Here is a 47,262-nt window from a genome sequence, read left to right as displayed (position 1 = left end):
TATTTAATTTTACCAATTAAAACGGCAGTTTCCTGTTTACGGAACTTTTCAGCTTTACCAAAACCATCAAAAAACAAAGTTTGTAAAAACTGTTGATAATATAAGTCCTTACCTTGAGTTTGACTAACTTTTAACTTATCTTGTAAATAATTAGGATTACCATGATCTAAAAATCCCTTTTTCTGGAGAAAATAAATAAACATCAACCGATTTAAAACCACGGAAGCGTACCAATTAGCATCCTTTGGATTTTCTATCCCTTGAATAACAGCAGCAAATTTAAAATGTATTTCTTGGAACTTATTAAAAAAGTCTTTGGTAACTTTTTCAATATCAAAAGCCCTTTCAGTGCGTTGAGTAACATCAGTTAAAGTGAGATTTTCTTCTTCAGCAAAATCAATAAATAAAGCTTCTAACTTTTGACTTAATAACTCTCCCGACTGAGTAATATTAAAGGTAGTTTCTTTAGCTTTAGTTTTAGTTGCAGACTCTCGTTTTACCCATTGCCAAATTTGTTTTTGTTGACCTTTATCTGTGTAAATAATTAAATGTTCTTGACTATAGCTAGTAACCTCAACATCAATCTTTTTTCTGACTTGAGCATTGGGTAAAATCCCCTTTTCCGGTAAACAATGATAAACCATTAAACCACGTTTTTGGCAAATAGCTTCTATCGTATAATTTTCGTCATTGACCTTTAAATAAATAGGAGAAATATCAGCATAATCCCAACCTAGTTCTTCAATAAAAAGCGATGTAAAATCAGCTAATTGCAGGTATTTTTTAACTTGACTACGATTGAACTTCATAAAATGCACTCCTGGTATAAATAAGGTTTTTATTCCACCCTAACCCTTAGCAAGAGGAGGGGGACTAAATGCCAATTTCTCCCCTTTATAAAGGAAAAGGACTAAGAGGGGTAATTAAACTTTACAAAACTTTACACCCCAACTTACTTGTCACTACATCAAAAACAATGTAGGATAAAGACGAACACGGTTAGTGTGATTAGTAATCAGATTCTAGCAATTCCATATTTACTTAAATAAATCTAGTAGGCAGATTTTATGGCAATCCCAACCGATGACAATGATATTCTAGTCGGAACTGATGGATATGATAATATTGATGGCCTTGATGGTAACGATCTGATTCAAGGACTAGCAGACAATGATGGTCTTTATGGCAATGATGGCAATGATACCTTAGAAGGGGGAGATGGGAACGATTACCTAAATCCCGGAGATGGGGTGAATGCGATCGCTGGTGGCACAGGTAGTGATAAGTTAGATCTAAACTATGATTACAATACAGATGGTATCATCATAAATTATAGCAGCCCCACCAATGGCACAATTAGCGATGGTTCAACCATCAAGGAAGTCGAAAGAATTGACCTGGTAACAGGTTCAGGTAATGATAACATTGACATTTCTGCCACTGACAATACTCGCTCTTCAGATCCCTATTATGGTAACAGATGGCAAGATAACGACACCAAAGTTTACGCCAATAATGGTAATGATACCGTCATTGGTGGTTCTGGTGGCGATGAAATCTATGGAGGAGCAGGTAATGATATCCTCACAGGCAACGCCGGCAATGATAAACTAGTCGGTGGAGAAGGTGAAGATATTCTCAACGGTGGTGCAGGAGATGATGAACTTTACGGTGAAGATGGTAATGATACCCTCAATGGTGGAGAAGGAAATGATTATCTCAATGGTGGCAAAGGAATTAATAGCGTTATCGGTGGTGCAGGTAGCGATAAACTGGATTTAGATTATACGACAAACACCAATAACATCACCATTAATTATAGCAGCCCCACCAATGGCACAATTAGCGATGGTTCAACCATCAAGGAAGTCGAAAGAATTGACCTGAAAACAGGTTCAGGTAATGACAACATTGATATTTCTGCCACCGACAATACTCGCTCTTCAGATCCTTATTATGGTAACAGATGGCAAGATAACGACACCAAAGTTTATGCCAATAATGGTAATGATACCGTCATTGGTGGTTCTGGTGGCGATGAAATCTATGGAGGAGCAGGTAATGACATCCTCACAGGCAACGCCGGCAATGATAAACTAGTCGGTGGGGAAGGTGAAGATATTCTCAACGGTGGTGCGGGAGATGATGAACTCTACGGTGAAGATGGTAGTGATACCCTCAATGGTGGAGACGGAAATGATTATCTCAATGGTGGCAAAGGAATTAATAGCGTTATCGGCGGTGCTGGTAGCGATAAACTGGATTTAGATTATACGACAAACACCACTGGCATCATCATTAATTATAGTGACCCCACCAATGGCACAATTAGCGATGGGTTGACGACAAAAGAGATCAAGGAAGTCGAAAGAATTTACCTGGTAACAGGTTCAGGTAATGATAACATTGATATTTCTGCCACTGACAATACTCGCTATTCAGATCCTTATTATGGTAACAGATGGCAGTATAACGACACCAAAGTTTACGCCAATAATGGTAATGATACCGTCATTGGTGGTGTAGGTGGCGATGAAATCTATGGAGGAGCAGGTAATGATCTCCTCACAGGCAATGAAAGCAATGATAAACTAGTCGGTGGCCGGGGCAATGATATCCTCAACGGTGGGACTGGGAATGATGAACTCTATGGAGAAAATGATAATGATATCCTTGATGGTGGCTTAGGAAATGATACTCTCAATGGCGGTAGTGGAACTGATACCCTGAAAGTTGATTATTCTGCTATTACCACCGTCGGAATTAGCACCACCGTTACCACCCCAAGTAGTGGGACAATTTCCGCAGCGGGTAATATCGTCAACTATAGCAACATCGAGAAATTTAACATTACTGGTACAACCGAAGCAGATAATCTCATCGGTGGCAACTTAGATGATATCCTCATCGGTGGAGACGGTAACGACACCTTTACTGGTGGTACTGGCAATGACACAATACAAGGTGGCAATGGTAACGACACCATTACTGGTGGTACTGGTGCTGATAGCCTAGTAGGTGGTCGTGGGGATGATATTTACATTATTAATGAATTGGGAGACATCATCACCGAAGGTTCTAACCAAGGTTTAGATACGGTAAGAGCCTCAATTACTTACAGTTTAGCCAGCATTGCCAATGTTGAAAACCTGACCTTGACCGGAACTGCTAACATTAACGCCACAGGAAATGCCATTAACAATATCCTCACTGGCAACAGTGGTAATAATACCCTCAATGGTGCAGCCGGTAATGACCGTCTCATTGGTGTAGACGAAACCAGTGCAACACCAGGAAAGGCAGAAGTTGACACCTTAATTGGTGGAGCAGGACGTGATAGATTTGTTTTGGGCAATGGCAGCAAAGTTTTCTATGATGATGGAGATACAACCAACGCCGGCACCGCTGACTATGCAATAATTCAGGGTTTTAGCGCCAGTCAAGACTTTATAGAATTATCGGGAGAGAAAACCGACTATACCCTGAATACTACCTATAGCCCAGGCAATACCGCCATTTATCGCAACAAACCTACCGGTGAACCAGCAGAACTAATTGGCATAATTGAAGGTGTGACAGGGCTAAACCTCACTTCTCCTGCCTTTATCACCTATTTTGATTACTTCAATGATTTTGAAACCGCAACCGGAACAGAATGGTCAAATCAAACTCGTTCTATCACACCAGTGGGAGAAAGAAATTTCCTGGGTGAATTTGGTAATGATACCGTTAGTTTGACGCTAAATAATCAGGCTAATAGTACAGTGACTCTGGAATTTGACCTCTTTATCCTCAAAACTTGGGATGGTAATGATTATAGTAATAGTCCTTATGGTCCTGATATCTTTACCCTGAGTATTGCCGGCGGACAAACCCTACTCAATACCACCTTTAACAATGTCGGCGGAGGTCAGGCTTATCCTGGTACTTTTGGTAGTGCAACTTATCCCGGACGCACAGGAGCAGTAGAAAGTAACACCCTTGGTTATTATTATGGAGATTCGGTTTACCGCATCTCCTCCACTTTTCAAGCCCCAAGTAGTAACCTGAAACTCAACTTTGCTGGTTCTGGACTTCAAGACATTGGTGATGAAAGTTGGGGTTTAGATAACGTCAAAGTTACCACTTTCACCACCTCAACTGCTTTATCTGCGGGAACTCTAGCCTTTAGTCAACCCACCTTTCAAGTCAACGAAGACGGCACCGCTGTAGCTGCTGTGACTGTTACCCGTACTGGGGGCAGTAATGGCGAAGTCCGAGCTACAATTACATCACAAGGACAAACCGCTACAAATTGGGGAGATTTTGACCCTACGGCCATTGATGTCACCTTTGGTAATTTAGACACTACAGCCAAAGTGATCACCATTCCTATTTACAACGACTTCAAAGCCGAAAGCGACGAAACCCTGTTATTGGGCTTAACAAATGCCGTCGGTGGTGCAGCCATAGGTACACAAAATACCGCCACCCTCACCATTGTTGATAATAATGATGCACCTGTCACATATTATCTAACTAATGCCGGCAGTTGGACAAATGCCCAAGGGCAAGCGGAGGCATTGGGTGGTAATTTGGTGACAATCAATGATCCCACCGAAAACCAGTTTTTAGTCACTGCTTTTGGTAGTGAAAATTTCTGGATTGGCTTAAACGATGTCGCAGCAGAAGGTAACTTTGCCTGGGTGAATGGAGAATCGTCTAAATACACCAATTGGTATGGTGGTCAACCTGATAACTCTAACAATGAAGATTACGTCTTCATGAACTATGGTCCAGGAACTTGGGCTGATATCAGCAACAATAATCTTTACCGAGGCATTGTTGAGGTCGTTAATGGTGCATCTACTTTATCCGTAGGGAATGTCTCCATTGATGAAGAAGCTGTCATTAATGGTAAAATTACCGTAACCGTCACCCTCACAGGCGTTAGACCCGACAAAACCTTCACCGTTGACTATAGCACCGCAGACGTTACCGCCACAGCCGGACAAGATTATACAGCCACAAATGGCACGTTAACCTTTAATCCGGGAGAAAGTGTTAAAACCTTCACCATTGATATTACCAATGACAGAGTTTATGAAGGTAACGAAACCTTTAATGTAACATTGTCAAATCCCACCGGTGGCGCTGTTTTAGGGCAAAATGTCAGCACAATTACTCTCACAGAAACCCCACCGGTTTTAGCTTTTAGTCAGCCGACTTTTATCTTCAAAGAAGACGGGACTGGTACGACTCAAATCACAGTGACGCGCACAGGAAGTCCAGATAATACAGTCAGTGCCACCATTAGTTTAACCAATGGTCAAGCCGTTGCTCCCGACGATTACAACAATAGTTCCATAACTGTCTCCTTTGCCCCTGGGGAAACCAGTAAAGTTGTTAATATTCCTCTAGTTGACGACATCAGATTGGAAGAAGAGGAAGACCTAACTTTAACTTTAAGCAATCCCACAAACAGCGCGATTCTAGGCACACAAGCAACGGCAAAATTAACGATTCAGGACAATGAGATTAATCAAGGTGTTGTTCTTAATCAAGCAATTCCAGTTACCATTGACAACACAAAATTAAAGGTTAGTAATGTTGGTGCTTTAACAGGGAATTTTGGGCTGTCTTTTAATGGGGTTGATAATTATGTCGAAATTCCCCATAGTGCGGCTTTGAGTTTGAACACCTTTACCCTGGAAGCCTGGGTTAATCAAACTCAAATTAAAGGTGATTACCAACCGATTATTACGAAACAGAATAATGGCGGCTCTGAACGGAATTATGGTCTATTTATTGTACCGAATGGAAGTCGCCTTAATTTTACTTTTCAAGATAGTTATGGTAATGGGGTAGGCTTTGAAACAACCCAAGGTTCACTCACTCTCAATCAATTAACTCATGTTGCTGCCACTTATGATGGTGCCAAACTGAGTTTATATATCAATGGACAGTTAGATACCAGTGTTGATTGGGTTGGTACGCCATTGCAAAATAATTATCCGGTTAAGATTGGGCGAGAACTTAATGCCTGGAATCCTTTTGCTGGACAAATTGACGATGTTCGCATTTGGAATGTTGCCCGTACCCAAGCCCAAATCCAGGCTAATTACAATCAACAACTAGTTGGTAATGAAACAGGATTAGCAGGTTACTGGAACTTTAATGAACCGAGTGGCAGCACTGCATTAGATAAAACCATTAATGGCAATAATGGTAATATTATTGGTGCAACTCATGTTAACCAAACAGGTACACCGACTGAACAACTTGCCGCTGCCAATATTATCTACACCGTCACCGATTTACCCGATCAAGGCGTTTTAGGATTCTGCAATGACAAAGCCCTGTCTTTTAATGGGGTTGATAATTATGTCGAAATTCCCCATAGTGCGGCTTTGAGTTTGAACACCTTTACCCTAGAAGCCTGGGTTAATCAAACTCAAATTAAAGGTGATTGGCAACCGATTATTACGAAAGAGGCAAATAACGGCTATGAAGTGAATTATGGTCTATATATTGAACCGAATGGAAGTCGCCTTGATTTTGGTTTTCAAGATAGTAATGGTAATTGGCGATACATTTATCCCAGTCAAGCCTCATTAACACTCAATCAATTAACTCATGTTGCTGCCACTTATGATGGTGCTAAACTGAGTTTATATATCAATGGACAGTTAGATACCAGTGTTGATTGGGTTGGTACGCCATTGCAAAATAATTATCCGGTTAAGATTGGGCGAGAACTTAATGCCTGGACTCCCTTTGCTGGACAAATTGACGATGTTCGCATTTGGAATGTTGCCCGTACCCAAACCCAAATCCAGGCAAATCTCAACAAAACCTTAACCGGCACGGAAACAGGACTAGCAGGTTACTGGAACTTCAACAACATCACAGGAAATACCGCCACCGATTTAACCACCAATGGCAACAACGGTACAATTTACGGGGCAACTGTTACAACAGGTAATCCCATTCTCTCCACCGTCACCCCGTTAAAAGTTGGAGATACATTTACCCAAGCGGACATTGACAGTGGCAAGTTAATCTATCAACCCGGTGGTAGTAGTATTCAAGACTTCTTCCAATTCAATTTGACAGATGGTACAAACACCGTTACCAATCAAACTTTCTTCCTCAGTCATACCGACCAAACCACTAACGGTACAGCCGCAAACCAAACCCTCAACGGTACAGCCAGCAAAGACAAAATTAACGGTTTAAGTGGAGATGACATTCTCAATGGCGGTGCTGATCATGACCTCCTCCAAGGTGGTACAGGCAACGATACCCTCAATGGTGAAGCCGGTAACGATTTCCTCTATGGTGGTGTCGGTAACGATTTCCTGTATGGTGGAACGGGAGATGACAGTTATTTAATTGATAGCACCACTGAGACTATTACCGAAAATGCCAACGAAGGTACAGACACAGTTTACAGCACCCTAACCTTCTCCTTGGCTACCCTTCCCAACGTGGAAAACCTGATATTAACGGGAATAGATGCAATTAATGGGACTGGGAACGCAGCTAATAACGTCATTACTGGCAACAATGGTAATAACACCCTTGATGGTGGGGCAGGTACAGATACCCTAATTGGTGGTTTAGGGGATGATATCTACATTGTAGATAGTACCACGGACATCATTACGGAAAATGCCGACGGTGGTACAGATACCATTCAATCTAGTGTTACTTACACTATGGCTACCCTTCCCAACGTGGAAAACCTGACATTAACAGGAACAGCAGCAATTAACGGGACTGGGAACGCAGGTAATAACCTTATTACTGGTAACGATGTTAATAACAGCCTGAATGGTGCGGCTGGTAATGATACCCTTAATGGTGGCGCAGGTACAGATACGTTAATTGGTGGTTTAGGTGATGATATCTACATTGTAGATACTGCCACCGACACAATTACAGAACAGGCCAACGCTGGTACAGATACCATTCAATCCGGTGTCACCTTGACTATTGCTACCAACTTCGAAAACCTGACATTAACAGGAACAGCAGCAATTAACGGGACTGGGAACGCAGGTAATAACGTGATTACTGGGAATACTGGTAATAACAGCCTGGATGGTGCGGCTGGTAATGATACCCTGAATGGAGGGGATGGTACAGATACGTTAATTGGGGGAACTGGCAATGATGTTTATATTGTTGATAGTACCGCTGACACCATTACGGAACAGGCCAACGCAGGTACAGATACCATTCAATCTAGTGTCACCTTGACTATTGCTACCAACGTCGAAAACCTGACATTAACAGGAACAGCAGCAATTAACGGGACTGGGAACGCAGGTAATAACGTGATTACTGGGAATACTGGTAATAACACCCTTGATGGTGGTACGGGTACAGATAGGTTAATTGGTGGTAGTGGCAATGATATCTACATTGTAGATAGTACCACGGACATCATTACCGAAAATGCCAACGAGGGTACAGATACCATTCAATCTAGTGTTACTTACACTATTACGGCTGCTAACGTGGAAAACCTGACATTAACGGGAACAGCAGCAATTAACGGGACTGGGAACGCAGGTAATAACGTCATCACTGGTAACGCTGGTAATAACAGCCTGGATGGTGCGGCTGGTAATGATACCCTGAATGGTGGGGATGGTATTGACACCTTGGTTGGTGGTATAGGCGATGATGTTTATATTGTTGATACTGCCACTGATGTGATTACGGAGAATGTAGGACAGGGTACAGATATAGTTCAATCCAGTAGTGTCAGCTATACTTTAGCGGACAACGTGGAAAACCTGACGTTAACGGGAACAGCCAATATCAACGGTACGGGAAATGGGATTAATAACACTATTACTGGGAATACTGGTAATAATACCCTTGATGGTGGTGCGGGTACAGATACGTTAATTGGTGGTAGTGGCGATGATATTTACATTGTAGATAGCACTACTGACACTATTACAGAACTGGCCAACGGTGGCACAGATACCATTCAATCTAGTATCACCTATACTATTGCGGCTGCTAACGTGGAAAACCTGACATTGACGGGAATAACAGCCATTAACGGGACTGGTAACGGTGGTAATAACGTGATTACTGGTAATGGTGGTAATAATACCCTTGATGGTGGTGCTGGTACAGATACGTTAATCGGTGGTAGTGGCGATGATATTTACATCGTAGATAGCACCACTGATACTATTACAGAACTGGCCAACGGTGGTACAGATACCATTCAATCTAGTGTTACTTACACTATTTTGGCTGCTAATGTGGAAAACCTGACCCTGACAGGAACAGCAGCAATTAACGGGACTGGGAACGGTGGTAATAACGTGATTACTGGTAATGGTGGTAATAATACCCTTGATGGTGGTGCGGGTACAGATACGTTAATCGGTGGTTTAGGTGATGATATCTACATTGTAGATAGCACCACTGATACTATTACAGAACTGGCTAACGCTGGTACAGATACCATTCAATCTAGTGTTACTTACACTATTTTGGCTGCTAACGTGGAAAACCTGACCCTGACAGGAACAGCAGCAATTAACGGGACTGGAAACACAGGTAATAACGTCATCATAGGTAACGGTGCTAATAACAGCCTGAATGGAGGTGCTGGGAATGATAGACTAACTGGAGGAGTTGGAAAAGATACCTTAACTGGAGGGTTAGGAACAGACCGTTTTGACTACCGCACTTTAAGCGATTCTGTTTTCAGTAACTTTGATGTGATTACTGACTTCAATGCTACTGCTGATTTATTCGTCGTTTCCACTACACCCACCAGATTCCCTAATGCGGGAACTGTGGCAACACTTGATACAGCAGGTATTACAGCTAAGTTAACTAATACTGTCTTTACAGCTAACTCTGCTGCTCAATTTACCTTTGGTACTGGTACTAATACTCGTAGCTTTGTCGCTATTAACGACGCTAACGCAGGATTTAATGCTACTACGGATGCAATTATTGAGGTGACAGGTTTCACAGGGACTTTAGGATTGAATAACTTTACTACAGCCTTAGTTTAGGAAATCCTGGTTTTAACCTAATTGGTAGTAATTTGAGTGTAAGTAGAGACGTTATATAAAACATATAAAACGTCTCTGCTGCTCTCAAAATTCCCAAGTAAACATTAATATCCGCTTAAACGGCTAAAAATCTTTGAATCACATCCTGACTAAGTTCCTGAGTTAAACCTGAAGCAACAATGCCGCCTTTTTGCATGGCATAATAGTAATCTGCCTGACGGACAAAATGCAAATGTTGTTCTACCAATAAAACAGAAATCCCTGTAGCTTCAATAATCTGACGGACTGCGGCTTCAATTTCCAAAATGATTGAGGGTTGGATACCTTCCGTCGGTTCGTCTAATACGAGTAGTTGTGGTCTTCCCATTAAAGCACGAGCGATCGCTAATTGTTGTTGTTGTCCACCACTTAAATCTCCACCCATACGAGAAAGCATAGTTTTTAAAACTGGAAATAGGCTAAAAATTTCTGGGGGAATTTCCGGTTTTTTGACTGGTTTGTGTCTAGCTTCCAATCCCAAAAGCAGATTTTCTTTAACTGTTAGTCGCGGGATAATTTCCCTTCCCTGACTCACATAACCAATACCCATTTTCGCTCTTTCATAAGTCGGTTTGGCGTTAATTATCTCCCCTGCAAAATCAATAATTCCGCTGCTGGGTTTGAGTAGCCCCATAATTGTTTTGAGCATGGTTGTTTTTCCCACCCCATTGCGTCCAATTAAACATACCATTTGTCCTGGTAATACGGTCAAATCCACATTTCTGAGAATATGACTTTCACCATAATGAACATTAAGATTAGAAATTTTTAGCATTATAAAATCAACCTGATTAACTATTTTAATTTTCCCCAATTTTCCCCAATTTCACCCCACCCTCCCATAATGACAAGGGAACAGGGAACAGGTAACAGGTAACAGGGGACAGGTGACAGGGAAGAGGGAAGAGGTTTTGGGCAACTTTACTTTTCGTTACTTATGTCGGTTTTTTTCCGTTCACCTACTTATTGCTGATTTACTTAATGGCAAAGGCATTTGTTTAAATGGCTTATTCCCATTCCCACCTCCGTTTTCTCAATCAATTGCTTTTAATAGCTCTTAAAAGGGTATTTTTTCATAAGAGGCATAACTTCCTTGTCTACCTTCCCTCCTTGTCTACCTTCCCTCCTTGTCTACCTTCCCTCCTTGTCTACCTTCCCTCCTTGTCTACCTTCCCTCCTTGTCTTCCCCGTCTTACCCCGACGACAATGTAAAAAACCTACCCTTGTGAGGGGGGGATGTAATTCTCTTCCTGTTTTCCCAAATATACTTCAATAACGCGGGGGTCATTTCTGACTTGCTCAAAATCACCTTCACACAATACCGAACCCTCATGTAATACCGTCACCTTCTTAGCGATTTGTCGCACAAATTCCATATCATGTTCAATGACTAAAATTGAGTGACTTGCTGCTAATGTTAATAACAAATTACCGATATTATAGGTTTCTTCATCTGTTAAACCAGCTACAGGTTCATCAACAAGTAATAAATCAGGAGATTGTGCTACTAACATTCCAATCTCCAAACGTTGCTTTTCTCCGTGGGATAATAAAGCCGCTGGAATATTTGCTTTTGCAGTTAAACCAATGGTTTCTAATAAGCCTTTGAGACTATTTCTTTCCGCAGAATTGAGCGAACGAAACAAAGTAGAAAAAACATTTTTCTGACGATTACTAGTGATTTCTAAATTCTCAAAAGGTGTTAAATTAAGATAGATGCGTGGGGTTTGAAATTTGCGACCAATTCCCAGCCGTGCAATTTGATGTTCAGCTAAAGAGCGTAAATTTTTACCTTTAAATAGGACTCTGCCTATGGTTGGTTGCACCTTACCTGTAATCACATCCAAAAAGGTAGTTTTCCCAGCCCCATTTGGACCTATTACTACCCGCAATTCACCAACATTCATACTAAAATTTAGGCGATTTATGGCCTTAAAACCGTCAAAACTAACGGTGACATTTTCAGTTTCCAATATTTTGGCGTTCATGTTTCACTTCCATATCTTCTTCTAAACTAGGATAGGTATCAGAAAATTTTAATTGCTGACGTTTCCGAAAGGGAATATTTTGTTTATATAACCATCCCATGATGCCGTCAGGAAGCAGAATGACGATAGTTAGTAATAGTATACCCTGAAAAAATAGCCATATTTCCGCGAATTGTTCACTCAAAAAAGTCCGGGCATAATTAACTAATAAAGTGCCAATAACTGCCCCGATTAACGTCCCTCGTCCCCCCACAGCCACCCAAATCACCATTTCAATAGAAAAGCCAATATCCATGGATCTAGGGGATACGGAACCACTTTGAACGGTGTAAAATGCCCCAGCTATACCAGCAATTGCTCCCGAAACTGCAAATACTAATACTTTAAAATCTGTGGGGTCATAGCCAGAATATCTTACCCGACTTTCATCATCACGAATAGCTATTAATAATCTGCCAAAACGTCCACTAGTTAACCAGCGACACAGCCCATAAATAGCCGCCAAAAATACCACCGTCAAGACATAAAAAACAAATTGAGTTTTGCTATCACTAACTATAGCACCACTGCCATTAACTCCCCAAGATAAAGGCGGAAAGGTGGTAAAATCTATCAATCCATTTGTGCCATTAAAAAATTGTTGTTGTCCATTAAAAAAATTGAAAAATACAATAATTGCAGCTTGAGTCAAAATCGAAAAATAAACCCCCTTAATGCGATTCCGAAATACTAAATATCCTAGTAATCCTGCTAACAAACCCGGAATCATCACCACAGCAGCCATAGACAGGGGAAAATCAGAAAAAGGCCGCCAAAATCCAGGAAGTTCCGTAACACCATAAAGTGCCATAAAATCCGGTAATTCCCCGGTGGGAACTTGCAATTTTAGGTACATAGCGATCGCATATCCACCCAAACCGAAGAAAATCCCATGTCCCAAACTCAATAAACCAGCATAACCCCAAATTAAATCAATTCCTAAAGCCACAATAGCCAGAGACAAAAATCGTCCCAATAAATTCAGACGAAAATCTGAAAGTAACACCGGCATAATCAAAATCAAAATCAAAGCGATCGCGCAAACGACTCCCACTTCAACTAATATTAAATTTCGCCCCTTTTTAATTTTCATCATTCCTGCTTTATCCATTTTCTCAAATCCGCGTTTATCTGCGTTTATCTGCGTTAAATTTCCGATAATTTAAACATCAACATGACGACCCTTTTGGGGAAAAATCCCTCCTGGCTTCCATTGTAAAAACACAATAATTAAAGCAAAAACCATCACCTTAGCCATACTTGTTGTCGCAAAAAAACTAAATAAATCAGCCAAAGGCTTAACCGGACTCAACAACAAGGCTAAAGTTCCCGAACCAATCAAATAATTAGTTGTCCCAATTCCCAAAGCGGCCAAAATCGTACCAGCTAAATTACCCACACCACCGACAACCACCACCATAAAGGTGTCAATAATGTAATTTTGTCCGGTATTTGGTCCAACAGAACCAAGTAAACTAATTGCACATCCAGCCACACCAGCTAACCCTGAACCCAGGGCGAAAGTAATTGCATCAACTTGTTGAGTGGGGATACCCAAACAGGCGCTCATGCTGCGATTTTGGGTGACAGCCCTAATTCTTAATCCCCAATGAGAACCTTGCAAAAATAGATAAATTCCCCCCACACAAATAATCGTCAAAGCAATAATAAATAACCGCGCATAGGGTAATTGTACACCGGCTAAAGATACACCAGCTTGTAACCAACTAGGGGCTGTAACATCTACATTTTGAGCGCCAAACCAAGGTAAAGTTACCCCTTGCTGATAAGTTTTACTTAACAAATTACAGATTGTAATTGTCAATCCTAGGGACAAAAATAGTAAAACTCCCACAAACCAATTACGAGTTTTCTGGAAATTATTCCGAGAATTTAAAATCCATAAACCCCCAAAAAACAGAAGAGAAAACAAAGCTATCCCGATGATCAATAATAAATTTACACTGCGGACAAACTGCTGAAAAATTAAACTTACTCCCCAGGTTGCTAACAGAGTTTCTAAAGGTCGTCCATAGAGATAACGAATTACGCTTTTTTCCAGAATTAATCCTACACCAGCGGTGAAAATAAAAGCGATAATCAAAGCCAAAAATATATAAACATCAAACCAAAACCCACCCAATTGCTTACAAACATTTTGCACCACAAAAGTTGTATAAGCACCAAACATCATTAGCTCACCATGAGCCATATTAATGACACCCATTAAGCCAAATATGATGGCTAATCCTAGCGCAGCAATTAATAAAACAGCGCCAATACTAACACCATTAAAGACAGCTTCCAAAAAACCTGTTAACATTTTCTCCCCGCAATTATCAATTTATTTCTAATAGTCAGTTGTCAGTTATTGGTTATTTTTTAGTTATTTTCACATCCCAAAATTGCTACTCAACAAAGTACAAATATGAATAGTAAAACTATTGTGGGGTGGGCATCTTGCCCGCCTATATGTACCTGATTGAGATGCAGTTGTATAACTAACCGCTGACAACTGACCACAAAATTAACCTTTCTTGTATTTACCACCTTTGGCGGGATCTGACCAATCACAAGCAAATCCCTTAGTCTCTTTCACAAATTGATTCCAGGGAACTGGTTCAACTGGTGCGGGGGTAGCATAAACAATGTCAAATAGGCCATCCTTTCTGACTTGACCAATGCGCACAATTTTTGATATGTGATGATTGGCATTAACTGTCACTTTTCCTTCAGGTGCATCTATAGTTTGACCATAGGCCGCAGCCCGGACTTTCGCCAAGTCAGTTGTAGTAGCTTTTTCTACCGCTTTTTTCCATAAATACACAGCAATATAAGCGGCTTCCATAGGATCATTTGTTACTCTATCTTCACCGTATTCTTTCTTAAAGGCTGCCACAAATTTCTTATTAGCAGGTGTGTCTACTGTTTGAAAATAATTCCAAGCAGCATAATGTCCTTTTAGATACTCCACACCAATGGCTTTAACTTCCTCTTCCGCAATACTCACAGACATGGAAGGATACTTTTCTGGTGTCAATCCCGCTCCTTTCAACTGTTTGAAGAAAGCAACATTACTATCACCATTAAGAGTATTGTAAATTACACCACCCTTTGGTAAAACTTGCTTAATTTTCGTGATAATAGCTGTTACTTCCGTATTACCCAAAGGTAAGTAATCTTCCCCAACAGTTTTCCCACCTAAAGCCTCTAATTGAGCTTTAATAATGTTATTAGCAGTGCGGGGGAAAACATAGTCAGAACCGACTAAAAAGAACTCTTTACCTTTATTCTTCAACAACCAATCAACAGAAGGTTCAATTTGTTGATTTGGGGCTGCACCAGTGTAAAAAATGTTTTTAGAACATTCTTGACCTTCATACTGCACAGGATACCACAGCATATGGTCTTTACTCTCGAAAACTGGCTTGACATTTTTGCGACTAGCGGAAGTCCAACAACCGAAAACTACAGCTACTTGATCCTGGTCAATCAATTTGGTAGCTTTTTCTCTAAAGGTATCCCAATTAGAAGCGCCGTCTTCCACAACTGCTTCAATTTGTTTACCTAAAACACCCCCAGCAGCGTTAATTTCCTTAATTGCTAGTTTTTCCGCGTCTACCACACTTTTCTCGCTAATGGCCATTGTACCACTGAGAGAATGTAAAATACCTACCTTGATGGTTTTACTATCCGTACTAGCTACGGTAGGTGTACTGGTAGATGCTGCGGGACTATTCGCAGTGTTGGGGGTATTATTAGCACAAGCTTTTAAGAAAATGCTACTACCAATACCCGCTGCACCGTAAAGCAGAAACTTACGTCGGTTAAATTGTCTACCCATATTTTTGATTAGTTATCTTTTTAAAGTGAGATATTAGTTCTATAATTAACTATTAAACTGTGATGTGCTATACAAAATTGTAATTTATTTTAATAAAAATCTACCTCAAGATAGATGAAAAATATAATTTCTTTCTCATCGGGATTGGTGTAATAACCACATACCTAGCTACCTCCCCGCCAGCGATTAGCAGGTTAGGATATCCTCATATAATTATAAATATCTGTATAGATGCTAAGATTCATATTAAATGTGATTAAGTATACAGTGATATTGGTGAAATTAAAAACTTGATCATCAATCTCTATCTTAAAAAACCTCATGTTGCTATAGTTTTTAATAACTATCAATCATCAGCAGTTATGACAAAATACATCATGTGGGGAAGTTACTGTGAAGACGTATTAACCAAACGTGAACCCTATCGTCAAGATCATTTAGCAGGATTAGCAAAACAGAAGCAAGCGGGGATTTTGATTACTATTGGACCGACAAAAGATATAACTCAGGTTTTTGCTATTTATGAAGCCGAAGACGAAAACACCGTTCGTCAATTAGTGGAATCTGATCCCTATTGGCAAAACGGTATTTGGATAGAGTATGCTGTTAAAGAATGGATTCAAGCTTTTTAGTCAATTTTCGCAAAGATAATTAATTCATAATTGGTTGGTAACTATGAGTTAATTATCCCTTCAACGCTTTTCTAAAATTGCGACGATAGGATGGGTTAGCCAAAAACAAAGCAGGCCACAACAAAGCTAAACCTATGCGGTTGGGTAAAGTTTGGTTAAAATTAGTTCTGTTAAATCCGGTCCAAAATTTCCACACACCACCAACATAAATCACGATTAGTCCAAAAATAAGTAATTTGATCATTACCATCAACTCTCTTAATCTAGGAAAGGGGAAAGCCAAGTAGTTAAACGCAATTAATCAGGGTTGTCTAAAAATCACTATGGGTGGATTTGACTCAAAATAAAGCGCAGACGGTCATAATCATCCTTGAGTAATATACTCAGGTGTCGTCCGGCTTTAATCAACCATTCTCGCTCAGTTTTACGTAACTGATACACTCCACGTATAGCTGCTGCGACCAGAGAATCTACTGGCGCAGCATTAATCATCAGTAATGTTCGCAGGAAATCCAAATCTTCAGTAAACTGAATAATGGACTCTGGTTGACACCGATAAACAGCTTGGTGAATTTGTGGGGGACGAGGTGGCAAATATTGATACATATTGCCATGATGACTATTTATAGATTTTTCCTCAAATCCCACAATTGCGGCTCTAAATTCAGTTTTTAGCATAGCAAATATTTGGGGTTGTTCCTCACGCAAAGCTTCTAAGGATAACCCCAAAGCAACCGCCCGATGTACAGAATCAACAGGCATAGTTGTGGCATGATACACTATAGCATAAACTTGATTACCAGATTCTTCATCCACAGCACTCACCCAACTACCGAAAGGTGGCATTGGTGGGAAGCTCAAGTCTTCCGGTTCTAAACACTGGGCCAAAAATTCTGTAGTATTGGTTTCAATTACCTCTGCAAAATGGTGAGAGTGAGAATAGGGACTATTAAGTCTGGCTTCGCTATCACCCGTAGTAAAATGTGGTAAAGGTAGACGCATAAACAATTAAAAATTAAGAATTAAGAATTAAGAATTAAGAATTAAGAATTAAGAATTAAAAATGGACGACACGCAAGTGTCACAAAAAATTATCATCTTTTCTTTGTAGTCAGGACTTTAGCCCTGACTACGATCTCATGTATTATGCAAGTTGCGTGTCTAGAATTTAATATTTACTAATGACCACTGACTAACTTGCTATTTCCCCGTTTTCTGAATTGTAGTTTCCACAGGTTCTAATTCTGTGAGACGGAAAGTAATTATTTTATCCCAATTACCACCTTCAAACAATACAGCTATTTTACCATCACTAACTCGTTGTACAAGTCCTTCAGACCGATAATATGTATCTGCGGGATTTTTGACGCGAACAGTTGTTCCAGGCAGTATCATCATATTTACCCTTTTTAGTTTCCTATTCTTAGCTTAATGCCTTCAGGAGGGAGTTTGGTAATTAGTTATTTGGTCATTGGTCAATAACCTGTTAAGAGTTCCCTAATAATAGCTTATTCCTTTTGATTTGGCTTTTGTCAGATAATTTCATTCCTCAACTATAACACAGATGATTATGTTTGACTAGATCTGACTATATTTTTGTGATTTAAACTCAATACTTTTGACGTTGACGATAATTAGCTACGGATTCTACTATACCAATAGCAATAAAGTTAGTCAACATAGCCGATCGCCCATAACTCATCCATGGTAAAGGAATTCCTGCCACCGGTGCTAAACCAACGGTCATGCCAACATTAACAATAAGTTGAAACACAATCATGGATAAAACACCAATGGCTAAAAGCGAACCAAAATTATCTTTAGCGGTTTGTGCTACATGAAGTAAGCGGAAACAAATCAAGCAAAAGATAGATAGTAAAATTAAGCACCCCACCAGTCCAAATTCTTCAGCAACGGCCGAAAAAATAAAATCTGTATGCTGTTCGGGAACGAAATTCAGTTGAGTCATAGGACCTTTAAATAAACCCCAGCCCCAAATTTCACCAGCGCCAATAGCAATACGAGATTGAATTAAGTGATAACCCGCACCCAGGGGATCATGTTCAGGGTTAATAAATACACTCAACCGATTTTTCTGATATTCTTTTAATATATGATTCCAGGCAAAGATACCTAATTCACCACCGAGCATATTTAGACACAATGAACCAATAGCAGCAATACCAAATCTCTTCCAGGGGAGACTAAACCAACCGACTATTCCCATGGCCACTGCCCATATTAAACCTAATATACTCAATGATATTTCTTTAGATAAAATTATGGGTGTAGATAATGGCCAAGATATACTAAATAGAATTGCAGCTATGACAGGGGAAATCATCAGTATCAACCAACCGGGGTTAGCATTTGCCCAATACAACATTCCTAGAAATATAGCCCCAAATACAAGAGATGTGGCTAAGTCTGGCTGTAAAAATACCAATGCCCAAGGTATAGCCGTAATTGCCAAGACCCGGAAAACACTTTCCAGTGTGGAGGCTGTAGACTTATGTAATAAAGCAGCTAAGGTGATAATTAATCCTATTTTGGCAAATTCTGAGGGTTGGACATTAAAACCAGCTATACTAATCCAACGCTGTGCGCCTTTGGCACTAGTACCGGCCAGCATGACGGCTATTAAACTAAAGTTGGTTAGCCCGTAAATGAACCAATGCCATTGTATGAGATTTTCGTAACGGCAACGAGCTAAAAATAAGGCGATAGTTGAGCCAATACCGGCTATTAACCAGTGCCACCACCAGTCAGTTACAGGTTGCTTGAGTTCTGTACTCAGAATCATTAGCCCACCAAACATACTAACGGCAACGGGTAGAAAAAACAATAGCCCGTCCATTTGTTGCCAAGGCTTGAGCCAATATTGCCAACGCATTTTCGGGAAAGAAGGTTTTGATAACATTGTGTGCGGCAGAGGACTTTAAAGGGGTAATGGGTAATGGGTAATTGGTAATGGGTAATTGGTAATGGGTAATTGGTAATGGGGAATTGGTAATTGGTAATGGGGAATTGGTAATTGGTAATTGGTAATTGGTAATTGGTAAGAAATTATTCCCAATCACCTCCTCCCCAAGTTTTATGTCAAAGCATTAACTGATACCTTACCTGCTACAGTAAGAGCGATCGCTGTTAAGGCTTTAGCTGCGGCTGTGTCAGGTTCACCAATAACTATTGGTACACCATTATCACCGCCTATTCTCGTAGAAATCTCTAATGGTACACATCCTAACAAGGGGACTCCTAATTCTGTGGCTGTTTTAGAGCCACCACCAGAACCAAAAATGTCATATTGTTTATCCGGTTGATCTGGGGGGATAAAATAGCTCATATTTTCCACAATTCCCAAAACTGGTACATTTAGCTGCTGGAACATTCGCAAACCCTTGCGGGAATCCAACAGGGACACCGTTTGTGGTGTAGTCACAATTACAACCCCTGCCATGGGTACAGCTTGGGTTAAAGTTAATTGAGCATCTCCTGTTCCCGGTGGCATATCCACGATGAGATAATCCAATTCTCCCCATTCTACTTGATAGAGAAATTGCCGAATTACACCATTGAGCATGGGACCACGCCAAATCACAGGCTGATCTTGATCAATTAAGAAGCCCATAGAAACTAGTTTAACACCATGATTAAATGCTGGTTCGAGAATGTCGCGGCCATCGCTGGAACGAACATTAATTTCAGCGTCACTCAAACCCAACATGGTGGGATCATTGGGTCCGTAAATATCCGCATCTAATAAACCGACTTTCGCCCCGGTTTGTGCTAAAGCAACTGCAATATTTACCGCAACTGTACTTTTGCCAACACCACCTTTACCGCTGGAAACAGCAATAATATTTTTCACTCCGGGAACGCCATTGCGGTCTGGTAAGCTTTTTTGCTGGGGTGTTTCTGCTGTGACTTCTATAATTACATCTGTGACACCGGGCAACTTTTTGACAGCTTTTTGACAATCTTCAACTATAAATTCCCTGAGAGGACAAGCAGGGGTAGTTAACACTAAAGTGAAACTAACCTGGCCACCATCAATTTTAACGTTGCGAATCATATTTAGTTCTACCAGACTTTTGCGAAGTTCTGGATCTTCTACTGGTCGCAACACTTCCAGGACTGAATGGGAATTTAGGACATCATACATACTGTGTTTACCGTTGTCGCTTCTATAAAGCTTAAAAAATTTTCATTGATAGATGAATCTTAACTTTATTGGGGTCATTAGTCATTGGTCAAGAATTTCCCAGACTCTAAAAATCAAAGCAGCCACCATGTAAAGATTTTTTCTGGGATAATCCAGGATTTTCTACAGATTCTATCAGCGCTCTAGCGACCCGATCTACATAAGGACGAGATAAAGACCAAATTAGGGGGGATAACCAACCACGCAAAGTCACAGAATAAGATAAGTAAGATCCGCAGATGGTTGATTCTACTTGGTATATTATTCTTTCTTCTATACCAGGAATTGCTAAAACCCGGATACTTAACGTCTGTTTGGGACTGACTCGTTCTACAAAAATCCGAATCGGAATTGGCCAAAACCTTGTCACTGCTTGAAAAATTAAGCCCGGTTTGGGGACTAATCCTAAGGGAACATTGGTACTTTTAAGTAGAGGATGCCAGGAAACATCTGTTAAATCTACGACTTTTTGCCAAAGTTCATCTACGGAGGCAGAACTGATTTCCCGATAGGTTCGCACTAAGGATGCACAAAAGCGCCGACGTTTACCGTGGATGAGTTTGGATAACCAATTTGGTATGATTTTGATCTGCTGCATATAACTGTGACAATGCTTAACATTGCTTTATATTTTGTCTGGTAACTATGACTGTTGAAAAAATTGTACTCAAACTCCTCTTTGTGGAAAAAACTATGAACAAAGTCTGTAAACAGAATCATAAGATTATTTGTATAACTAGGAAAATGATCCCTCAGATATGATATCTGTGGATGAGAATAACTTTCCGCGCTAAGGGAAATTTGCAGGCGTTTTGAACGGTTGTCTTTTCACCTATAATAAAAAGCTGTTCTGACAGATTAAGCCGGATTTTTGACCCTGACTGCTGACAAGTTTTGACAACAAAAATTTGTAATTGTTTAGAAATCGTAATTTTAGGTTCGGGAATTTATGTTAACCAACTCGCAAACCCCCACTATCACAAAAGAATCACCTAATTTTCTCCCTGGTGTCAATGCTCAGGCTAGAGTTAGTCAGTTTATGCAAAATGTTCAAGACCAAATTACCCAGGGTTTGGAAAAATTAGATGGTGTTGGTAAGTTTCAAGAAGATAGTTGGCAGCGTCCAGAAGGGGGTGGTGGGCGATCGCGTGTACTACGAGATGGTAGAATATTTGAACAAGCTGGGGTGAACTTTTCTGAAGTTTGGGGTTCTCATTTACCACCCTCGATTTTAGTCCAACGTCCAGAAGCAGAAGGACATGGCTTTTACGCAACTGGTACTTCTTTGGTGTTACACCCACGCAATCCTTATGTACCTACAGTCCATTTGAATTACCGCTATTTTGAAGCAGGTCCTGTGTGGTGGTTTGGTGGTGGTGCGGATTTAACACCTTATTACCCCTTTGCTGAAGATGCAGTTCACTTTCATGAAACTTTAAAACAAGCTTGTGATCAACATCATCCCGAATATTATCCTGTGTTTAAACGTTGGTGTGATGAGTATTTTTATCTTAAACATCGGGGAGAAACACGGGGAATTGGCGGTTTATTTTTAGATTATCAAGATGGTCAAGGTTCTATATATCGCGGTCCAGATCCTCATGGGGACGCTGCTATTTATAGCAATCAGGTAGGGGATTTACCATCACGCACTTGGGAAGATATATTTGCTTTGGTTCAAGACTGTGCTGGGGCATTTTTGCCAGCCTATACCCCGATTGTACAACGTCGGCATGAGATGGAATACGGCGATCGCCAACGGAATTTTCAATTATACCGTCGCGGTAGATATGTAGAATTTAATTTGGTTTATGACCGAGGAACAATTTTTGGACTCCAAACCAACGGTCGCACAGAATCAATTCTTATGTCTCTACCACCTTTAGTTCGTTGGGAATATGGCTATCAACCAGAACCAAATTCTCCCGAAGCTGAGTTGTATGAGACTTTCCTCAAACCTCAAGATTGGATCAACTGGAAACCAATTCAACAATAGGCAACTGATAAATGATTGATAATTGACAGTTATCAATTTCCGGTTATTGCCTAAAAAACCATGACACTAAAGGAGATTTATAGGTAAGTATCATCCCATATACATGAATTGATACTTACTAGATTGTGGTGGGTTTACCTGGGAATATAGCTTTCAGAGAACTTGAACTATTTAGCCCTAATTGGTTCATACTAGAAAATGGAAATGCGTCCCTCTTAAAAATTCTCTTTGTGAATAACGTCCGTACGGTATCTGATACAAAAAAAACATTCTATCACCTTCATACCAGGCCGATTAATACTATTTACCGCCGGGTAGTGGAAGAATTGATGGTAGAAATGCACCTACTGTCAGTCAATGTTGATTTTAGCTATGATGGGATTTATGCTTTGGGCGTTGTGACAACTTTTGACCGCTTCATGGCTGGCTACCAGCCAGAACAAGATCAAGAGTCAATTTTTCAAGCAATTTGTCACGCAGTGGAACAAGACCCCCACCGCTACCGACAAGATGCTTCTAGATTACAAGCTTTAGCAGCCAATGTACCAGTTCAGGATTTAATTGCCGGTTTGAGTCAAGCAACTCTCTTAAATCAAGATGCAGATTTACAAAGGCAACTAGAGGCAATTGCAGCCAATTCCAACTTTAAATACAGTCGCTTATTTGCTATTGGTTTATTTGCATTATTGGCAGAATCTGCTCCGGCATTTGTCAAAGATGATACACAACGAACTGAAGCACTAAAAACGATAGCCAAAGGGTTACATCTTTCAGAAGACAAACTGATCAAAGATTTAGAACTATACAGTTCTAACCTAGAAAAAATGGCGCAAGCACTCATCGTCATGGCAGATATATTGTCAGCAGATCGCAAAAAACGGGATCAACGACAACAACAAGCGGACACGACTACAGCACCATCTAGTATCAATGACTAAGTAATGGGTATCGGTGATAGGTGATAGGTGATAGGTGATAGGTGATAGGTGATAGGAAGTAATTACCAATCACCAATTACCAATTACACACCCAATAATTTGTAAATAATATTATTGATAATAGTAAGTGCAAAAGCACCTAAAATAGCACTCCAAATACCAAAACGCAAATAGAAACCATCTACCAACCAAGCAGCAATACTAAAACAAACAACAGCTATCATAAAAGTGAAGATACCAGATAATAAATCAAAACTGGCTAAACTGGGAATCACAAACAAAAGTTTGAGAATTGGCTTAACGAGTGCTGTAATAATACCTAAAACTGCTGCGGATAAAATTGCCTTTTCTGGAGTATCAATTTCCACTCCCAAAGGTAATTTACTAATAATAAACAAACTAATAGCGGTGACTAACCAAACAATTAACAGCGTCGTAATATCCATTACCATAACCCCTGAAATGTAAATGGTGATTGGTGATAAATTACCTGGTTAACTTGGTTTCTGGATATGAAAATCTTTGTAGCTTAACCAATTATTTACAAATTAACAGAAGTTTTTTCCAGAACTGGAATTTATTCTAAATATCTTTAGGTTTACTTTCCTTATCAATAAAAATCTCCCCATAAACTCGTAATTGAGGAAAATATGGAGAGATATAAACATACAAAATTTCAGGTGAAATGGTATTAATTTTGAGGAGAAGAATTATTTTTTCCCGGTTTTACAGGTGCTGGCGGTAAAGTATTATTGGGAATTGAAATACCAGGAGTTATTCCCTTTCCCGGAACAGGAAATAAATTTGGGTTATCGGGTGGTAAATAATTCAAGTTTCCCGGTGGGTTAATTCCTGGGTTAACAGGATTATTAGGTATTACCGGAACAGGAATAGTAGGGAAGCTAGGTGAATTTGTCAGTGGTTGAGATGATCCAGGAATAATTCCCAAAGATACCCGATTTCCTCCCACCTTCCTGAGCAAATCTAATGTTTGAATAACATCATTATAAGTTGCTGTACGTGACGCATTCAATACTAAAATCCCCTCTGGATTTGTTTGGATATATTGCTTTAAACGTGATTCCAATTCCTCCCGACTTACAGGTTCTTTTTCTATATATGTCATCCCCACAGCATCAATTGTCACGGGTAAAATGTTATTTTTAGTTTGGGAATTAGCAGCAGAACTTGTACCTGTACTAGCTTTGGGTAAATCAACATTAATCGCTTGTTGACGAGTAAATTGTAAAGCTGCTAATAAAAAGAATGTCAGAATACAAAAAACAACATCAATTAAGGGGATAATTTGAATCTGAACGTCTTCAGTGGGAGTGTCTAACTTAACTTTCATCTTCTTCTCCTGGTAAAGAGTTCAATTGGGAATTATCAATTGTACCCTCTGACTCAATTACAGAATTGTCGGGAAATGATTTTTCATTTGAGACTATCCCTAGAGTCATTCTGTTAGGATCAGGAGGATACTGACGGTAGAGTAATTCCATTTCATTTCCCGCTTTATTGAAAACCTTAACTTGGTTAACAACAAAACTTTGAAATAGGCGGTAGAATACCAAACTAGTAATTGCTACTATTAATCCTGCGGCTGTACTAATCAAAGATTCCCCAATCCCAGTGGTGACACCAGCAGCAGACTCTGTACCTAAATCACCAATACGAATTGAACTTAGGGAATGGATCAAACCCAGAACTGTACCTAACAATCCTAGCAGAGGCGAGAGAGCAATTACAGCTTCTAAAAGTTTTTCCCCCCGTCGCATTCCCGCTATTTCGTCTGCTGCGGTTGATTCTAGCGCCAATCTAAAGGTTTCTGGATCGTTTTTCTTTAGGCGTAAAGGTGCATATAAAAACCTACCAATGGGCTGATTTCTTGCTTTTTCAGCAATTGCTTCCGCTATTTCCCAATTTTCACCAGCAGCATCCAGAACACGATTAACTATTTTTGTTTCCTGGGTAAGAATCTGTAACCAGAACCAAAAACGTTCAAAAATCACACTTAGTGATAGCACTGATAAAACCAGCAAAGGCCACATAGAGGGACCGCCCTTCTTGAACAAGTCAAAAACTATAGAGGTCCCACTCTTATTCAACAAATCTGAAATATCCACTGTTTAAGTTTCCTCACTCCATCACTAGTAATCAAAGCATTTTCATTTTCAAGAGTAATGCAATACTCACAAAATTTTCTAATTAATTACCAAGGATTAACATCTTCTATACACAAGATGGCGGTTATTCCCACCGGGAGTTTAGAGGATTATTTGCCAAAATAAAAAAATCACTGGAGGTTAAGAGTATGAACTTTTCAATTCAATCCCTTTATACATGGTATCGGAATACATTACGCAATCCTAAATACCGTTGGTGGGTAATTATCGGTACGGTGGCCTATTTAATCAGCCCTTTGGATATTTCTCCAGATTTTATTCCTATTATTGGTCAAATTGATGATGTTTTACTTTTAACTTTATTCGTTACTGAAGTTTCGGGACTAGTAATTGATGGTTGGAAAGCTAAAAAAGGGACTGTAGAAAATAGTACCAGCAATACAGTTAATAATGCGCCTCCTACTGGGGAAACTGTGGATGTTGATTCTGTTTCTGTTAAGTAGTGTTGGAATGTAAACGGAATTTTAGATGCAAAAAAGCGATACCTTACCTTAGGTCAGCTTTGCTATTGCACTTCCTAATCTAAGAGTTATCAAACTGACTGGAGGTATGGTTAACAAAGTGGTTTAATCGTTTGTTTCTATAGGTCAGGATTTAGGAATGCTCTACCCTGGCCTATATAGGTTTTTTTGTAATCTGTTAAAAATTCAAATCTCTACCGTCATGATCATCACAAAATAGATGGCGACACTATTCCTGGTAATATATATGAAAAGGTGATTTCTACTTTTATATGCGGCGTGACTCTATTTTTTATTATTTATTTCAAAAATACCCAACGCTACTGTTTGAGCTATTGGCAAATCCTCCGGTAAACGCGGCTAGTTATCGCTTTGATTCGGTAGCGGTAAAAGAACCAAAGTTTGAAATTGATGGGGTGTTTTTACCACCAGAAACGGAAACACCAGGAGTTGTTTATTTCTGTGAAGTACAATTTCAAAGAGATGAGCGACTGTATGAACGTTTATTTGGGGAGTTGTTTCTCTATTTTTACAGAAATAGGGAGCGTTTTCAAGATTGGCAAGCGGTGTTAATTTATCCAACTCGGAGTACAGAACAAGGGGATATTCACCCCTATCGCGCACTTTTGAGTTCAGAACAGGTACATCGAGTATATTTGAATGAGTTGGGAGAATTTGAACAATTACCCCTTGATGTGAGTTTGTTGGTGTTAACAACCCTAAACCAAGACAAAGCACCAGCAGCAGCGCGATATTTAGTCAACCGTTGTCAACAGGAGTTACAAGCACCAGCGGATAGTCGTGCCATATTAGAAATAATTACCACGATCATGTCTTATCGGTTTACTCGTTTAAGTCGTTTGGAGATAGAAGCAATGTTAGGTATAACTTTTGAGCAAACTCGCTTATATCAAGAACTAAGAGAAGAAGCGACAGAAATAGGTATGCAACAAGGTATACAACAAGGTATACAACAAGGTATACAACAAGGTATACAACAAGGTATACAACAAGGTATACAGGAGGGAGAAGTAAATCTGATCCTGCGGTTGTTATCTAAAAAATTTGGGGAAGTGCCTAGTCAGCTAAAAATGCAGATTGAGAAGTTATCTCTGGAACAATTGGAAGATTTAACGGAGGTGTTGTTAGATTTTGCGAGTTTAGATGATTTGGTTAGTTGGTTGCAAAATTTAGAGGTTTCTGAGAAATAGAAGCGAAGTTTTGATCTATATCCATTCCAAAATTCAGCAAGTAATACCTCGGAGTCATTGCTTTTATCCTTTATACGTTTCAATGAATTTTATGAGAATTTATCCGGCGATCGCATTTCAAGAACATAGGAATGTACCCCCCATTAATGTTGGGGGTATCAATGCTTTATTTACCCAATGATTCAAGTCGTAATAGCCATGAATTAAAGTGAGGACATTTATTCCGAATTATTTCCAGTCCAATTGATTCAGCCAATAATGGACCATAAGTAGATTTTGCTCTTTCATAATCAGGAAATTGGGCAATAATACGTTTACTGGGGGCTGTTTCCTTGCTATCATTAATCAACTCAGGAGTTTCATGTTTATCGGCCGCAGCTTTGAGAATTGCAACCCGATCTGAGCAATGATCATAAAAGGACTCAAAACAAGTAGGATCAGAAAAAAGGTAAGCTTCATATTCATGCAGTTGAATGTACGGTATAAATCGAGGATCATCAATATCATTAGCAAAGCTTTTCTCTAAAAACTCAACTCGTTTTATGGGATTTTGGCGCATAATTTCAGATTCCTTTAATCCCGGAAAATTATAATGAATTGCATACAAATCAATCATGGTGGTAAAGAAAACATCTGTATTTTTATCCTCCGCAAGCGATCGCAAAATATCATCCTTCATTGGCTGATAATCACCATAACCACTACCACCACGATTAGTTTTACCCTTTTTTCTTCCATGAGCAATGAGTCTAGGGTGGTGCATAAATACTTGATGTTGCGCCAGGTGTGGTTGCAGGATAATAGAAGCAAATGTTTGTTCAGTTTGTCCTTCTGCAAATAAATAGAGTCTTACCATTAGTGTGGACCTCCACCAATGATATTTTTTTCCCAAATTTCTCCTAAACTATATTCTTCTAACCATGCTTCTAATTCTTCAGGATTTAACCGCCTAAATTGCGATTCCTTACCCACTCTATCTACTGTAATTACATCTTCAGCATTAAAGTTATCTAAAAAAGAAGTAGATTGGGTGCTAATCAAAATTTGTGTATGATAGGAAGCTTTACCAAACATCGCAGCTACAACATTGAGCGCGTAGGGATGAAGACCAAGTTCCGGTTCATCAACAATAATGAGTTCTGGAAGTTCATTTTCTGGCTGCAAAAGCAACGTAGTCAAGCAGATAGCACGCAAAGTACCGTCTGAAAATTGGTGTGGTCCAAATACTTGATCTGATCCTTTTTCTCGCCAGTTGAGAATAACATTATTCCCCCTAGGTTCAAGGACAAAATCATCAAAAAATGGGGCAATTAGACGGATAGTTTTAATAATACGCTGATAGGCTGTACTATGATCTTCGCGGAATCTCAGAAGTAATGCAGCTAAATTTCCCGCATCAGACACCAGGTAGCGGTTATCATCAATGTAACAGGATTGACGAACTCGCGCGGTAGATGAAGTATCGTGAAAGTGGTAAACACGACAGAGATTGAGCAAATGTTTGATAGTATTGGCAATTGTTGGTGTACCTGCTTGTGCTGCTTTGTTGATTTTTGTTTCTTGATGTCCCGCACCGAAGGAGTAAGTAGTTAAAGGTTGAGGTAGGTGTGAGCCGTTTCGCGTCCCTGTTTCTTCAGCAAAGATTAAAGTATCACCTGCTGCATGAAGTAGACAAATGGTATAGATAATATCCACACTCCCATTGTCAATCTTAAACTTTAGTTTTGCCTCGATTTGCGGTGTTACCTTTGGTCCAAAGTGTAAGAGAGATTGAGCGTAACCGGATATACCGATATATTGTTGAAGTCGTCCGGCCATCATCTCATTTAGCATCTTGAAAAAGGAGATCAGATTGCTCTTACCTGCTCCATTAGCTCCAATCAATATATTTAAGGGACGCAATTCAATATCCATTGTCTTAATAGACTTGAACCCCTTAATAATTACTCGTTGTAGCATAGTTGATAATTAGTATTTATACCAAGAATAGCAAACGTTTAAACATCTTTCACAAACTCCGTTAAGAACCTAAAGGCCTTCAAAATATAATTGGCGCAATCTTGAGGAGAACTATTATAAAATGATGGCCAGGCACTAGCTTTATCTTCATCATAATTATCTTGACGATGGGGATGATTTTCTAACCAAGCTAACCGCACTGCGTGACCGATTAACACATCTAAAACGATATATTCTTCAATTTGCAAGTTTGGGTTATTAGCGACAATTGTAGCCAATTCCATCAGGGCTTCTACATTGACTTGACGATATTCAGGGGCTTCAATTTTATTTAGTAAATGTTCAACCAATAAAGCAAAATTTCTTTCTCCGGCGGTCATTTCTGAAAGCATAATTTCACTTTCTAAACGATTCCGGCGTTCTAATTTATCACCAATGACTACACCTTTGCAATGCTGCATTAATAGCCAAACTTGTTTAAAAAAGTCCTTGGGTACACGATTTAATGCTCCTTCTGCTTGACGAAATCTGCGCCAACCATGGGGAGGAACTTCTATTTCTTGACTGACTACAGGTAACACAACCCAAGCGATATCACTTTCTTTTTGTTTGACGTGCAATGATTCCTGTTGACGCAATAAATTACTTACACCACTATATCCAGTTAACACTTGACGCAGACGCATTTTCACCTCAAAAGGTGATAACTCCATTAATTTCTCATAAGCTTCATCTTGGGTGAGATTAAATTCTCTAGCTATGTCGCTAGTAATTAAAAGAATCAGATAACCGACTCTTAATGTGATAAAACCGCGAAATAATTTTGGTTCAGATTTGATTAAAACACCAAGATAAATGAGAATTTCTTGTGTTAAAACCCGGTCGCGGATATCTTCACGACAGAAGTTATTGATTTTCTCAGCAATTTCATTTGCAGACATGGGAACAACCATTAAAGAAGCCTGACTATAAGCCCTCCCGACTGCAATTTGCTTTCCTTGCACCAAAATACTTGTTACCGCGTCTGATAAGCCAATATCAAGCATTTGACGTAAACCCGCAGCCCGTCGTACCACCGCCCAAATCCCTAAATCGCCGGCTTTGTTGTAAACTTCATCCAGTAAATCAGCTACAATGACTTTATGATTTGGACCTGCATAACCTGTATTAAATTCTAAACCCCGTAAGCGACTTAATGTTTGCAGTAATTCAATCTGCTCATAGATATTTTCCGATGAGCGCAAATATTGTAATAATAAATTTAAGTTGGTTTCGCATTCCATTTGAAATTCTTGAGTATGTCCCAAAGACCAACTTTTTTCTAAATGGGAAGTCAGATAATTACAACGAATTTTTTGATTAATTACTGATGATTGAGATAATGTTATGTCTGACAAAAAATCAATTTTTTGAATTGCGGCTGTCAGCATTAATTGATTTAATTTTCCTAATTTTACCTGCACTCCATGACAAATACCATCTTTGAGTTCTTGCATTAATTCTAATAATGCTTCTGCACCAGTTTCTAGCATTGTCCGAGTAATCATTAAGGTCAAAGTCGGACGACCTAAATCACTCCAATATTTTTGAATATAAGCTAATTCTCCTCTAATTTGATCTACTAAAAAGTGATAATCAAGAGTTAGATAAAACTGCTGAGAATCTAAAAATGATGGTAAAAATACTACTGTTTGATCTTGAATTTTAAAAAATCTTGATGTCGTTAAACTTCTCAGTCTTCGCAGGGGACGACCTGTTAAACCTAATTGATCATTTCTACCAATTTGGGTATAAATTTGCGAAAGTTCTTCAGATTTTCTGACTTGAATTGGTGCTAATTGCTTAGGTGTTTGGGTTTCAATTCCATATATTTTTAACTGATTTTGTAATTCTTCATCTTCGGCTATTAAAGCAATTTGTACTAAGGCACTTCTGCTTTTTCCTACGCTTAAATGTCTACCTAAAGGATCAATATCTCCTAAGGAAATTAAACCCTCGCTTAACATTTCTCCCAGATAATATAAACTTTGCGCCCAAACTAGGGGAATATTTTCGTTAGGTAATCTTAACTGAGTTTGGGGATTTAATTTTTCAGATTCTATATTTTCTTCAGGAACATAATATAGTTCTGGTAATAGCTGTAATCCATTTTGTTCTACCAACAATGATTTTAAAAGTTGTTGATATTTCTCAACTTGTGCTTTTTCACCGCGAAATAATCCATCAAGAACTAAATAAGTGAAAAATAATGGCCATTCACATTCAATATGCTCAAATTCTTTCAGTTCGCTAGGTTCATAATGCAAACGTTCGGTATCTTCTAAAACTGTTTGATGTCCATCTCTTAAAAAGCGTTTACAGCCATATTTTCCGGCTAATTTACTCACAATTTCTTTAAAGGTTCGCTCTCGTAATTTATCATCTTTGACAGCAAAAGCGGGATAACTAATAATGCTTAATAACGCTGCATCAATTTCTTTAGAACCTGATTCTCTGGGTAATAATGATTCTAAGGTGATTCTTGCTCTGGCAATTTCATCTGGTAAAACGTGAATTACTGAGGCTTGACTACCATAAACACCAAATAAATTGAGTCCATTTACTGCTTCTAAAGCTGCTTTAGCCATTCCTAAAGAACTGGCGTTTAATTCTGCATTACCATGATTAATTTTATTACCCCGTTCCCAAATTCCAAAATCTGGTGTCCGGTAAGCTCTGCCAATATAATAAACTAGATTTTGAACAAAGTTAACTTCATCTAATGTAAAAATAATTGATAAGCCACTGGCGGTCATTTCTGCTAACATTAACAAGAAGATAGATGTAGCGTCAAGTTGTAAATGTCCCCATTCATCATCACCAACCACAATATCACCTGTGGACGTATTGTATTTGGCGTGAAGTCCATCTAATAAAGATTGTGTATATTTAAATTTCTCTACTTTATGAGCTTGTCGCATCATAGCAAATAACAGGCCACGCATTAATTTGACAACACTATGTTCTAGTTCATAAGTGCGACCACCGTCACTATCTAATTTGCGATATGCTAAAGCTAAACCCCAAACTGCTAATATACTATACACATTATCTCGCACCCAGGCATCTGTATAATCACCATGAGCAGTCACAGCGGTACTTGCGGGTAATAAACCAGTAATGGGATTTTGACGCGCTAAAATAATTGTTTTGATTTCCTGATAATAAGAATCTAAGCGGGTTGTGAATGTGGTAGATATGTTCATTATGCTGATGATAAACTGCTGAAAAATTTAACTCTGTTGGTGTCGGGTGAATAAATAAGAACTTTTTACAATTTCTCCTGTGGGTGTATGCAAAAACCTGGGGAAGTTTTTACAGACAAGACACATTATAATCATAATATGCGACGTGACTCTATTTTCTATTAGTTATTACCAAGATTATTTATTCTATTCTCGCTTGACTCCCTTAATTCGTGTTGAGATAGAACCAAGGTTAGATTTAAGTTTTCAGAATACTCGCTTGTATAAAGTGCTAAGAGAATAAGTTACTGAAATAGATATATTTTTATTGATTGTATCCCAGTTACCATGATCTGAGTCAGTGACAACAGAGTAAATATTCTGAAAATATCTTTTCTCCTGTTTGCTATTGAGTGAAGGCGAACTTTATCTTAAAATGATGAGTAGACATTTAGTGAAGTGGTTTATTCAAATTGCCTCTTCCTATCGAAAATGAACCAAAAGTAGTTAAAAGTAACATGAATCACCTGTGAGTAGTTCCTAAAAAAGCTAACAGCTTGATGTTGGATACTCAAAACAAGGTAGATTAAGCATTTTGAGTATCTTATGAGTATGATCAAAAGTATGAAAACTGAAAATATTGATTTTCCGGTACTACACTCGGAGTTATTCTTGCGTCACCGTCTACAAGTAGTAGAGGAATTGTGGGAAACAGTTCTCCGGCAAGAATGCGGTCAAGAAATGGTAGATTTATTACGTCAACTGCGGAATCTGTGTTCCCCGGAAGGACAAGCCACACATCACCAAGCCGCCTCAGCCGTAGAATTAATTGAACAGTTGAATATCAATGAGGCTATTCGTGCCGCCCGTGCTTTCGCGCTCTATTTTCAGCTAATTAATATTATTGAGCAGGAATACGAGCAAAAGCAGCAATTAACCCGCTATGCAATTCAACCTGATCAAAAACTTTTTCCCAGTATCATTTATGCTACCAACCAACGGGAGGAAGATGTACTGATTACCAAAGAAGTAGGTAGCGACTTAATGACACCGGAAACCCAGCAAAAAGGCAGTTTTGCGGCTTTATTTCCGCTATTATTTCAATTGAATGTTCCCCCACAACAAATTCAACGTCTGATTTCTCAACTGGATATCCGCTTGGTTTTCACCGCACACCCCACGGAAATTGTCCGTCATACTATCCGAGATAAACAGCGTCAGGTGGTACATCTTTTACAAAAAATGGATGATAGTATCACTCGTGCTGGTAGTTATCCTTGGGAAACAGTAGAAATCAAAGAGAGGTTACTGGAAGAAATTCGTCTCTGGTGGCGTACGGATGAATTGCATCAATTCAAACCGACGGTTTTAGATGAAGTAGATTATGCCCTTCACTACTTTCAAGAGGTGTTATTTGATGGGATTACACAATTATATAAACGCTTTAAATACTCCCTAGAGGAAACTTTTCCCTGGTTACAACCACCGGGGACAAATTTTTGCTCCTTTGGTTCTTGGGTAGGTTCAGACCGAGATGGTAATCCCTCCGTGACACCAGAAGTAACATGGAAAACCGCCTGTTATCAACGGAAAATGGTTTTAGATCGGTATATTAAATCTGTGAAAGAGTTAGTGACATTACTGAGCGTTTCTATGCAGTGGAGTGATGTATTGCCAGATTTACTGGAATCTCTGGAGTTAGATCAATCACAGCTAAGTAGCGTTTATGACTCTTTAGCTTTAAGGTTTCGTCAAGAGCCTTATCGCCTGAAGTTATCTTATATACTTAAAAGACTAGAAAATACACGAGATCGGAATTTAGCCTTATATAATCGAGAAACGCCGCAAAATGAAGATGCACATAAATACCGGTCTGGTACAGAATTTTTAGCGGAATTGTTATTAATTCAACGCAACTTGCGGGAAACAGGTTTAAGTTGTGCGGAGTTAGAAAATCTGATTTGTCAAGTAGAAATATTTGACTTTAATTTGACGCAATTAGATATTCGTCAAGAATCCTCTCGTCATGCTGATGCAATTAATGAAATTCTGGAATATTTGCAGCTTTTACCGCAATCTTACCATGAATTATCGGAAGAACAAAGAATAGCTTGGTTAACCGCAGAATTGCAAACTCGTAGACCATTGATTCCCGCTGAATTACCATTTTCGGAAAAAACCAATGATGTTATTCAAACCTTCCGCATTTTGCGATCGCTGCAACAAGAATTTGGTATCAATATCTGTCAAACTTATATTATTAGTATGTGCCGTGAAGTTAGCGACGTACTAGAAGTTTTACTATTAGCCAAAGAATCAACCTTATTTGACCCTGTACTTGCGGTGGGGACAATTCGCGTTGTGCCTTTATTTGAAACCGTAGAAGATTTACAACGCTCCAGAAGCGTAATGCAACAACTGTTTGAACTGCCCTTGTATCGTGCTATGCTGGCTGGAGGCTACGCTGCAATTAACAATACAGAGGCACAAGCACATCCATCTATTGCTACACTGAGTCCTAACTTACAGGAGGTAATGCTAGGGTATTCTGATAGTAACAAAGACTCTGGTTTTTTAAGTAGTAACTGGGAAATTCATAAAGCCCAAAAATCACTCCAGAAAATTGCTGAAAGTTATGGTGTAAATCTGCGGATTTTCCACGGACGCGGGGGGTCTGTGGGTCGCGGTGGCGGTCCTGCTTATGAAGCAATTTTAGCCCAACCAGGTAACAGTATTAGCGGCCGGATCAAAATCACCGAACAAGGGGAAGTATTAGCTTCCAAATACTCCTTATTAGATTTAGCCTTATATCACTTAGAGACTATCACCACAGCAGTAATTCAAGCGAGTTTATTGGGGACAGGGTTTGATGATATTGAACCTTGGAATGAGATCATGGAAGAATTAGCTCATGCCTCCCGTCAGCACTATCGTAACCTAATTTATGAGCAACCTGATTTTATTGACTTCTTTCACCAGGTTACACCCATAGAAGAAATCAGCCAATTACAAATTAGTTCTCGTCCGGCCCGTCGTCCATCTGGTAAAAAAGATTTAAGCAGTTTACGAGCTATCCCATGGGTATTTAGTTGGACACAAACCCGCTTCTTATTACCTTCTTGGTATGGAATTGGTACAGCTTTACAAAAATTTCTGGACGAAGAACCAGAACAACATTTAAAATTACTGCGCTATTTTTACCTAAAGTGGCCATTCTTTAAAATGGTGATTTCTAAAGCAGAAATGACCTTAGCAAAGGTGGACATGGAAATGGCACGTCATTATGTCAACGAATTATCTAACCCTGAAGACAAAACTAGATTTGAGAATGTTTTTGAACAAATTTCTAGGGAATTTTTCCTCACTAGAGATTTAGTTTTAAAAATCACTGGACACCAAAAACTATTAGATGGTGATCCAATTTTACAACGTTCTGTACAATTAAGAAACGGAACAATTGTGCCTTTAGGATTTATCCAAGTTTCCTTGCTAAAACGCTTGCGTCAGTCTAAAAATGCGCCCACAACCGGCGTAATTCACTCCCGTTACAGTAAAGGAGAATTACTCAGAGGTGCATTATTAACCATTAACGGTATTGCAGCAGGAATGAGAAATACTGGTTGATAAAAGACAATAAGGAAGAGACATTCTATTTCTTCCTTTGCGCGAAACAAAAATATCATCAAAAACCCATTGTTTCCCCTATTTTCGCACATTCTATCTTGTGATTTTCACAGTGTATCTGGACGGGAAATCTACTACTTCACCATTAACAACCATTGCTCTATATAGCAACGCACATACATCTGCCCTGGTGGCAATTTTTTTAGTATTCAGCAATTTTATATTTGGATAGTTGACAATTACACCATTTTGTGTTAGACTAGCGAGAAAATTACGATGTTCGCTCTTAATAGTAGAAGCATCGCTGTAAACTGAAAGGATATTTTCTGTAGAACCAGTAAATTGATAATTCAGTCCTTTGGCTAAGGTGATAAAAACATCTAAACGAGTCAGCTTTTGAGCAGGGTTGAATTTTTTACTATTCAATGTGTTGAAAAACCCCATTTCATAACTCTCTCGAATCGCATTATAAGCCCAATGTCGCGGTGGAATATCTTTAAAAGCTACCGCTTTACGAATTTTACTTTTCGTGAACACTTTTTGCAGCAGGACGGCCAATTCCCCACGAGTTACCGCTGCGTTAGGACGAAAAGAACCATCGGGAAAGCCACCAATTATTTCCATTGCGGCTAATTCGCTAATATATTCTTTAGCCCAATAGTCTTTGGAAATATCAGAAAATGAAACTTTAATATTTTTTGCTACACCTATTTGCCGATATTTACTTAATAGTTGTCCCAGTTCAAAACTGGAATTTTCCTGAATTGGAATCAACTGTGTTATCCTCCCTGGAGGGACTGTTAAGGCTTGTGCTAAGTTGGAATCAAAGATGTTGATAGATTTACCAACGACATCACTCAGGGATATAGGATAAGCAGCAGTTGTGGGAATTTGAGAAAAACCTGCTGCTTGGTATTGAGTAATACTGACATTTTCCGAACTACTCAGGAAAGTAACTTTTTGGTTATTAACTTGGGTGAAGTAGTCGTATTTGATACTATCATTATCAACAATGCTATCATTGTTAACATCAGCACCATAAAAGCTGCGAACTACTTGTTCTACTATGGGATTAGCTGATAAAATTATGTTAACCGCAGTATTTTCCGGTAAAATCGCAAATTCACTGTAGCCAATCAGGCGGTTTGTGGTATCATATAAACGAACAACTATAAGATCCTCTGATTTAAACCCCTTGACAAAATTAGCCTTTTGCTTCATCCTATATCTATAATCGCCTAAAAATCTCTCTTGGCGGTATTTGTTTCCATATTTACTTTTGATGGAAATACGGGCTGTTACCTCTGAGATTGTACCACCTGGTTGCCAGATATAAAGCGTGAATGCTGGTTTTTTCTCTGGAAAAGAACTAGTAGCAATAGTAACTCCGACTGCTTCACTGTCATATTTATCTGCTTTATCTGCTTTATCTGCTTTATCTGCTTTATCTGCTAAAACTTGCTTTTCTGAGAACTGACTGAGATTTGATGTATCTAAAGAAGACAGTTTTGATAATGCTAATGCAGAAGATATTGAGGATATTGCGACAATAGAAACAGTTGTAACAACTAGTTTACTCCAATAAGTTAATTTAATGGGGTTCATGGTATTTTAGCTCACACCTGGCAAGTAAACTAATGATAATTGGTAATTAATTACAAGTAAACACTGTTAAGTTTAAGGCACAAGCATTAAATTGTCTAGGTTGGTTTGAGGAACAAAACTCAATATCAACATCTTCACGACCTGGTTGGGTTTCGCTGTTGCTTTACCCAGCCTACAATTATCCAATGATAATTGACAATTGATCATCATAAATAATAAATTAAACCAGAAATTTACACTGAAATTTTGACAAATGACAATTACAACCCAGCATTTACAGACATTAGAAAAACAAGTTTGGACTTGGCGCAGTTATAAAGTTCAATATACAGTTATGGGTACAGGCCAACCATTGGTACTTATTCATGGGTTTGGTGCTTCCATTGGTCATTGGCGGAAAAATATCCCGGTTCTAGCTGCGGCTGGTTATCAGGTGTTTGCTTTAGATTTGTTGGGGTTTGGGGGTTCTGATAAAGCCAAGGTGGATTATACCATGGAACTGTGGGCGGAATTATTAAAAGATTTTCACAATACACATATCCAAACACCAGCTATATTTATCGGTAATTCTATTGGCGCACTTTTAAGTTTAATTATTTTAACAGAATACCCCGAAATTGCCGCTGGAGGCGTGTTAATTAACTCCGCTGGTGGTTTGAGTCACCGTCCCCAGGAATTAAACCCACTGCTACGGGTTTTTATGGGGACTTTTAACAAGTTAGTGGCTAACCCAGTGACGGGTAAATTTGTTTTTAACCGTATTCGCCAAAAATCACAAATTAGACGGACATTATATCAAGTGTACCGCGATCGCAACGCCGTAACTGATGAACTTGTAGATTTACTCTATATACCATCCTGTGACCCAGGAGCGCAGGATGTTTTTGCTGCGATTCTGACCGCACCCCCTGGACCTAGTCCTAGTTCGTTATTACCTAAGTTAGAATGGCCTTTATTAGTAATTTGGGGTGAGGAAGATCCTTGGACACCAATTACAGGGGCGGATGTTTATAGACTAGCACAAAAAGATGGTAAAGATGTGAAAATTGTCCCTGTTCCTGGTGCGGGCCATTGTCCCCATGATGAAGTTCCCGATGTTGTTAATGGTGAAATTATTAGTTGGTTAGGACAGGTAATTGGTAATGGGTAAAAGGAACTCAAAATCAAATTCTACCATAAACCAGATAAAGATAGTATTATTAAGGATTGTTTCATTGTGTAACTTTCCCTAGCCTGTCAATATGTCAGAAAATTTAGCCGCTTGTTTAAATGATGTGCTTCCATCCCCTAATCATAGCCAAAATACTATCCGCATTCGGGGTGCTAGACAGCATAATCTGAAAAATATTGATTTGGAATTACCCCGTGATCGTTTGATTGTTTTTACCGGGGTTTCTGGTTCGGGTAAATCCTCCTTGGCCTTTGATACCATCTTTGCGGAGGGTCAACGTCGTTATGTGGAATCCCTAAGCGCCTATGCTCGCCAATTTTTGGGACAATTGGATAAACCTGATGTAGAAGCAATTGAGGGTTTAAGTCCCGCAATTTCCATTGACCAAAAATCAACTTCCCATAATCCCCGTTCCACAGTGGGAACAGTAACGGAAATTTATGATTATTTGCGATTGTTATATGGTCGAGCGGGTGAACCTCATTGTCCCCTTTGTGATCACTCTATCGCGCCTCAAACCATAGACCAGATGTGCGATCGCATTATGGAACTTCCCGACCGCACCCGCTTCCAAATTTTAGCCCCTGTAGTCCGCGGAAAAAAAGGAACTCACCGCAAATTAATTTCTGGTTTAGCTTCCCAAGGTTTCGCTCGTTTGCGGGTAAATGGGGAGGTCCGAGAGCTATCTGATTTGATTGAGTTAGATAAAAATAGCACACATACTATAGAACTGGTTATTGACAGATTAGTTAAAAAAGATGGTATTCAAGAGCGTTTGGTAGATTCTCTAGCAACTTGTCTTAAGCAATCTCACGGTATTGCCATAATTGAGGTATTAGATGATACATTAAATAAGATAGCGCTGGAGCGACCTGATAGTAAGTATATATCAACTGAAGGAAAAAATCAAGGTATTTCTGAAGAAGAATTACCCAAAGAAATGGTATTTTCAGAAAACTTTGCTTGTCCCGAACATGGTGCGGTAATGGAAGAATTATCCCCACGGTTGTTTTCTTTTAATTCACCTTATGGCGCTTGTCCCCATTGTCATGGGATCGGGACTTTAAGAAGATTTTCCCCGGAGTTGGTTGTACCTGATGAAAATTCGCCTATGTATGCAGCGATCGCTCCTTGGTCAGAAAAGGAAAATTCCTATTATTTAGAGTTATTGTATGCTGTGGGGTTAAATTATGGGTTTGAGTTACAAACTCAATGGGGGAAATTGACAGCGCAACAGCAAAAAATTGTCTTGTATGGAGAAGAAGAACCGAAAAATCCAACCGAGAAAAAGCAAATTTTTAAAGGCGTAATTCCGATTTTACAAAGACAATATGAAGGGGGAACAGAGTTAATTAAACAGAAATTAGAAGAATATTTAATTGATCAACCTTGTGAAGTTTGTGGAGGGAAAAGATTAAAACCCGAAGCCTTAGCTGTGAAATTGGGACAATATGGAATTTTAGATTTTACTACCGTTTCCATTCGGGAATGTCGAGAAAGAATAGAAAAATTAAAATTGAGCGATCGCCAAAGTCAAATAGCTGATTTAGTTTTGAGAGAAATCAAAGCCAGATTACAATTTTTATTAGATGTTGGCTTAGATTACCTCACCTTAGATCGTCCCGCCATGACATTATCAGGTGGAGAAGCTCAACGCATTCGGTTAGCGACACAAATTGGTTCAGGACTAACAGGAGTTTTATACGTTTTAGACGAACCAAGTATCGGTTTACATCAAAGAGATAACGCCAGATTACTAAAAACCTTAACCAAATTACGGGACCTAGGAAATACCCTAATAGTCGTCGAACATGATGAAGAAACTATCCGCGCGGCTGATTATATAGTTGATATTGGTCCTGGGGCGGGAATTCATGGAGGACATATTATTTCTCAAGGAAATTTAGAGAATTTACTCAATGCAGAAAAATCCTTAACCGGGGCTTATTTATCAGGAAAAAGAGTCATAAATACTCCCACCAAGAGAAGAGAAGGAAATGGCCGAGCTTTAACTATTAAAAATGCGCGTCGCAATAACTTACAAAATGTAGATGTAGAAATTCCCTTGGGAAAACTTGTTTCTGTTACGGGTGTTTCTGGTTCAGGAAAATCTACCTTAATTAATGAATTACTTTATCCAGCATTACAACATCATTTACTCAAAAAATCTCCCGCACCCAAAGATATAGATGAAATCAAAGGTTTAAACTGTGTTGATAAAGCCATTGTCATTGACCAATCACCTATAGGGAGAACTCCCCGTTCTAACCCCGCAACCTATACCGGAGTTTTCGATATTATTCGTGATGTTTTTTCCCAAACTGTAGAAGCGAAAACCAGAGGTTATAAAGCTGGACAATTTTCCTTTAATGTCAAAGGTGGACGTTGTGAAGCTTGTAGTGGACAGGGTGTAAATGTCATTGAAATGAACTTTTTACCTGACGTTTATGTGCAATGTGAAATTTGCAAAGGTGCGAGATATAACCGAGAAACCCTGCAAGTTAAATATAAAGATAAATCAATTTCTGATGTTTTGAACATGACCGTTGAAGAGGCATTAGATTTTTGTCAAAATATTCCCAAAGCCGTAACGAGATTACAAACATTAGTAGATGTTGGTTTAGGTTATGTCCAATTAGGACAACCAGCCACAACCTTATCTGGTGGAGAAGCGCAGCGGGTGAAATTAGCGACAGAATTATCTCGACGCGCGACCGGAAAAACCTTATATTTAATAGATGAACCAACCACAGGCTTATCCTTTTATGATGTTCACAAATTGTTAGACGTTTTACAAAGATTAGTAGATAAAGGAAATTCAATTTTAGTCATTGAACATAATTTAGATGTGATTCGTTGTTCAGATTGGGTAATAGATTTAGGACCAGAAGGAGGAGATAAAGGAGGAGAAATAATTGCTGCGGGAACGCCCGAAGATGTGGCCAATAATCCCCGTTCTTATACTGGGGAATATTTACGGCAGGTGTTGGCTCAATATCCAGCAATGGGGTAATTTTTTCTCACCCAGAAGCGCAGAGGCGCGAAGGAAAGATTACGGAGAGAGGACTTATCCGGGAGTCCTTGATCTGACTTTTAGAGTTCAAATATTTTCAAAATCAAAAATAATTCCTTGCATGGAAATATAGGGATCTTAAATACTAAAAATGTTTTATAATCACATATGCGTAGGAAAGTTAGAGAGTTAAAAGTATTACAGCAAGTAGCTTTGAGTGAGGTACACCTTGTGCGGGCAAGATGCCCGCACCACAAGAGTTTTATTATTAATACAGGAAAATATATGAGTCAAAATAATTTATTTACCCACAAAAAACCCCAGCTATTATTAGCAATTCTCACTTTTACTACTTCTTGCTTTTTTCCTATTCTTCCGTCAAAATCCCAAAATATCCCTTTACCTTCTCAAGCACCTTTAGAATTAGATTTACTCACTCAACCAAAAGATAATATCATCACTTCTAAAACTATTCATCCCCAAAAATTGACAATTCCTAGTTTATGGTGGTCTCAGGAAAACTCGGAAAACAAGCTTTTGGATAATTGGATAGTTTACCCTGCTTCCCAGTCTGAACCCCCACGAGTAGATTTAATTGTTAATCAGCAAGTTTGGATTTTATTAGATTATTTAGAACAGTATGTTTTTGTCAATCGTTTGGGGAGTTTAACTAGTAAGTCTGGTTACAATATTCGAGTTTTTGACTATCAAAAAGAACTTTTAGCAGCTTATACCTGTAATTTTACTCAAACTCCCGTTTCCTGTAGTATTCAGATGAATAATCAAAGCAAATTTGGTTTGCGTCCCTCTTTCTAAAATTACGATTTTTTCATCTTCATAAATAAATCTTCATACTCTTGTGTTACTTCAGGGCGTAAGGGAAGTAAAAATTCACTTTTGGCAAAAATTTCTGAATTATTCAATAACAAGTTCTGTACGGGCTTCTGGATATCTGTGATTGCAATATTATTGTCAATGGGAGAATTGCTTTTAGTTAGTAAAGCAATTTGCCCAGATGTATTCGGTTGCAAACAAAAATCTAGCCATTTATATGCTAGAGTATCATTACTAACTCCTGTAGGACTTACCCATAAATCTGCCCAAATTGCTGTTCCTGACTGGGGAACAACTGCGGTAAATTTTTGATAACGACTGATCATTGGGATGATATCATTTGACCATCCTACTGCTAACCAAGTATCCCCAATGATTAATGGTTCTAAATAGTTTGTAGAATCATAAAATTTAACTTGTTTATTTAATGCTTGTAATTCTGATTCTAAGGAGGAGATTTGATGAATATTTTCGGTATTATAAGATTTTCCTAATTTCTTCAACACTAAACCAATTACTTCTCGCGGATGATTAAGTAAAGATATTCGATTTTCTAATTCGCTGCGCCATAAATCACTCCAATCTCTCGGTTTCCATCCTAACTTTTCAAACTTTTCTTGATTATAAACAATGACTGTATTCCCCCAGCGGTAAGGAATACCCCAAATTTTCCCTTCCTGATCATGCTTAACTAATTGTCGCCATTTTTCATCTAGTTTAGCTAAATTTTGGATCTTTTCTGTTGATAAGGGTTGAATCAATTTCTGATTAATTGCTGCTTGTAACCAATAATCTCCCAATGTTACCAAATTTGCTGGCAATGATTTTTGATTTTTATTAGTTGGTGGTTTTTGCCAAGTTTGCAATAATTTAAATAATTCCTCAATCTGATCAAGTGGGGTAAATTTCAATTTTCCCCCTGACTCTACACTTTTCCGAAACTGATTAACTACCTGACCGGGAATGGAATTTTTTAATAGCTGTACATTCAGAGGCGGTTGCTTTGTCTCGCACCCAATTATGATTTGAGAAAGTGCTAAAGTAGTTGTACCTAATAAAAAAGATCGTCTGTCCATGGATTTTGCATTTAAGGCAAGAGACAAGAGGCAAAAGGCAAGAGTAAAGAAGTTTTCAGCGATTTTACGTTTCTTGACACAGTTTGGTTTGATTATGTTAACCTAACTTTTGTCGCTACTACACAAACAAAGTCCACCTGCGTGGACTTTAGGTCAATCGCTAATTAATTTATAATTGATTGGGCTTCTTGATACATAATTTCCTGGAAATGAATCAAATCTTTTTGCGGGTCAGCCAAACTAACTTTTACTAATAAATTTTCTCCCAAACTCACAGAACGCCGGAAGGACATAGGCAATTGTAAACCCAAATCTTCTAATAAAATCAGCGCTAAATTGCTATCTTCTCGCAACCACATCAATACTGTCACTTGCCAAACTTCTTCAGGATGACGACGTAAATATTCTAAAGCATAATATCTATTAGTTTGTCGTTCCACCATCGTTGCTTCTTGGGTGGCGCTGCTGACTGTCATCATCACTTCTTTGAGTTGTTCCGCAGAAAAAGGTAAACCTTCACCGCGTAAATGTGCTTTCAATTGGAAATGGGTCAGTAAGTCGCTATAACGGCGAATAGGAGAAGTAGCTTGTGTATAAGTATCTAAACCTAAGCCAGCATGACGCACAGGGGTAATACTCATTTCACTCTTAGGCATACAACGACGCATAGCACAGGAACGGACAAAACCGGCTGGTAATTGCAGTAATTCTTCCTCTGGAGGTAATTCCGGTTGGGGTTGACCGCGAAAGGGGAGAGGGATATTATGGGTTTGACCATAACGGGCGGCAACTTCTCCAGCCAGAATCATCATTTCTGCTACTAGTTGCCTGGACAAAGAATCATCTAAAATATCAATATTGATATCATCGTCCTTGACTTTGATCATCGCTTCTGGCATATTGATACTAATAGCCCCTTGACCATAACGCCAATTTTTGCGTATTTTTGCCCAATTAGCGATCGCTTCAATTTCTGGTTCTGCTTGTACTCCCAATTGCAACATCTCATCTACATCTTCATAGGTGAGACGATAGGTAGGCTTAATTAAACCAGTATGTATACAATAATCTTCTACAGACCCAACTTGATCTAAAATCACCCCAAAGCTGAGAGCGCAACAGACTTTCCCCTGTACCAAACTCATCGGACCTGTAGCTAACACCTCTGGAAACATGGGAATCATCCCCGTAGGTAAATAAACCGTACTCCCCCGTTTTCTCGCTTCCAAATCTAATTCATCATCTGGTATTAATAACCTGGTAGGATCTGCTATATGTACCCATAACCGTTCTCTTCCATCTGGTAATACCTCCCAACTCAAACCATCGTCTATTTCCGTCGTGCTTTCATCATCAATGGTGTATACCTTGAGATGAGTGAGATCGAGACGGTTTGTGTCTAAATCTGTACTAGGGAAATCCAAACGTTCTTGCGCCACTTCTAATACCTGATGAGGAAATTGAACAGAAATTGATGAACGGCGTAGGAACAGGTTTTCATGAGAACTCCACCAACCCAAATCTATCAATAGTTGAAAAGCACCCTGGGGCGTAGCAGAACGTCCCAGCATATTCATAGTTTCTAATACTGAAGCTGGAGGCGGACAAGCACGGGCTAAAGAGTCGTAATTCACCTTCAGCATGATCACATCTGCCAGCAGAGTCGCATACTTTTCTAATGCTTCTAAACGCTGGCGATCTATTCTTTGCCATTCTACCACTTCGCCCTGAAGTGCCTGTTCTACACGGGCTAAAAATTCCTGCTGTCCCTTTGCTTTTTGTGATTCTACAGCCATCTGGTGCTTGCGTTCTGCTACCTGGGCTGCGCTGCGTGGTTCGTAAGCCTCCCCTTTTTGCTTAAAATAGAGTTTATCCTCTGATAGCAAACAATGGGCTGCATAACACTGGGGAGGGGCTGATTCCGAAAACAGTAGATTCGCCATTTGCTGAGGGGTGACAGTTTCCCCATCTTCAATCAGTAGTTCCCATGCTACTTCCAAACTCGACGGATCTAGATAAGGCTGGACTTGATTTAAAAACTCAGGAATTTCCCCTGGTTTATAGATTTGTCCGCTAACTGTGTAAGTAAATTGGCGCGGTGCGAGGCTGTGGGATTGACCACGTTCATCTACTACAAACCAACGAGTTTTCCCATCTGGACGATCTACCACCCCCAGACGGCGATCGCTTTGAACCCTAAATTCAACTAACGTCCCCTTATCCACAACTGTCGCACTTTAGTTTTATATTTTAGATTTTTAGACTGGAGATTCGGGATTAAATAACCAGTATCTAATCCTTTTCTGCCCATTATCCCATTAATTAATTGTTAAATTTTAGATTTTGGACTCAAAGTAACCGCGCAATACCTATGCAACCGCCACTTTTCTTGGATGATCTTCCAAAATCCAAAATCCAAAATCTTCTTAACCTTCGGCGTTAATAAAGGGTAACAAAGCCACGATCCGGGCCCGTTTAATAGCTAGAGTCAGCACCCGTTGTTGCTGACAAGTCAACCCAGTAATTCTCCGAGGTAGTATTTTACCACGTTCGGTGAGAAACTTCCGTAACAAATCTACATCTTTATAATCAATGACCTCCCCTGGTTTAATGGGAGAAAGACGACGACGATAATAACTCATTCTTACTTAATTTCCTTATGAACTGTGTGTTTGTTACAGTGGGTACAGAACTTTTTCAGTTCTAAACGGTTGGTTGTGTTCCGACGGTTTTTAGTGCTGGTATAGCGGGATACACCAGGGGAACGTTTATCTGGATTTGTCCGACACTCGGTGCATTCTAGTGTCACTATTATACGCGCACCTTTACTCTTAGCCATAAACTTACAAACTGTAAAGCCTGGAGACAATTAACACAAATGGTCATTATCTCACATTTCGCTGAAATTTTTCAACTAGTCTTTTAATTTTTAGATCTAAAGAATAACCACGTTGGGAGGAAACTATGATAGTCCGAAAAAAGCGGTCATGGAAAGACTGACGCATTTGAGTATCAGATAAAGCAGCACAGCTGTCAATGATTAGGGGAAGCAATAACACGATAGCAGTGGGATTGAGAATGATATTAGTCAAGAAAATGGATAATAATAAGCTAGAAAAGCAAATAATCCCTTCTCTGAGCAATAACGTCTGAAATTGGGGGATTTTATTGACTATTTCCC

34 protein-coding genes and 1 pseudogene (1 of these 35 cut by a window edge) are annotated in these 47,262 nt (G+C 39.2%); 10 read left to right on the top strand and 25 right to left on the bottom strand.

Annotated elements, in window-relative coordinates; translation table 11 throughout:
• A pseudogene (locus H6F62_RS10070) lies at window positions 1–809 on the bottom strand (ATP-binding protein); the annotation flags it as partial.
• A 258-nt stretch (window positions 810–1,067) separates the two neighbouring features.
• On the opposite strand from H6F62_RS10070, the gene H6F62_RS20925 reads away from it, so the two are divergent.
• Window positions 1,068–10,037 carry a LamG-like jellyroll fold domain-containing protein gene (locus H6F62_RS20925; RefSeq protein WP_190371944.1) on the top strand — a complete coding sequence of 2,990 codons (8,970 nt, stop codon included), beginning with the start codon at window positions 1,068–1,070 and terminating at the stop codon, window positions 10,035–10,037.
• Window positions 10,038–10,152: 115 nt separating this feature from the next.
• On the opposite strand, the gene urtE is transcribed toward H6F62_RS20925, so the two are convergent.
• The 5 genes from urtE to urtA form a co-directional block, all read right to left on the bottom strand.
• Window positions 10,153–10,851, bottom strand: coding sequence for an urea ABC transporter ATP-binding subunit UrtE (gene urtE, locus H6F62_RS10060; protein WP_137907602.1), 699 nt, complete (start codon window positions 10,849–10,851; stop codon window positions 10,153–10,155).
• A 442-nt stretch (window positions 10,852–11,293) separates the two neighbouring features.
• The gene (gene urtD, locus H6F62_RS10055) at window positions 11,294–12,064 is read right to left on the bottom strand and encodes an urea ABC transporter ATP-binding protein UrtD (protein ID WP_190371943.1); all 771 of its coding nucleotides are present in this window, start codon (window positions 12,062–12,064) and stop codon (window positions 11,294–11,296) included.
• The gene (gene urtC, locus H6F62_RS10050) at window positions 12,039–13,214 is read right to left on the bottom strand and encodes an urea ABC transporter permease subunit UrtC (RefSeq protein ID WP_242025965.1); all 1,176 of its coding nucleotides are present in this window, start codon (window positions 13,212–13,214) and stop codon (window positions 12,039–12,041) included. The genes urtD and urtC overlap by 26 nt, the downstream gene beginning before the upstream one ends.
• 51 nt (window positions 13,215–13,265) lie before the next feature.
• On the bottom strand, window positions 13,266–14,426 hold the full coding sequence (gene urtB, locus H6F62_RS10045; RefSeq protein ID WP_190371942.1) for an urea ABC transporter permease subunit UrtB: 1,161 nt from the start codon (window positions 14,424–14,426) through the stop codon (window positions 13,266–13,268).
• A 204-nt stretch (window positions 14,427–14,630) separates the two neighbouring features.
• The gene (gene urtA, locus H6F62_RS10040; RefSeq protein WP_137907606.1) at window positions 14,631–15,947 is read right to left on the bottom strand and encodes an urea ABC transporter substrate-binding protein; all 1,317 of its coding nucleotides are present in this window, start codon (window positions 15,945–15,947) and stop codon (window positions 14,631–14,633) included.
• Window positions 15,948–16,309: 362 nt separating this feature from the next.
• Here urtA and H6F62_RS10035 point away from each other — a divergent pair, with 362 nt between their 5' ends.
• Complete coding sequence (locus H6F62_RS10035; RefSeq protein ID WP_137907607.1) at window positions 16,310–16,579, top strand: YciI family protein; 270 nt, start codon at window positions 16,310–16,312, stop codon at window positions 16,577–16,579.
• 52 nt (window positions 16,580–16,631) lie between these two features.
• Here H6F62_RS10035 and H6F62_RS10030 read toward each other — a convergent pair whose 3' ends face one another.
• The 7 genes from H6F62_RS10030 to H6F62_RS10000 form a co-directional block, all read right to left on the bottom strand.
• A complete protein-coding gene (locus tag H6F62_RS10030) occupies window positions 16,632–16,823 on the bottom strand; it encodes a hypothetical protein (protein ID WP_028083513.1) in 192 nt (63 codons plus the stop codon).
• A gap of 77 nt (window positions 16,824–16,900) precedes the next feature.
• Window positions 16,901–17,581, bottom strand: coding sequence for an HAS-barrel domain-containing protein (locus H6F62_RS10025; protein ID WP_137907608.1), 681 nt, complete (start codon window positions 17,579–17,581; stop codon window positions 16,901–16,903).
• 198 nt (window positions 17,582–17,779) lie between these two features.
• Complete coding sequence (locus H6F62_RS10020) at window positions 17,780–17,974, bottom strand: NAD(P)H dehydrogenase subunit NdhS (RefSeq protein WP_137907659.1); 195 nt, start codon at window positions 17,972–17,974, stop codon at window positions 17,780–17,782.
• 214 nt (window positions 17,975–18,188) lie between these two features.
• Window positions 18,189–19,499 (bottom strand): rod shape-determining protein RodA, encoded by a 1,311-nt coding sequence (rodA, locus tag H6F62_RS10015; RefSeq protein ID WP_137907609.1) that lies wholly within the window; start codon window positions 19,497–19,499, stop codon window positions 18,189–18,191.
• Window positions 19,399–19,659, bottom strand: coding sequence for a hypothetical protein (locus H6F62_RS10010; RefSeq protein ID WP_190371948.1), 261 nt, complete (start codon window positions 19,657–19,659; stop codon window positions 19,399–19,401). The genes rodA and H6F62_RS10010 overlap by 101 nt, the downstream gene beginning before the upstream one ends.
• A 14-nt stretch (window positions 19,660–19,673) precedes the next feature.
• Window positions 19,674–20,744: an Mrp/NBP35 family ATP-binding protein gene (locus H6F62_RS10005; RefSeq protein WP_137907611.1), complete on the bottom strand. Its 1,071-nt coding sequence runs from the start codon at window positions 20,742–20,744 to the stop codon at window positions 19,674–19,676.
• A gap of 106 nt (window positions 20,745–20,850) precedes the next feature.
• On the bottom strand, window positions 20,851–21,363 hold the full coding sequence (locus H6F62_RS10000) for an SRPBCC family protein (RefSeq protein ID WP_190371946.1): 513 nt from the start codon (window positions 21,361–21,363) through the stop codon (window positions 20,851–20,853).
• A 369-nt stretch (window positions 21,364–21,732) separates the two neighbouring features.
• Between H6F62_RS10000 and hemF the strand changes: the two genes are divergently transcribed.
• Together hemF and psb29 are read left to right on the top strand one after the other, a co-directional pair.
• Window positions 21,733–22,779, top strand: a complete 1,047-nt coding sequence (gene hemF, locus H6F62_RS09995; RefSeq protein ID WP_190371941.1) for an oxygen-dependent coproporphyrinogen oxidase — start codon at window positions 21,733–21,735, stop codon at window positions 22,777–22,779.
• Window positions 22,780–23,009: 230 nt separating this feature from the next.
• Window positions 23,010–23,717, top strand: coding sequence for a photosystem II biogenesis protein Psp29 (psb29, locus tag H6F62_RS09990; protein ID WP_137907614.1), 708 nt, complete (start codon window positions 23,010–23,012; stop codon window positions 23,715–23,717).
• A gap of 83 nt (window positions 23,718–23,800) precedes the next feature.
• On the opposite strand, the gene H6F62_RS09985 is transcribed toward psb29, so the two are convergent.
• From H6F62_RS09985 to H6F62_RS09975, 3 genes are all read right to left on the bottom strand, one after another.
• A complete protein-coding gene (locus H6F62_RS09985) occupies window positions 23,801–24,163 on the bottom strand; it encodes a phage holin family protein (RefSeq protein ID WP_137907615.1) in 363 nt (120 codons plus the stop codon).
• Window positions 24,164–24,408: 245 nt separating this feature from the next.
• Window positions 24,409–25,068 (bottom strand): biopolymer transporter ExbD, encoded by a 660-nt coding sequence (locus tag H6F62_RS09980; RefSeq protein ID WP_137907616.1) that lies wholly within the window; start codon window positions 25,066–25,068, stop codon window positions 24,409–24,411.
• Window positions 25,058–25,768: a MotA/TolQ/ExbB proton channel family protein gene (locus tag H6F62_RS09975; RefSeq protein WP_137907617.1), complete on the bottom strand. Its 711-nt coding sequence runs from the start codon at window positions 25,766–25,768 to the stop codon at window positions 25,058–25,060. The genes H6F62_RS09980 and H6F62_RS09975 overlap by 11 nt, the downstream gene beginning before the upstream one ends.
• 263 nt (window positions 25,769–26,031) lie before the next feature.
• Between H6F62_RS09975 and H6F62_RS09970 the strand changes: the two genes are divergently transcribed.
• Window positions 26,032–26,346, top strand: coding sequence for a YkvA family protein (locus H6F62_RS09970; RefSeq protein ID WP_137907618.1), 315 nt, complete (start codon window positions 26,032–26,034; stop codon window positions 26,344–26,346).
• A 290-nt stretch (window positions 26,347–26,636) separates the two neighbouring features.
• Window positions 26,637–27,575: an Rpn family recombination-promoting nuclease/putative transposase gene (locus H6F62_RS09965; protein ID WP_190371940.1), complete on the top strand. Its 939-nt coding sequence runs from the start codon at window positions 26,637–26,639 to the stop codon at window positions 27,573–27,575.
• Between the two features lie 166 nt (window positions 27,576–27,741).
• Here the strand turns inward: H6F62_RS09965 and H6F62_RS09960 are convergent, their stop codons facing one another.
• The 3 genes from H6F62_RS09960 to H6F62_RS09950 are packed head-to-tail and all read right to left on the bottom strand — an operon-like array spanning window position 27,742 to window position 32,779.
• A complete protein-coding gene (locus H6F62_RS09960; RefSeq protein ID WP_190371939.1) occupies window positions 27,742–28,431 on the bottom strand; it encodes a DUF4276 family protein in 690 nt (229 codons plus the stop codon).
• Window positions 28,431–29,534 (bottom strand): AAA family ATPase, encoded by a 1,104-nt coding sequence (locus H6F62_RS09955; protein WP_137907621.1) that lies wholly within the window; start codon window positions 29,532–29,534, stop codon window positions 28,431–28,433. Before H6F62_RS09955 ends, H6F62_RS09960 begins: the two co-directional genes overlap by 1 nt.
• A 38-nt stretch (window positions 29,535–29,572) precedes the next feature.
• Window positions 29,573–32,779: a glycoside hydrolase family 15 protein gene (locus H6F62_RS09950; RefSeq protein ID WP_137907622.1), complete on the bottom strand. Its 3,207-nt coding sequence runs from the start codon at window positions 32,777–32,779 to the stop codon at window positions 29,573–29,575.
• A gap of 603 nt (window positions 32,780–33,382) precedes the next feature.
• On the opposite strand from H6F62_RS09950, the gene ppc reads away from it, so the two are divergent.
• Window positions 33,383–36,382, top strand: coding sequence for a phosphoenolpyruvate carboxylase (gene ppc / locus H6F62_RS09945; protein ID WP_242025963.1), 3,000 nt, complete (start codon window positions 33,383–33,385; stop codon window positions 36,380–36,382).
• A gap of 93 nt (window positions 36,383–36,475) precedes the next feature.
• Here ppc and H6F62_RS09940 read toward each other — a convergent pair whose 3' ends face one another.
• Window positions 36,476–37,987: an S-layer homology domain-containing protein gene (locus tag H6F62_RS09940; protein WP_190371938.1), complete on the bottom strand. Its 1,512-nt coding sequence runs from the start codon at window positions 37,985–37,987 to the stop codon at window positions 36,476–36,478.
• Window positions 37,988–38,240: 253 nt separating this feature from the next.
• On the opposite strand from H6F62_RS09940, the gene H6F62_RS09935 reads away from it, so the two are divergent.
• The 3 genes from H6F62_RS09935 (at window position 38,241) to H6F62_RS09925 (ending at window position 42,987) form a co-directional block, all read left to right on the top strand.
• A complete protein-coding gene (locus tag H6F62_RS09935) occupies window positions 38,241–39,137 on the top strand; it encodes an alpha/beta fold hydrolase (protein WP_190371937.1) in 897 nt (298 codons plus the stop codon).
• A gap of 91 nt (window positions 39,138–39,228) precedes the next feature.
• Window positions 39,229–42,171: an excinuclease ABC subunit UvrA gene (gene uvrA, locus H6F62_RS09930; RefSeq protein ID WP_190371936.1), complete on the top strand. Its 2,943-nt coding sequence runs from the start codon at window positions 39,229–39,231 to the stop codon at window positions 42,169–42,171.
• 285 nt (window positions 42,172–42,456) lie between these two features.
• Entirely contained in the window at window positions 42,457–42,987 is a 531-nt protein-coding gene (locus H6F62_RS09925) for a hypothetical protein (RefSeq protein ID WP_137907661.1), read from the top strand.
• 2 nt (window positions 42,988–42,989) lie between these two features.
• Here the strand turns inward: H6F62_RS09925 and H6F62_RS09920 are convergent, their stop codons facing one another.
• From H6F62_RS09920 to H6F62_RS09900, 5 genes are all read right to left on the bottom strand, one after another.
• On the bottom strand, window positions 42,990–44,081 hold the full coding sequence (locus tag H6F62_RS09920; RefSeq protein WP_190371935.1) for an extracellular solute-binding protein: 1,092 nt from the start codon (window positions 44,079–44,081) through the stop codon (window positions 42,990–42,992).
• A gap of 164 nt (window positions 44,082–44,245) precedes the next feature.
• Window positions 44,246–46,306 (bottom strand): ribonuclease R family protein, encoded by a 2,061-nt coding sequence (locus tag H6F62_RS09915; RefSeq protein ID WP_137907628.1) that lies wholly within the window; start codon window positions 46,304–46,306, stop codon window positions 44,246–44,248.
• Window positions 46,307–46,507: 201 nt separating this feature from the next.
• Window positions 46,508–46,723, bottom strand: a complete 216-nt coding sequence (rpsR, locus tag H6F62_RS09910) for a 30S ribosomal protein S18 (RefSeq protein WP_137907629.1) — start codon at window positions 46,721–46,723, stop codon at window positions 46,508–46,510.
• Window positions 46,724–46,725: 2 nt separating this feature from the next.
• The gene (rpmG, locus tag H6F62_RS09905) at window positions 46,726–46,920 is read right to left on the bottom strand and encodes a 50S ribosomal protein L33 (protein WP_010998585.1); all 195 of its coding nucleotides are present in this window, start codon (window positions 46,918–46,920) and stop codon (window positions 46,726–46,728) included.
• A gap of 46 nt (window positions 46,921–46,966) precedes the next feature.
• Window positions 46,967–47,262, bottom strand: the 3' portion of a protein-coding gene (locus H6F62_RS09900; RefSeq protein WP_190371934.1) for an RDD family protein. Its footprint extends 259 nt past the window's final position; 296 of the gene's 555 nt are visible here — the last part of the coding sequence; its start codon lies beyond the right edge, outside the window; it ends in the stop codon at window positions 46,967–46,969.

The organism is Anabaena sp. FACHB-1391, from assembly GCF_014696755.1.
In the GTDB taxonomy this organism is placed as follows: domain Bacteria; phylum Cyanobacteriota; class Cyanobacteriia; order Cyanobacteriales; family Nostocaceae; genus Dolichospermum; species Dolichospermum planctonicum.
The sequence above is the reverse complement of the archived record's forward strand: the minus strand, read 5'-3'. Positions and strand labels throughout refer to the sequence as shown.

Excerpts from the sequence above, each read along its gene's own strand:
- H6F62_RS20925 (WP_190371944.1), top strand. The coding sequence starts at position 1,068 with ATGGCAATCCCAACCGATGACAATGATATTCTAGTCGGAACTGATGGA.
- urtE (WP_137907602.1), bottom strand. The coding sequence starts at position 10,851 with ATGCTAAAAATTTCTAATCTTAATGTTCATTATGGTGAAAGTCATATT.
- urtD (WP_190371943.1), bottom strand. The coding sequence starts at position 12,064 with ATGAACGCCAAAATATTGGAAACTGAAAATGTCACCGTTAGTTTTGAC.
- urtC (WP_242025965.1), bottom strand. The coding sequence starts at position 13,214 with ATGGATAAAGCAGGAATGATGAAAATTAAAAAGGGGCGAAATTTAATA.
- urtB (WP_190371942.1), bottom strand. The coding sequence starts at position 14,426 with ATGTTAACAGGTTTTTTGGAAGCTGTCTTTAATGGTGTTAGTATTGGC.
- urtA (WP_137907606.1), bottom strand. The coding sequence starts at position 15,947 with ATGGGTAGACAATTTAACCGACGTAAGTTTCTGCTTTACGGTGCAGCG.
- H6F62_RS10035 (WP_137907607.1), top strand. The coding sequence starts at position 16,310 with ATGACAAAATACATCATGTGGGGAAGTTACTGTGAAGACGTATTAACC.
- H6F62_RS10030 (WP_028083513.1), bottom strand. The coding sequence starts at position 16,823 with ATGATCAAATTACTTATTTTTGGACTAATCGTGATTTATGTTGGTGGT.
- H6F62_RS10025 (WP_137907608.1), bottom strand. The coding sequence starts at position 17,581 with ATGCGTCTACCTTTACCACATTTTACTACGGGTGATAGCGAAGCCAGA.
- H6F62_RS10020 (WP_137907659.1), bottom strand. The coding sequence starts at position 17,974 with ATGATACTGCCTGGAACAACTGTTCGCGTCAAAAATCCCGCAGATACA.
- rodA (WP_137907609.1), bottom strand. The coding sequence starts at position 19,499 with ATGTTATCAAAACCTTCTTTCCCGAAAATGCGTTGGCAATATTGGCTC.
- H6F62_RS10005 (WP_137907611.1), bottom strand. The coding sequence starts at position 20,744 with ATGTATGATGTCCTAAATTCCCATTCAGTCCTGGAAGTGTTGCGACCA.
- hemF (WP_190371941.1), top strand. The coding sequence starts at position 21,733 with ATGTTAACCAACTCGCAAACCCCCACTATCACAAAAGAATCACCTAAT.
- H6F62_RS09985 (WP_137907615.1), bottom strand. The coding sequence starts at position 24,163 with ATGGATATTACGACGCTGTTAATTGTTTGGTTAGTCACCGCTATTAGT.
- H6F62_RS09980 (WP_137907616.1), bottom strand. The coding sequence starts at position 25,068 with ATGAAAGTTAAGTTAGACACTCCCACTGAAGACGTTCAGATTCAAATT.
- H6F62_RS09975 (WP_137907617.1), bottom strand. The coding sequence starts at position 25,768 with ATGTGGCCTTTGCTGGTTTTATCAGTGCTATCACTAAGTGTGATTTTT.
- H6F62_RS09970 (WP_137907618.1), top strand. The coding sequence starts at position 26,032 with ATGAACTTTTCAATTCAATCCCTTTATACATGGTATCGGAATACATTA.
- H6F62_RS09965 (WP_190371940.1), top strand. The coding sequence starts at position 26,637 with ATGCGGCGTGACTCTATTTTTTATTATTTATTTCAAAAATACCCAACG.
- H6F62_RS09960 (WP_190371939.1), bottom strand. The coding sequence starts at position 28,431 with ATGGTAAGACTCTATTTATTTGCAGAAGGACAAACTGAACAAACATTT.
- H6F62_RS09955 (WP_137907621.1), bottom strand. The coding sequence starts at position 29,534 with ATGCTACAACGAGTAATTATTAAGGGGTTCAAGTCTATTAAGACAATG.
- H6F62_RS09950 (WP_137907622.1), bottom strand. The coding sequence starts at position 32,779 with ATGAACATATCTACCACATTCACAACCCGCTTAGATTCTTATTATCAG.
- ppc (WP_242025963.1), top strand. The coding sequence starts at position 33,383 with ATGAAAACTGAAAATATTGATTTTCCGGTACTACACTCGGAGTTATTC.
- H6F62_RS09940 (WP_190371938.1), bottom strand. The coding sequence starts at position 37,987 with ATGAACCCCATTAAATTAACTTATTGGAGTAAACTAGTTGTTACAACT.
- H6F62_RS09935 (WP_190371937.1), top strand. The coding sequence starts at position 38,241 with ATGACAATTACAACCCAGCATTTACAGACATTAGAAAAACAAGTTTGG.
- uvrA (WP_190371936.1), top strand. The coding sequence starts at position 39,229 with ATGTCAGAAAATTTAGCCGCTTGTTTAAATGATGTGCTTCCATCCCCT.
- H6F62_RS09925 (WP_137907661.1), top strand. The coding sequence starts at position 42,457 with ATGAGTCAAAATAATTTATTTACCCACAAAAAACCCCAGCTATTATTA.
- H6F62_RS09920 (WP_190371935.1), bottom strand. The coding sequence starts at position 44,081 with ATGGACAGACGATCTTTTTTATTAGGTACAACTACTTTAGCACTTTCT.
- rpsR (WP_137907629.1), bottom strand. The coding sequence starts at position 46,723 with ATGAGTTATTATCGTCGTCGTCTTTCTCCCATTAAACCAGGGGAGGTC.
- rpmG (WP_010998585.1), bottom strand. The coding sequence starts at position 46,920 with ATGGCTAAGAGTAAAGGTGCGCGTATAATAGTGACACTAGAATGCACC.